At 72.7% G+C, this 57,404-nt stretch carries 47 protein-coding genes (2 of these 47 only partly in view); 18 read left to right on the forward strand and 29 right to left on the reverse strand.

Going from position 1 to position 57,404, the window contains the following annotated elements; all coding sequences use genetic code 11:
* From QSK26_RS16580 to metH, 4 genes are all read right to left on the reverse strand, one after another.
* Positions 1-796, reverse strand: partial view of an ABC transporter permease gene (locus QSK26_RS16580; protein ID WP_285776034.1) — the 5' portion only. The gene continues 200 nt to the left of window position 1, outside the view; the window shows 796 of its 996 coding nt (coding positions 1-796); it begins with the start codon at positions 794-796; its stop codon lies off the left edge, out of view.
* A gap of 279 nt (positions 797-1,075) precedes the next feature.
* Positions 1,076-1,615 (reverse strand): cellulose synthase, encoded by a 540-nt coding sequence (locus tag QSK26_RS16585; RefSeq protein WP_285776035.1) that lies wholly within the window; start codon positions 1,613-1,615, stop codon positions 1,076-1,078.
* A 152-nt stretch (positions 1,616-1,767) separates the two neighbouring features.
* On the reverse strand, positions 1,768-2,454 hold the full coding sequence (locus QSK26_RS16590) for an HAD family hydrolase (protein WP_285776036.1): 687 nt from the start codon (positions 2,452-2,454) through the stop codon (positions 1,768-1,770).
* Positions 2,447-5,908 carry a methionine synthase gene (gene metH, locus QSK26_RS16595; RefSeq protein WP_285776037.1) on the reverse strand — a complete coding sequence of 1,154 codons (3,462 nt, stop codon included), beginning with the start codon at positions 5,906-5,908 and terminating at the stop codon, positions 2,447-2,449. The genes QSK26_RS16590 and metH overlap by 8 nt, the downstream gene beginning before the upstream one ends.
* A 224-nt stretch (positions 5,909-6,132) precedes the next feature.
* On the opposite strand from metH, the gene QSK26_RS16600 reads away from it, so the two are divergent.
* Together QSK26_RS16600 and QSK26_RS16605 are read left to right on the forward strand one after the other, a co-directional pair.
* A complete protein-coding gene (locus QSK26_RS16600; protein ID WP_285776038.1) occupies positions 6,133-6,987 on the forward strand; it encodes a PAC2 family protein in 855 nt (284 codons plus the stop codon).
* Positions 6,988-7,354: 367 nt separating this feature from the next.
* Positions 7,355-7,879 (forward strand): hypothetical protein, encoded by a 525-nt coding sequence (locus tag QSK26_RS16605; RefSeq protein ID WP_285776039.1) that lies wholly within the window; start codon positions 7,355-7,357, stop codon positions 7,877-7,879.
* Here the strand turns inward: QSK26_RS16605 and QSK26_RS16610 are convergent.
* The 7 genes from QSK26_RS16610 to QSK26_RS16640 all read right to left on the reverse strand — a co-directional run bounded on the left by QSK26_RS16610 (position 7,811) and on the right by QSK26_RS16640 (position 17,667).
* Positions 7,811-8,608: a sirohydrochlorin chelatase gene (locus tag QSK26_RS16610; protein WP_285776040.1), complete on the reverse strand. Its 798-nt coding sequence runs from the start codon at positions 8,606-8,608 to the stop codon at positions 7,811-7,813. The two genes, QSK26_RS16605 and QSK26_RS16610, sit on opposite strands and share 69 nt — an antisense overlap.
* Positions 8,605-9,771, reverse strand: coding sequence for a uroporphyrinogen-III synthase (locus tag QSK26_RS16615; protein WP_285776041.1), 1,167 nt, complete (start codon positions 9,769-9,771; stop codon positions 8,605-8,607). The genes QSK26_RS16610 and QSK26_RS16615 overlap by 4 nt, the downstream gene beginning before the upstream one ends.
* A gap of 34 nt (positions 9,772-9,805) precedes the next feature.
* The gene (gene nirD, locus QSK26_RS16620) at positions 9,806-10,174 is read right to left on the reverse strand and encodes a nitrite reductase small subunit NirD (RefSeq protein ID WP_285776042.1); all 369 of its coding nucleotides are present in this window, start codon (positions 10,172-10,174) and stop codon (positions 9,806-9,808) included.
* Positions 10,171-12,657 carry a nitrite reductase large subunit NirB gene (gene nirB, locus QSK26_RS16625; protein WP_285776043.1) on the reverse strand — a complete coding sequence of 829 codons (2,487 nt, stop codon included), beginning with the start codon at positions 12,655-12,657 and terminating at the stop codon, positions 10,171-10,173. Before nirB ends, nirD begins: the two co-directional genes overlap by 4 nt.
* The gene (locus QSK26_RS16630; RefSeq protein ID WP_285776044.1) at positions 12,654-14,063 is read right to left on the reverse strand and encodes an FAD-dependent oxidoreductase; all 1,410 of its coding nucleotides are present in this window, start codon (positions 14,061-14,063) and stop codon (positions 12,654-12,656) included. Before QSK26_RS16630 ends, nirB begins: the two co-directional genes overlap by 4 nt.
* Entirely contained in the window at positions 14,060-16,162 is a 2,103-nt protein-coding gene (locus QSK26_RS16635) for a molybdopterin oxidoreductase family protein (protein WP_285776045.1), read from the reverse strand. The genes QSK26_RS16630 and QSK26_RS16635 overlap by 4 nt, the downstream gene beginning before the upstream one ends.
* Positions 16,163-16,305: 143 nt before the next feature.
* Positions 16,306-17,667: an MFS transporter gene (locus tag QSK26_RS16640; protein ID WP_285776046.1), complete on the reverse strand. Its 1,362-nt coding sequence runs from the start codon at positions 17,665-17,667 to the stop codon at positions 16,306-16,308.
* A 293-nt stretch (positions 17,668-17,960) separates the two neighbouring features.
* Between QSK26_RS16640 and def the strand changes: the two genes are divergently transcribed.
* Entirely contained in the window at positions 17,961-18,440 is a 480-nt protein-coding gene (gene def / locus QSK26_RS16645; RefSeq protein ID WP_285776047.1) for a peptide deformylase, read from the forward strand.
* Positions 18,441-18,453: 13 nt separating this feature from the next.
* Here def and mshC read toward each other — a convergent pair whose 3' ends face one another.
* From mshC to QSK26_RS16670, 5 genes are all read right to left on the reverse strand, one after another.
* The gene (gene mshC / locus QSK26_RS16650; RefSeq protein WP_285776175.1) at positions 18,454-19,683 is read right to left on the reverse strand and encodes a cysteine--1-D-myo-inosityl 2-amino-2-deoxy-alpha-D-glucopyranoside ligase; all 1,230 of its coding nucleotides are present in this window, start codon (positions 19,681-19,683) and stop codon (positions 18,454-18,456) included.
* Between the two features lie 37 nt (positions 19,684-19,720).
* Entirely contained in the window at positions 19,721-20,476 is a 756-nt protein-coding gene (locus QSK26_RS16655; RefSeq protein WP_285776048.1) for an NRDE family protein, read from the reverse strand.
* 134 nt (positions 20,477-20,610) lie between these two features.
* A complete protein-coding gene (locus QSK26_RS16660) occupies positions 20,611-21,372 on the reverse strand; it encodes an SCO1664 family protein (protein WP_285776049.1) in 762 nt (253 codons plus the stop codon).
* Between the two features lie 54 nt (positions 21,373-21,426).
* Positions 21,427-21,975 carry a DUF3090 domain-containing protein gene (locus QSK26_RS16665; RefSeq protein WP_285776050.1) on the reverse strand — a complete coding sequence of 183 codons (549 nt, stop codon included), beginning with the start codon at positions 21,973-21,975 and terminating at the stop codon, positions 21,427-21,429.
* A gap of 9 nt (positions 21,976-21,984) precedes the next feature.
* Positions 21,985-22,683 (reverse strand): histidine phosphatase family protein, encoded by a 699-nt coding sequence (locus QSK26_RS16670; protein ID WP_285776051.1) that lies wholly within the window; start codon positions 22,681-22,683, stop codon positions 21,985-21,987.
* A gap of 123 nt (positions 22,684-22,806) precedes the next feature.
* Here QSK26_RS16670 and QSK26_RS16675 point away from each other — a divergent pair, with 123 nt between their 5' ends.
* Together QSK26_RS16675 and QSK26_RS16680 are read left to right on the forward strand one after the other, a co-directional pair.
* Positions 22,807-23,751 carry an aldo/keto reductase gene (locus tag QSK26_RS16675; protein ID WP_285776052.1) on the forward strand — a complete coding sequence of 315 codons (945 nt, stop codon included), beginning with the start codon at positions 22,807-22,809 and terminating at the stop codon, positions 23,749-23,751.
* A gap of 316 nt (positions 23,752-24,067) precedes the next feature.
* Entirely contained in the window at positions 24,068-25,024 is a 957-nt protein-coding gene (locus QSK26_RS16680) for a hypothetical protein (protein WP_285776053.1), read from the forward strand.
* Positions 25,025-25,051: 27 nt separating this feature from the next.
* On the opposite strand, the gene fabI is transcribed toward QSK26_RS16680, so the two are convergent.
* Complete coding sequence (fabI, locus tag QSK26_RS16685) at positions 25,052-25,813, reverse strand: enoyl-ACP reductase FabI (protein ID WP_285776054.1); 762 nt, start codon at positions 25,811-25,813, stop codon at positions 25,052-25,054.
* A gap of 1 nt (position 25,814) precedes the next feature.
* Positions 25,815-26,519, reverse strand: coding sequence for a 3-oxoacyl-ACP reductase FabG (fabG, locus tag QSK26_RS16690; RefSeq protein WP_285776055.1), 705 nt, complete (start codon positions 26,517-26,519; stop codon positions 25,815-25,817).
* Positions 26,520-26,596: 77 nt separating this feature from the next.
* Between fabG and QSK26_RS16695 the strand changes: the two genes are divergently transcribed.
* A complete protein-coding gene (locus QSK26_RS16695) occupies positions 26,597-28,090 on the forward strand; it encodes a TldD/PmbA family protein (RefSeq protein WP_285776056.1) in 1,494 nt (497 codons plus the stop codon).
* A complete protein-coding gene (locus QSK26_RS16700; RefSeq protein ID WP_285776057.1) occupies positions 28,090-29,457 on the forward strand; it encodes a metallopeptidase TldD-related protein in 1,368 nt (455 codons plus the stop codon). The genes QSK26_RS16695 and QSK26_RS16700 overlap by 1 nt, the downstream gene beginning before the upstream one ends.
* A gap of 49 nt (positions 29,458-29,506) precedes the next feature.
* Here the strand turns inward: QSK26_RS16700 and QSK26_RS16705 are convergent, their stop codons facing one another.
* Positions 29,507-29,719, reverse strand: a complete 213-nt coding sequence (locus tag QSK26_RS16705; RefSeq protein ID WP_285776058.1) for a dodecin — start codon at positions 29,717-29,719, stop codon at positions 29,507-29,509.
* A gap of 87 nt (positions 29,720-29,806) precedes the next feature.
* Here QSK26_RS16705 and QSK26_RS16710 point away from each other — a divergent pair, with 87 nt between their 5' ends.
* A complete protein-coding gene (locus QSK26_RS16710) occupies positions 29,807-30,127 on the forward strand; it encodes a DUF3099 domain-containing protein (protein WP_285776059.1) in 321 nt (106 codons plus the stop codon).
* Between the two features lie 199 nt (positions 30,128-30,326).
* On the opposite strand, the gene QSK26_RS16715 is transcribed toward QSK26_RS16710, so the two are convergent.
* Together QSK26_RS16715 and moaA are read right to left on the reverse strand one after the other, a co-directional pair.
* On the reverse strand, positions 30,327-30,584 hold the full coding sequence (locus QSK26_RS16715) for a DUF6457 domain-containing protein (RefSeq protein WP_285776060.1): 258 nt from the start codon (positions 30,582-30,584) through the stop codon (positions 30,327-30,329).
* Positions 30,585-31,450: 866 nt separating this feature from the next.
* Positions 31,451-32,440, reverse strand: a complete 990-nt coding sequence (gene moaA / locus QSK26_RS16720; RefSeq protein ID WP_285776061.1) for a GTP 3',8-cyclase MoaA — start codon at positions 32,438-32,440, stop codon at positions 31,451-31,453.
* Between the two features lie 430 nt (positions 32,441-32,870).
* On the opposite strand from moaA, the gene QSK26_RS16725 reads away from it, so the two are divergent.
* Positions 32,871-34,025, forward strand: coding sequence for an RtcB family protein (locus tag QSK26_RS16725; protein ID WP_285776062.1), 1,155 nt, complete (start codon positions 32,871-32,873; stop codon positions 34,023-34,025).
* 68 nt (positions 34,026-34,093) lie between these two features.
* Here QSK26_RS16725 and QSK26_RS16730 read toward each other — a convergent pair whose 3' ends face one another.
* Entirely contained in the window at positions 34,094-34,567 is a 474-nt protein-coding gene (locus QSK26_RS16730; RefSeq protein WP_285776063.1) for a MarR family winged helix-turn-helix transcriptional regulator, read from the reverse strand.
* Positions 34,568-34,790: 223 nt separating this feature from the next.
* Between QSK26_RS16730 and QSK26_RS16735 the strand changes: the two genes are divergently transcribed.
* Complete coding sequence (locus QSK26_RS16735; RefSeq protein WP_502888710.1) at positions 34,791-35,543, forward strand: SAM-dependent methyltransferase; 753 nt, start codon at positions 34,791-34,793, stop codon at positions 35,541-35,543.
* Positions 35,544-35,554: 11 nt separating this feature from the next.
* Here QSK26_RS16735 and QSK26_RS16740 read toward each other — a convergent pair whose 3' ends face one another.
* The 3 genes from QSK26_RS16740 to QSK26_RS16750 form a co-directional block, all read right to left on the reverse strand.
* Entirely contained in the window at positions 35,555-35,947 is a 393-nt protein-coding gene (locus tag QSK26_RS16740) for a DUF3224 domain-containing protein (protein WP_285776065.1), read from the reverse strand.
* A 62-nt stretch (positions 35,948-36,009) separates the two neighbouring features.
* A complete protein-coding gene (locus QSK26_RS16745; RefSeq protein WP_285776066.1) occupies positions 36,010-36,372 on the reverse strand; it encodes an STAS domain-containing protein in 363 nt (120 codons plus the stop codon).
* On the reverse strand, positions 36,369-41,003 hold the full coding sequence (locus QSK26_RS16750; protein ID WP_285776067.1) for a SpoIIE family protein phosphatase: 4,635 nt from the start codon (positions 41,001-41,003) through the stop codon (positions 36,369-36,371). Before QSK26_RS16750 ends, QSK26_RS16745 begins: the two co-directional genes overlap by 4 nt.
* A gap of 400 nt (positions 41,004-41,403) precedes the next feature.
* Between QSK26_RS16750 and QSK26_RS16755 the strand changes: the two genes are divergently transcribed.
* The 3 genes from QSK26_RS16755 to QSK26_RS16765 all read left to right on the forward strand — a co-directional run bounded on the left by QSK26_RS16755 (position 41,404) and on the right by QSK26_RS16765 (position 45,868).
* Entirely contained in the window at positions 41,404-41,922 is a 519-nt protein-coding gene (locus QSK26_RS16755; protein WP_285776068.1) for a DNA-binding protein, read from the forward strand.
* Between the two features lie 634 nt (positions 41,923-42,556).
* A complete protein-coding gene (locus tag QSK26_RS16760; RefSeq protein WP_285776069.1) occupies positions 42,557-44,263 on the forward strand; it encodes an ABC transporter ATP-binding protein in 1,707 nt (568 codons plus the stop codon).
* Positions 44,264-44,512: 249 nt separating this feature from the next.
* Complete coding sequence (locus QSK26_RS16765) at positions 44,513-45,868, forward strand: glycoside hydrolase family 6 protein (protein WP_285776070.1); 1,356 nt, start codon at positions 44,513-44,515, stop codon at positions 45,866-45,868.
* A gap of 57 nt (positions 45,869-45,925) precedes the next feature.
* Here QSK26_RS16765 and QSK26_RS16770 read toward each other — a convergent pair whose 3' ends face one another.
* Positions 45,926-46,390, reverse strand: a complete 465-nt coding sequence (locus tag QSK26_RS16770; protein ID WP_285776071.1) for a hypothetical protein — start codon at positions 46,388-46,390, stop codon at positions 45,926-45,928.
* Between the two features lie 357 nt (positions 46,391-46,747).
* Between QSK26_RS16770 and QSK26_RS16775 the strand changes: the two genes are divergently transcribed.
* The gene (locus QSK26_RS16775; protein ID WP_285776072.1) at positions 46,748-47,788 is read left to right on the forward strand and encodes a LacI family DNA-binding transcriptional regulator; all 1,041 of its coding nucleotides are present in this window, start codon (positions 46,748-46,750) and stop codon (positions 47,786-47,788) included.
* Positions 47,789-47,948: 160 nt separating this feature from the next.
* Here QSK26_RS16775 and QSK26_RS16780 read toward each other — a convergent pair whose 3' ends face one another.
* Both QSK26_RS16780 and QSK26_RS16785 read right to left on the reverse strand, forming a co-directional pair.
* Positions 47,949-49,634 (reverse strand): hypothetical protein, encoded by a 1,686-nt coding sequence (locus QSK26_RS16780; protein WP_285776073.1) that lies wholly within the window; start codon positions 49,632-49,634, stop codon positions 47,949-47,951.
* Positions 49,635-49,742: 108 nt separating this feature from the next.
* The gene (locus QSK26_RS16785; protein ID WP_285776074.1) at positions 49,743-51,581 is read right to left on the reverse strand and encodes an AMP-dependent synthetase/ligase; all 1,839 of its coding nucleotides are present in this window, start codon (positions 51,579-51,581) and stop codon (positions 49,743-49,745) included.
* 173 nt (positions 51,582-51,754) lie between these two features.
* Between QSK26_RS16785 and QSK26_RS16790 the strand changes: the two genes are divergently transcribed.
* Positions 51,755-53,236, forward strand: coding sequence for a peptide MFS transporter (locus QSK26_RS16790; protein WP_285776075.1), 1,482 nt, complete (start codon positions 51,755-51,757; stop codon positions 53,234-53,236).
* Between the two features lie 15 nt (positions 53,237-53,251).
* Positions 53,252-53,878 carry a trimeric intracellular cation channel family protein gene (locus tag QSK26_RS16795; RefSeq protein WP_285776076.1) on the forward strand — a complete coding sequence of 209 codons (627 nt, stop codon included), beginning with the start codon at positions 53,252-53,254 and terminating at the stop codon, positions 53,876-53,878.
* Between the two features lie 6 nt (positions 53,879-53,884).
* Here the strand turns inward: QSK26_RS16795 and yczR are convergent, their stop codons facing one another.
* Positions 53,885-55,318 (reverse strand): MocR-like transcription factor YczR, encoded by a 1,434-nt coding sequence (gene yczR, locus QSK26_RS16800; RefSeq protein WP_285776077.1) that lies wholly within the window; start codon positions 55,316-55,318, stop codon positions 53,885-53,887.
* A 75-nt stretch (positions 55,319-55,393) separates the two neighbouring features.
* Here yczR and yczE point away from each other — a divergent pair, with 75 nt between their 5' ends.
* Both yczE and QSK26_RS16810 read left to right on the forward strand, forming a co-directional pair.
* Positions 55,394-55,999, forward strand: a complete 606-nt coding sequence (yczE, locus tag QSK26_RS16805; RefSeq protein ID WP_285776078.1) for a membrane protein YczE — start codon at positions 55,394-55,396, stop codon at positions 55,997-55,999.
* 30 nt (positions 56,000-56,029) lie between these two features.
* Positions 56,030-57,404: the 5' portion of a glycoside hydrolase family 15 protein gene (locus QSK26_RS16810; RefSeq protein WP_285776079.1), read on the forward strand. The gene runs 434 nt beyond the window's last position; the window shows 1,375 of its 1,809 coding nt (coding positions 1-1,375); the start codon lies at positions 56,030-56,032; its stop codon lies off the right edge, out of view.

A 57,404-nucleotide genomic window follows, 5' to 3' on the forward strand; every position in this document is an offset into this window, starting at 1 on the left:
AGAGGATGTTCGACGGGATCAGCAGCGTCGAGTAGATCAGCACCGGCGCGATCAGGTTCGGCAGCAGTTCGCGGAAGATGATGTACGGGCCGCGCGCGCCCAGGCTGCGGGCCGCGTCGACGAACTCCCGCTCCCGCAGCGACAGGGTCTGGCCGCGGATGATCCGGCCGATGTAGGGCCAGTTGAAGAAGCCGATGATGAAGATCAGCAGCGCGATGCGGAGCGAGTCGCCGGTCAGCCCGAACGCCGACTCGGGGATGGCGCCGACCAGCGCGATGGCGAAGACCAGCAGCGGGAAGGCCAGGAAGACGTCCATGGCACGGCTGATGAGGGTGTCCACCCAGCCGCGGAAGTAGCCCGCGACGACGCCGAGGATCGTGCCGATCAGCACGGAGAGGATGGTCGCCAGGAAGGCGATGAGCAGGGAGATCCGCGCGCCGTAGACGACCCGGCTGAACAGGTCGCGGCCGTTGCTCGGCTCCAGGCCGAACAGGAAGTCGGAGCTCATTCCGCCCCACGCGCCGACCGGGACTCCCGTGTTGGGGTCCACCAGGTCCTCGTGGAACTCGTCCGGCGGATGCCCCAGCCAGGAAACGATGAGCGGCGCCAGAAGGGCCATCACGATCAGCAGGACAACGACTGTGGCGCCCGCCATGGCGACTTTGTCGCGTTTCAGGCGCATCCATGCGATCTGCCCGAGTGAGCGGCCCGCGATGGCTTTACCACTCGCCCCCTCAAGAACGGTCTCCGGCGGGGCCTCCGAGGAGGTGCCGGAAACGTCGAGCGGTGCGGTCATGCTGTGCGCCCCCTGGATCGCAGACAGGTTTCTCCAGGGTGCGGTCACACCCTTCGAACCGGGAAACCGCTTGTACGGCCCCCCGAGGCAGGATGTATGGCCTGAGCTGCGATGACCAGGGTTCGACCGGCGCTGTGGCTCAACTGTGATTCATGCGAAATTCATTCGTATCGATCTTGGAGATATGTCTAGAACACGTTCTGATTCTGTTCCGATTTGGTGACAGGATCCGCGCGTCAGCCATACTGATCGGCACGGAGCGGGGCCGTAAGGGCCGAATCAGCTGATGCCGCGCCGTTTGAGGATGGCCTCGATGTCGGAGAAGTCGTCGTCGGAGGTCTTCGCCGGAGCCTGCCGGGGCTTGGCCGCCGCCTGGGGAGTCGCCCCCCGGGTCGCCTGGGGAGCGGTCAGGGGTGACGTCTTCGCGGCGGCGCCGGGCAGGCCCTGGGCGCGCGGCGCCTGCCGTACCGCGCCGGGCGCCGCCTTGCCGCCGGCCTCGGCCCTGCCCTGCGCCCGGGAGCGCAGCACGCCGGAGACCACCCAGAGCACGACGGAAAGGCCGGCCATCGCCACGCCGGCCCAGACCGCGGGCGAGAACACCAGCCCGGCGACGAAGCCGGTGATCTCCCCGACGATGTTCACCAGGGTGGGCAGCGCGTCGGTCAGATAGGCCGCCAGCGGCAGCAGCGACCAGGCGGCCAGGCGCAGCCCGGCGGCCGCGCCCCTGCGCCGCAGCGCCAGGAAGCTCAGCACGAGCCCCACTCCGGTCAGCCCCGCGCACAGCGGAAGCCAGAACCACGCCATCTCGCCGACACCCATAGCGCCCGCCCCTCATCTCGGCCCGGCTTCCATCCTGACACGCCGGGCCGCGCCCGCCCCTCCTCCCCAGGATGGAATCCGGCCCTTAGGGGTCGGGCGGAAAGGGGTCGGGCGGAAAGGGGTCGGGCGGGAAGGGGTCGGGCGGGAAGGGGTCAGGCGAACAGCCCCCGCAGCGCCGTCATGTCCACCTGGCGCAGCGAGGCGACGACCATGCGGCCCGGCGCCGCCGGGATGGGCAGCACGCTCGGCACGGCGACCACCCGGCAGCCTGCCGCGGTCGCCGCGGTCACGCCGTTGGGCGAGTCCTCCAGCACCGCGCAGCCGGCCGGATCGACCCCGGCCAGCCGGGCGGCGGTGAGGTAGGGCTCGGGGTCGGGCTTGGGCCGGGCGACGTCGTCGCCGGTGACGATGTGGTCGAAATGGTGCCTGCCGATGCTCTTCAGGCACACGTCGGCCACGCTCCTCGCCGAGGAGGTCACCAGCGCCGTCGCGACGCCGGCCCCGCGTACCTCGGCGAGGAGTTCGGCGGCGCCGGGCATCAGCTCGGCGCCGTCCTCAAGCTTGTGGATCACACCGTCGAGCAGCCACCCGGCCACCTCGGCCGGGTCGGCCGGGCGCGGCGCCGTCCTGAGCATGTAGGCGACGGTGGAGGCGATGGAACCGCCGACCAGGTTCTCCTGGTCGGCGGGTCCCCACTCGCCCCCGAGGCGGGCCATGATCTCGGCTTCGACCTCGAACCACACCTTCTCGGTGTCGACGAGCAGCCCGTCCATGTCGAAGAAGACGGCGGAGGGAAGGGGGACGGCGTCACGGGGACCGGCGCCGGAAAGATCAGACATTGAAATATTTTGCCTCAGGATGGTGGACCACCAGGGCGGAGGTCGACTGCTCCGGGTGGAGCTGGAACTCCTCCGACAGCGTCACGCCGATGCGCGACGGGTCGAGGAGCTCCATGACCTGCGCCTGGTCGTCCAGACGGGGACAGGCAGGGTAGCCGAAGGAGTATCGGCACCCACGGATGTTGACCTTGAGCATGTCGTCGAGCGACTCGTCGCCGCCGATGCCCAGCTCGGAGCGCACCCTGGCGTGCCAGTACTCGGCCAGCGCCTCGGTGAGCTGGACCGACAGCCCGTGCAGCTCCAGGTAGTCGCGGTAGGCGTCCTTGGCGAACAGCTCGGCGGCGGCCTCGGCGACCCTGCGGCCCATCGTGACCACCTGGAAGGCGACCACGTCGGTCTCCCCCGAGTCCTCGGCGCGGAAGAAGTCCGACAGGCACAGGTGCCGGTCGCGGCGCTGGCGGGGAAAGCCGAACCTGGTCCGCTCGCGCCCCGACCCGTCCAGCACGACCAGGTCGTCGCCCGAGCTGACACACGGGAAGTAGCCGTAGACGACGCCCGCCTCCAGCAGCCCCTCGGTGACCAGCCGGTCCAACCACATGCGCAGCCGCGGCCGGCCCTCGGTCTCCACCAGCTCCTCGTAGGAGGGGCCGCCGCCGCGCGCGGCCTTCAGCCCCCACTGGCCCATGAACGTCGCCCGTTCGTCCAGGTAGGCGGCGTAGTCGCCGAGCGGGATGCCTTTGACCACGCGGTCGCCGAGGAACGGCGCCACCGGGACCGGGTTGTCCGCGGCGACATCGGAGCGGGCGGGCAGCTCCCCGGCGGGGGTTCTGCGCAGGACGGCGCCCGTCCTGACCCTGCGCTCGCGCAGCGGCGGGAGCCCGGCGCCCGCCTCGCCGCGCCTGACGGCCATGAACGCGTCCATCAGCCGCAGCCCCTCGAAGGCGTCGCGGGCGTAACGCACGTCGCCCTCGAACATCCCGGCGAGATCCTGCTCGACGTAGGCCCGGGTGAGCGCGGCGCCGCCGAGCAGCACCGGGTAACGGCCCGAGACGCCCCGGGAGTTCATCTCCTCGAGGTTCTCCTTCATGACCACCGTCGACTTGACCAGCAGGCCGGACATGCCGATGACGTCGGCGCCCTCGTCCTCGGCGGCCTCCAGGATGGCCGACACCGGCTGCTTGATGCCGAGGTTGACGACGTCGTAGCCGTTGTTGGACAGGATGATGTCCACGAGGTTCTTGCCGATGTCGTGCACGTCGCCCTTGACGGTGGCGAGCACGATCCGGCCCTTGCCGCCGCCTTCGACCCGCTCCATGTGCGGCTCCAGGTAGGCGACGGCGGCCTTCATCACCTCGGCCGACTGGAGCACGAACGGAAGCTGCATCTCGCCGGAGCCGAACAGCTCGCCCACCGTCTTCATGCCGCCGAGCAGCACGTCGTTGACGATCTCCAGGGCGGGCCGGCGCTCCAGGGCGAGGTCGAGGTCGGCCTCCAGGCCCTTGCGCTCGCCGTCGACGATGCGCCGTCTGAGCCGCTCCCACAGCGGCAGCGACGCCAGCGCGGCGGACTTGCTCGCGCGTAGCGCGGCGGCGTCCACCCCCTCGAAGAGCTCCATGAACCGCTGGAGCGGGTCGTAGCCCTCGCGCCGCCGGTCGTGGACCACGTCGAGGGCGACCTGGCGCTGCTCGGCGGGGATGCGCGCCATGGGCAGGATCTTGGAGGCGTGCACGATCGCCGAGTCCAGGCCCGCGTCGACGCACTCGTGGAGGAAGACGCTGTTGAGCACGATCCTGGCCGCGGGGTTGAGGCCGAAGGAGATGTTGGACAGGCCGAGCGTGGTCTGCACCTCGGGGTGGCGCCGCTTGAGCTCCCTGATGGCCTCGATGGTGGCCAGGCCGTCCCGCCTGGTCTCCTCCTGGCCGGTGGCGATGGGGAAGGTGAGGCAGTCGATGATGATGTCGCAGGCCCGCATGCCCCAGTCTCGGGTGAGGTCCCCGATCAACCGGGTGGCGACCCGGACCTTCCACTCGGCGGTGCGGGCCTGGCCCTCCTCGTCGATGGTCAGGCCGATGACGGCGGCGCCGTGCTCTCGCACGAGCCGCATCACGCGCCGAAAGCGGGAGCCGGGGCCGTCACCGTCCTCGTAGTTCACCGAGTTGACCACCGCCCGGCCGCCGAGCATCTCCAGGCCCGCCTCCAGCACGGGCGGCTCGGTGGAGTCGAGCACGATCGGCAGGGTGGAGGCGGTGGCGAAGCGGAAGGCGAGCTCCTTCATGTCGGCGACGCCGTCGCGGCCGACGTAGTCGACGCACAGGTCGAGCATGTGGGCGCCGTCGCGGGCCTGCTCCCTGGCCGTCTCGACGCATTCTTCCCAGTCGCCGGCCAGCATCGCCTCGCGGAAGGCCCTGGAGCCGTTGGCGTTGGTGCGCTCGCCGATGGCGAGGTAGGAGGTGTCCTGCCGGAAGGACGTGTGCTGGTAGAGGGAGGAGGCGCCCGCCTCCGGGCGCGGGCGGCGGGCGGCCGGGGACGCGCCGCGGACCCGCTGGACGACCTGGCGCAGGTGCTCGGGGGTGGTGCCGCAGCAGCCGCCGACCAGGGCGAGCCCGTACTCCCTGCCGAAGGTCTCGTGCGCGTCGGCGAGCTGGGCCGGGGTCAGCGGGTAGAACGCGCCGCCCGCGGCCAGCCGGGGCAGGCCGGCGTTGGGCATGCAGGACAGCGGGAGGCGGGAGTGCCGGGCGAGGTGGCGCAGATGCTCGCCCATCTCGGCGGGGCCGGTGGCGCAGTTGAGCCCGATCACGTCGACGCCGAGCGGCTCGATCGCGGTCAGCGCCGCGCCGATCTCCGAGCCGAGGAGCATGGCGCCGTTGGTCTCGATCGTCACCTGGGCGATGATCGGCACGTCGCGGCCCGCGGCGTCCACGGCCCGCCTGGCGCCGATGACCGCGGCCTTGACCTGGAGCAGGTCCTGGCAGGTCTCGACGATCAGCGCGTCGGCGCCGCCCGCGACCAGCCCTGCCGCGTTGTCCTGGTAAGCGTCGCGCAGCGTGGCGAAGGGCAGGTGGCCGAGGGTGGGCAGCTTGGTGCCGGGGCCGATGGAGCCGAGGACGTAACGCGGCCGGCCGGGGGCGGACCAGTGGTCGGCGCGCTCGCGGGCGAGCCGGGCGCCCGCCTCGGACAGCTCCCGCACGCGCCCGCCGATGCCGTACTCGCCGAGGGCGGCCAGGTTGGCCCCGAAGGTGTTGGTCTCCACGCAGTCGACGCCCACCTCGAAGTAGGCGTCGTGCACGGCCCGGACGAGGTCGGGACGCGAGACGTTGAGCACCTCGTTGCAGCCCTCGTGGCCCTGGAAGTCGTCGAGCGTGACCTCGTGGGCCTGGAGCATCGTCCCCATCGCCCCGTCGGCGACGAGCACGCGCTCGGCCAGGGCCGCTCGGAAGGACGGTCCGCTCGTCATGGGCGCAATCCTACCGGGACCCCCACAGGCCCCTCCGGACCTCGCCCATCACGCCATCCCGCCCTTCCGGCCGCACGGCGCCGCCGGGCCTGATCCGCCCGGCCGGCGTGGCGGGCCCGTGCCCGGCGGGTCCGCCCCCGCCCGGTCCCGCTCAGGCCCGCTTGACGCCAAAGGGCTCACGACCACATAGGCTTAGCCCAAACAGCGGAGAGGAGGCGGCGCGCGTGATCGAGCTCGAAGGGCTCCCCGAGCTCGTCGATCCGGTGCTGATCGCCGCGTTCGAGGGGTGGAACGACGCGGGCGAGGCATCGAGCGGCGCGCTCAGCCATCTGGAGAGCGCCTGGAAGGCGACCCCGCTGATCGCGCTCGACCCGGAGGACTACTACGACTTCCAGGTGACGCGGCCGATCGTCGAGCTGGGCGAGGGCGTGTCCCGCCCGATCACCTGGCCCACGACGCGGCTCTCCGTGGCCCGTCCGCCCGGCGTCGAGCGCGACGTGGTGCTGCTGCGCGGCATCGAGCCCAACATGCGCTGGCGCTCCTTCTGCGACGAGATCGTCGCGGTGTGCCGGGAGCTGGGCGTGGAGTTCGCCGTCCTGCTGGGGGCACTGCTCAACGACTCGCCGCACAGCCGCCCCGTGCCGATCGTGGGCGCGGCCACCGATCCCGGCCTGGCCAGGTCGATCCACCTGGAGCTGACCCGCTACGAGGGCCCCACGGGCATCGTGGGCGTGCTCCAGCAGGCGTTCGGCGCGGCCGGCATGCAGGCGGTGTCCCTGTGGGCCTCGGTGCCGCACTATGTCGCCCAGCCGCCCAACCCGAAGGCGACCCTCGCGCTGCTGCGCCGCACGGAGGACCTGCTGGACATCCCGATGCCGCTCGGCGACCTGCCCGAGGAGGCGCGGGCGTGGGAGCACGGCGTGGACGAGCTGGCCTCGCAGGACAGCGAGGTCGCCGACTACGTGCGGGAGCTGGAGGAGCGCAAGGACGCGGCGGAGCTCCCCGAGGCGAGCGGCGACGCGATCGCGGCGGAGTTCGAGCGTTATCTGCGCCGCCGCGACCACGACAGCGACGGCTGAGGAGACGGCTGGGCGGTCACGCGGGGCGTCCCTGGTGAGCACGGTAGTGACGGGTGAGATGTCACTCCGACGAAAAGGGGGAACCGTTTCGCTGTTGATCTTGTTTCGCCCTACATTTTTCCGCGATTACCGGGGATAATCATCGCTCATCCGGTCCTTTCGTTTTCCCCTCGGGGACCGGGGCTTCCCCCACTCCGCGATGAGCCAGAAGGGGCCACCGCTCGGCCGGCGACGACGAATCGCCACTGCCACGTTGCACCCATCCGATGTGACCGCGCACGTTAGGGCGACCATGGCGACTCCCTCCCTCGACCCTTATCAGAGAGCCCAGGAGACGCGCCGCAGCGTTCTCGAAATGGCCGTGTTCATGAAGCGTGAAGACGGGGACGACGCGACGGTCCGCCGCCTGCCGCCGGTGGGCGGTTCGGGCGCCGTGGACAGGTACTTCGCGCTGCTCCAGGATCGACTGCCGGTCTGGCTGCACATCCTGCACAACCTCGACCATCTCGTGGGCAAGGGCCGGGTGAGCGACAACCTCCTGCCCATCGCGCGGGCGGGGATCGACTACTACGTGGAGACCCTGTCGGCGGCGCTGCCCGCCTTCAGCTCCCCTACGGTCACCGTGCGCTTCCGGGAGGCCGTCCGCGGCGGGCGGTTCGGCCCGATGCCGGAGATCGTGCCGCTGGCCGAGTATCTCGCCGCCGAGCAGCGGGCCGGCCGGGTCGCCGCCGGTGTCGACCCCACGGCCAGCGCCCGGCTGATGCTGGCCGCCTGCTTCCAGCACGCCTACTTCGAGCTGTTCACCGGCGGCGGATTCGGTCCCTCACGCGACGAGTGGGCCGAGGAGATCGTCAGGGAGCTGCGCCTGGAGCCCGCCGCGCAGCGCGCCTGAGCCCGCGGCGACGCCCGCCACAGCGCCCGCCACAGTGTGCGACACGGCGTGCGATGTGGCCTCGTCGAAGCGGGTCCAGACCAGCTCGGCGAGGCCGGGGTCGGCGCCCAGCGGCTCGGCGACGAGGTCCGCGCCGCACTCCAGCAGCCGGTCCTGGAAGTGGCCGGGCGCGAGCAGGTAGGACGCCACGGCCACCCGGGGGGCGGGTCCGGAGCGCAGCCGGTCCAGCGTCTCGCCGAGCTTGGGCGTGCCGGCCGCGGCGAAGGCCGCCGTGACCGGACGCGACAGCCGTACGGACAGCAGGCGGGCCGCGGCGCGGACGTCGGCGAGGGCGCCGGCGTCCGAGGAGCCGGCCGCGCCCAGGATCACCGCGTCGGTGGCGCGCAGCCCGGCCCGGCCGAGGCGCCGGGCGAGCAGGCCGGTGAGCAGGTGGTGCGGGCCGAGGGGGCGGGCGACGGCGGCGTCCGGGCGGGTGGCGGCGAGTACGGCGGGCAGGTCGACGTGCACGTGGTAGCCGCCGGCGAGCAGCATCGGCACGACGACCACCGGCCCGTCGAGGGCGGCCAGCGTGCCGGCCAGCCCGGGAGAGCTGATCTCCAGGTAGGCGAGTTCGACCCGGTGACCGGGGCGGGCTCTGCGCACCAGGTCGCGCAGTCCGCAGAGCACCTCCTCCCCCTGCCGGCGCCGCGTGCCGTGTGCCGCCATGACGAGCGTGGGACGCGGCGTCACATCATGCCTTCGCGCTCGCAGGCCAGCCGGTAGCCGCGTTTGACGACCGTCTCCACGATCCCGGCCGGGCCGAGGGCGCGGCGCAGCCTGGTGATGGCCATCTCCACCGCGTGCTCGGCCGAGTCGCGGGAGGGGCCGCCGGGCAGCACGGTGCGCAGCTCGGAGCGGGCGATCACGTGGCCGGGTTTGTCGGCGAGCCGCTTGAGCACCGCCATCGGGGCCGGCGGCAGCGGCTTGAGCTCGCCGTCCACCACCACGGCGTGCCCGCGGATCTCCAGGTCGTGGCCGCCGGCCACCAGGCGGGTCACGCTCTCCACCGGCAGGTACCTGGCGAGCAGCCGGGCCAGCGAGCCGAGCCGGGAGCGTTCGGGCTGGATCACCGGCACGCCGCGGGACAGCAGCGGGCCCGCGGTGACCGAGCCGACGCACGCGGCCACCACCGAGCCGCCGAACGCGGCGAGCAGCGCCTCCTCACAGCCCTCGGCGCGGGCCTCGTTGAGCATCGCGAGCACGGCGGGGGCGCTGGTGAAGGCCACCGCGTCGACGCCGCCGGAGACCGCCTGGGTGATCAGCCGGCGCAGCGGCGAGACGTCGCGGTAGGGCAGCCAGCGGTAGACCGGCACCTCGATCACCTCGGCGCCCGCCCCGCGCAGGTCGGCGACGAACCCGCTCAGCGGCTCGCCGTGCAGCTGGACCACGATCCGCCGGCCGCGCAGGTCCTGGGTGAGCAGGTACTGCTTGACCTCCTCGCACGACTCGGTGGGCGGGGTCCAGTGGTCGTTGAGGCCGGCCGCGCGGACCGCGCCGCGCGCCTTGGGGCCCCTGGTGAGCAGCCGCGCCCGGGTCAGATGCTCGGCGAGCTGGACCGACAGGCCCCAGCCCTCGGCCGCCGCCATCCAGCCGCGGAAGCCGACGCCGGTGGTGATGACGACCTCGTCGACCGGCGCGGCGAGGGTGTCCCTGGTCGCCGCGAGCAGGCCGGCGTCCTCGGCGAGCGGCACCAGCCTGATCGCCGGGGCGCTCACCACCCTGGCGCCCCGGCGTTCCAGCAGCGCGCAGAACTCCTCGCGCCGCCGGGTGGCGGTGACCCCGATGGTGAAGCCGGCCAGCGCGTCCGGCTCGGTCTCGGGGGACCGCGCGACTTCCTCGGCCACAACGCTCATCGCTTGCTCACCACTCCTCTACGGGTCCGGGCCGTCACGCTACGCCGACCTCCACCACGCCGTCCGCCACACGGACGGGATAGACCGGTACGGCTACCGCGGGGTCGTCCAGACATTCCCCCGTCACGAGGGAGAACGCCTGCTGGTGCATGGGAGAGGCCACGGTCGGCTCCTCTCCCCTGGTGCCGACGATGCCTCTGGCGAGCACGTAGGCGCCGCTGAACGGATCACGGTTGCCGATGGCGTGCAACCGGCCTTCGAAGGTGCGGAACAGCGCGATCTGGAGGCTGCCCACCAGGACGCACGCCCCCCGTTCCGGCAGGAGGTCGGTGTAGGAGCACACCTGTACCCAGGTCTGCCCCGCGCCGGGCGGGCGGGCCGGGTCCCGCAGGTCAACACTCATGACCGGGTCACCTCCAGGGGGATGAGAACGGGCTTGATCTGGTCGCGTTCGGTCTCGAAGGAGATCGACGGGTCGGGTACGCCGGGCGCGTTGACGAAGCTGACGAAGCGGCGCAGCTTGTCGGGGTCCTCGATGGTGGCCCGCCACTCGTCCGCGTAGTACGCGGCGTGCCGCTCCATCTGGTCCTCCAGTTCGGCGCAGATGCCGAGGGAGTCTTCGACGATCACCTCGCGCAGGTAGTCCAGGCCGCCGTCGAGGCTCTCCACCCAGGCGGCGGTGCGTTGCAGCCGGTCGGCGGTGCGGATGTAGAACATCAGGAACCTGTCGATGATTCTGATCAGTTCGCCGGTGGGCACGTCGGCGGCGAGCAGGTCGGCGTGGCGCGGCTTGAATCCCCCGTTGCCGCCGACGTAGAGGTTCCAGCCCTGCTCGGTGGCGATCACGCCGAAGTCCTTGCTCCTGGCCTCGGCGCACTCGCGGGCGCAGCCGGACACCGCCGACTTGAGCTTGTGCGGCGAGCGGAGTCCCCGGTAGCGCAGTTCCAGCGCGATGGCCAGGCCCACCGAGTCCTGCACGCCGTACCGGCACCAGGTCGAGCCCACGCAGGACTTCACGGTGCGCAGCGCCTTGCCGTACGCGTGGCCGGACTCGAAGCCGGCGTCGACGAGGCGTTTCCAGATGGCGGGGAGCTGCTCGACCCTCGCGCCGAGCAGGTCGATGCGCTGGCCGCCGGTGATCTTGGTGTAGAGGCCGAAGTCCCTGGCGACCTCGCCGATGACGATCAGCTTCTCGGGGGTGATCTCGCCGCCGGGGATGCGCGGCACCACCGAGTAGGTGCCGTTGCGCTGGATGTTGGCCAGGAAGTGGTCGTTGGTGTCCTGGAGGGCGGCCTGCTCGCCGTCCAGGATGTGGCCGCCGCCCAGCGAGGCCAGGATGGAGGCGACGGCGGGCTTGCACACCCCGCAGCCCCTGCCGGTGCCGTGCTCGGCGACCAGCTGGGAGAAGGTCGTGATGCCGCGCACCCGCACGATGTCGTAGAGCTCGGCCCGGGAGTGCGGGAAGTGCTCGCACATCGCCTTGCCGACGTCCACCCCGGAGGAGACCAGGATCTGCCGGAGCATCGGGACGCAGCTGCCGCAGGTGGTGCCCGCCCGGGTGCAGCGTTTCACGCCCTGCACGTCGGTGAGCCCCTCCTCGGCGATGGCCTGGCGGACCCGGCCGGTGGTGACGTTGTTGCAGGAGCAGACCTGCGCGTCGTCGGGCAGGTCCGCGCTGATCGCCGCGGTCCCGGCGAACAGCAGCTCGGTCGGGCTCGCGGGCAGCTCCCGGCCGACCAGCGGGCGCAGCGCCGCGTACGGCTCGGCGTCGCCGACGCAGATGCCGCCGAGCAGGGTCCGCGCGTCGTCGCTGACGAACAGCTTCTTGTAGACCCCGCCCACCGGGTCCATGAAGGTCACGTCGAGCCCGCCGTCCAGGGAGCCGAAGCTCGCCACGTCCACGCCGAGCAGTTTGAGCTTGGTGGAGACGTCGGCGCCGGTGAAGGACGCGGTGCCGCCCATGATCCGGTCGGCGGCCACCTCGGCCTGGGTGAAGCACGGCCCGGCCAGGCCGTACACGGTGCCGGCGGCCAGGGCGCACTCGCCGATCGCGTAGATGGACGGGTCGCCGGTGCGCATCCCCTCGTCGACGACGACGCCGCCGCGCTCGCCCACCGCGAGGCCGGCCCGCCTGGCCAGTTCGTCACGCGGCCGGACGCCCGCGGAGAACACCACGATCTGCGCCTCGACGGCCTCGCCGTCCGGCTTCACCAGCCGGGCCACCCGGCCGTCCGGGCCGGGCTGGATCTCGGCGACCCCGGCGCCGGTGTGCACGCTCAGCCCGAGGGCCTCGATGTGCCGCCTGAGCACGACGCCGCCGCCCTCGTCCACCTGGCGGGGCATCAGCCACGGGCCCATCTCGACCACGTGTGTGGCCAGCCCGAGCCCGCGCAGCGCCTCGGCGGCCTCCAGGCCGAGCAGGCCGCCGCCCACCACGATCCCCGAGGAGGCGCCCCGGGCCGCCTCGCGGATCGCGTCCAGGTCGTCGATCGTGCGGTAGACGAAGCAGCCGGGCAGGTCCCGGCCCGGCACCGGCGGCACGAACGCGCTCGACCCGGTGGCCAGCACCAGCACGTCGTAGGGCTCGGCGTGACCGTCCTCGGTGGTCACCAGGCGGGCCTGCCTGTCGATGCCGGTGACCCGGGCGCCGAGGCGCGGGGTGATCCCGGCGGGCACCGGATAGGTGAGGTCCTCGGCGGTCTTGCCGTCCAGGTAGGAGGTGAGCGCCACCCGGTCGTAGGCGGACCGCGGCTCCTCGCCCAGCATCGTGATCGGCCCGGCGAACCCGCGCCCGCGCAACGTCTCGGCCAGCCGGTGCGCCGCGGGGCCGTACCCGGCCACGACGACCCGCTTCCCGCTTCCCGTGCTCCCGTTCGCCGCGTTCACGCCGACACCCCTTCCTGCTCGCACAGCCAGCCCACGATTCCCTCGACGGCGTCCCGGCAGCTTCCGCAGCCGGTGGTGGCCCGGGTGGCCGCGGCCACCGAGGCGATGTCCCGGGCGCCGGCCTCCCAGCAGGCCCGGATCTGTCCCTTGGTCACGTTGTTGCACTGGCACACCCGCGCGGAGTCGGGCATGCGGACCGGGCTGTCGGTCTGCTGCGCCGGGGCGAGCCCGGGGAAGAGCAGCCCGGCCCGGTCGCCCGGCACCTGCCCGCCGCGGTCGAAGAGCTGGGTCAGGGTGCCCACCACCGGGCTCTCGCCGAGCAGGATCGCGCCGACCAGCCGGCCGTCGCGGATCACCAGCTTGCGGTAGGTGCCCCTGGCCCGGTGGCTGAACCGGACCACCTCGGCGGTCCGGTCCGCCGACTCGTCCACCTGGGTCTCGCCCATCGCCGCGAGCTCGACGCTGCGGGCCTTCAGCCTGGTCACCAGGCGGGATCCCCGGTAGCGGGCCGCCCTGCCGGTTATCACCTCGGCGGCCACCGCGGCCTGCTCCCAGGCCGGTGCGACCAGGCCGTAGACGTTGCCGTCGTGCTCGGCGCACTCGCCGACCGCGAAGACGGCGGGGTCGCTGGTGCGCAGCTCGTCGTCGACCACGACGCCGCGCTCCACCTTCAGCCCGGCGTCCCTGGCGAGCCCGGTGAGCGGCCGCACGCCGCAGGCGAGCACGACCAGGTCGCCGGGGACGACCTCGCCGTCGGCCAGCCGTACCCCGCCGGGGCCGGGGAGCACCTCGGCGACCTGGACGCCGGTCCTGATCCGCACGCCCAGCCCGGCGAGGGTCTCCCCCAGCAGCTGGCCGGCCTCGGCGTCGAGCTGGCGTTCCATCAGGTGTCCTGCCAGGTGCAGCAGCGTCACCTGGAGGCCGCGCCCGGCCAGGCCGCGGGCCGCCTCGACGCCGAGCAGCCCGCCGCCGACCACCACGGCCCCGCGCGCGGCGGACGCGGCCTCGATGATCCGCCGGCAGTCGTCGAGGGTGCGGAAGGCGAACGCGTCCCGCGCCCCGGGTATCGGCGGCACCACGGCCTCGCTCCCGGTGGCCAGCGCCAGCACGTCGTAGGGCACCCTGCGCCCGTCCGCCGTCGCCACGGTCCTGGCGTCGCGGTCGATCCCGGTCACCTCGGCGCCGAAGACCGCCGTGACGCCGTGCTCGGCGTACCAGGAGGGGTCGAGCAGGCGCACCTGGCCCGGCCTGGAGGTGCCGGCCAGCACGTTGGACAGCAGCACCCGGTTGTACGGCTGCGCCGTCTCCGCGCCCAGGACGGTGATCTCGGCGCCCGCGTCCCTGGCCCTGACCTCCTCGACGAGACGGGCGCCCGCCATCCCGTTGCCCACCACCACGAGTCTCATGCCTTCTCCACCCTGACCGCGCAGACCTTGAATTCCGGCATCCTCGACACCGGGTCGAGTGCCGGGTTGGTGAGCAGGTTGGCGCTGGCCCGGCCCGCCCAGTGGAACGGCATGAAGACGGTGTCGGACCGGATCGCGCCGGTGATCCTGGCCGGGACCTCGGCGCCGCCGCGGCGGCTCGTCACCCGGACCCGGTCGCCGTCGGCCAGGCCGAGCCGCTCGGCGAGGTCGGGGTGCAGCTCGACGTACGCCTCGGGGACGGCCCGCACCAGCGAGGCGATCCGCCGGGTCTGGGCGCCGCTCTGGTAGTGGGCGAGCACGCGGCCGGTGGTGAGATGGATCGGGTACTCCTCGTCGGCCTCCTCGTCCGCGGGGCGGTGGTTCACCGGGATGAACCTGGCCCGCCCGTCGGGGTGGGCGAACCGGTCCAGGAACGGCCGGGGCGTCCCCGGATGGTCCTCGGCGGGACACGGCCAGAAGACGCCGGTCTCCGCGGCGATCCGCTCGTAGGTGATGCCCGCGTAGTCGGCGGGGCCGCCGGCGCTGGCCCTGCGCAGCTCGTCGAAGACCGCGCGCGGCTCGGCCGGGAACCCCTCCGGGTGGCCGAGCCGCTCGGCCAGCCCGGAGAGGACGGCGAGGTCGCTCCGTACCCCCGAGGGCGGAGCGACCGCGCGGCGCCGCAGCAGGACGCGCCCTTCCAGATTGGTGGTCGTCCCGCTCTCCTCGGCCCACTGGGTCACCGGGAGCACCACATGGGCCTTGGCGGCAGTTTCGGAGAGCACGACGTCCGCGACGACGAGCAGGTCGAGGCCGGCCAGCCGCTCGGCGATCCGGCCCGCGCCGGGTGCGGAGACGACCGGGTTGGAGCCGAAGAGCAGCAGCGCCCGCGGCCCGCCGGGCGTGCCGAGCGCGTCGAGGAGCTCATAGGCGGACCTGCCCGGCCCCGGCAGGTCGCCGGGGTCCATGCCCCAGACGGACGCCACGTGGGCGCGGGCGGCCGGGTCGTCGATCTTGCGGTAGCCGGGGAGCTGGTCGGCCTTCTGACCGTGTTCGCGCCCGCCCTGGCCGTTGCCCTGCCCGGTCACGCAGGCGTAGCCGGAGCCCTCGGTGCCGGGCAGGCCGAGGGCGAGCGCCAGGTTGATGAACGCGCTGACCGTGTCGGTGCCCTTGGCGTGCTGCTCGGCGCCCCGCCCGGTGAGCACCATCGCCCGCTTCGCGGTGCCGAGCAGCCGGGCCGCCTCGCGCAGCAGCGCGACCGGCACCCCGGTGACCCGCTCGACCCGCTCCGGCCACCAGGCGGAGACGGAGATCGCGACCGCGTCGAAGCCGGTCGTGCGGGCCGCGACGTAGTCCTCGTCGACGTAGCCCTCGGCGACGGCGATGTGCAGCAGGCCGAGCGCGAGGGCCAGGTCGGTGCCGGGGGCGAGCTGGAGGTGCAGGTCGGCCGCCTTGGCGGTCGGGGTGAGCCGGGGGTCGGTGACGATCAGCCGGCCGCCGCGCTCCCGCATCCTGGCGAGGTGGCGGACGAAGGGCGGCATGGTCTCGGCGACGTTGCCGCCCGCGACGAGGACCGTGTCCGCGCCGGCCAGGTCGGTGACCGGGAAGGGCATCCCGCGGTCCATGCCGAACGCGCGGATCGAGGCCGCCGCCGCCGAGGACATGCAGAACCGGCCGTTGTAGTCGATCTGGCTGGTCCGCAGCGCCATCCGGGCGAACTTGCCGAGCAGGTAAGCCTTCTCGTTGGTGAGCCCGCCGCCGCCGAACACCGCCACCGCGTCCGGGCCGTGCTCGGCCGAGATGCGGCGCAGCCGGGCGGCGACGTGGTCCAGGGCCTCGGCCCAGGTCGCCGGCCTTCCTTCGATGAGCGGGGTGGTCAGCCGGGAGCCGTTGGTCAGCAGCTCACCGGCGGTCCAGCCCTTCTGGCACAGGCCGCCCGCGCCCGCCGGGATCTCCGCCCTCGGCGCGATCACGACGTCCCGGACGCCGGCCTCCTCCGTCGCGGCGACGCTCATGCCGCACTGCAACGCGCAGTACGGGCAGTGCGTGGCCGTGCCCGGCGCCTTCACAGGCGGCGGTGCGGGAAGTGAGGCAACCGGCATGGATCCGATGGTGCTTTCGAGGGGTTTCACCGCTGGGTCCCTTCTGTTACCGCTGTGCTACAAGGCGCCAACCGGGTTCACAATGTGCGAACGCCGCTGTGAGCGGGCCTGGGCGGGCCCGCTCACCTGTGGGGATGCGAAGGTCAGATGCGGGCCGCCGCGAGGCTCGGCACCGCACCCGCGCCGACGGTCCGCAGATAGCAGGCCCAGGTGAGCGCGAAGCACAGGACATAGAAGGCGGCGAAGCCGCCCAGGGCGGCCTCCGCGCCGCCGGTCGCGGCGATCGAGCTGCCGAAGCCGCGGTTGATGAGGAAGCCGCCGTAGGCGCCGATCGCGGAGATGAGCCCGATGGCCGCCGAGGCGTCGCGCCGCGCGACGCCCACCGCCGCCGTGTGCGCCTCGGTGCCGGCCGCGAGCCCGGCGGTCGCCTTGGCCCGGAAGATCGCCGGGATCATGCGGTACGTGGAGCCGTTGCCGACCCCCGTCGTGGCGACCAGCAGCATGTAGGCGGCGAAGAACAGCGGGAACTCGTGCCGGGCCAGCCCCGCCCAGACCAGGCCGAGCGCGCCCGCCATCGCCGCGAAGTTCCACAGCGTGACCCGCGCCCCGCCCATCCGGTCCGCCAGCCATCCCCCGGCGGGACGCACCAGGGATCCGACGAGCGGCCCGAGGAACGCCAGGCCCACCAGCCCGGCGTACTCCGGGAACTGGCTGTTGATCAGCAGCGGGAAGGCCGTCGAGTAGCCGATGAAGGAGCCGAAGGTGCCGATGTAGAGCACCGACATGATCCAGGTCTGCGCCCGCCCGGCGATCTTGAGCTGGTCCCGGGGGCTCGCCTTGGCCGTGGTCAGGTTGTCCATGAAGAAGTAGGCGCCGATGGCCGCGGCCAGGATGAACGGCACCCAGAACAGCCCGGCGGCGGCCAGCCCGAACCCGGTGATCACCAGCGGCATGACGAGCTGGACCGAGGAGACCCCGATGTTGCCGCCGGCCGCGTTCAGCCCCAGCGCCGCCCCCTGCCGGGCCTGCGGGTAGAAGTAGGTGATGTTGGCCATGCTGGAGGCGAAGTTGCCGCCGCCGACCCCGGCCGTCGCCGCGATCACCAGGAAGACCCAGTACGGCGTGGCCGGGTCGCTCACCGCCACGGCCAGCAGCACCGCGGGCACGAGCAGCAGCAGCGCGCTGACCACGGTCCAGTTGCGCCCGCCGAACCTCGCCGGGGCGAAGGTGTAGGGGATGCGCAACGTGGAGCCGACCAGGTTGGGCAGCGAGACGATCCAGAAGAGCTGGTCGGTGGAGAACCGGTAGTCACCGAGCTGCACCGCGACGATGGACCAGACCGTCCACAACGTGAAACCCAGATGCTCGGCGAAGATCGACCAGACCAGGTTGCGCCGGGCCACCCTCTTACCACGCCGCTCCCAGAACGCCGGGTCGTCGGGATGCCAGTCGCCGATCCACCGCCCTCTGCGCACAACCTCCGGCGCGGCCTCACTCACCGTCATCGCTCCTCCTGCGGGGTCCCTCAGCCGATGGGCAGGCTCCCGAAGGTAGGCAACGCAAATTACGCACACTGACGCTCGGTGACCGTGCGCCGGTTACATGTGACTCACCGGCGTAACAAGCAATGCACAGGTTGCACCGGCGCAACATGGCCGTAACGTGGCGGGGGCAACCGGCGCCGAAGGTCACAAGGGTACGGCGGCGCGGTGACGTGCCAGGAGGGGCGACGCCGGGGACAATGGGCGGCGGCAACCAGAACCGCACCCGCGTCAGTCGTCGCCACGGGGAGTAGCGAATGACCGTCAGGCCCATCCGCACGTTCGGCGATCCGTCGCTGCGAGGCGTGGCCGAGCCGGTCACCGACTTCGGCCGCGAGCTGCGCGCCCTGGTCAAGTCGCTCCAGGCGACGATGCAGGCGGGCGCGGGGCGGGCGGGCCTGGCCGCGCCGCAGATCGGGGTCCCGCTGCGGGTGGTGGCCTACCAGTTCGACGGCAGGTCCGGCGTCCTGGTCAATCCGCGGCTGGAGCTGTCCGAGCGCAAGGTCGTGGCCGACGAGGCGTGCCTGTCGGCCCCCGGGCAGTGGTGGCCGCTGGAGCGCTCCTTCGCGGTGACCGCCCGGGGCCGTGACGCCTTCGGCAAACCGGTCACGGTCCGCGCGATCGGCGTCCTGGCCCGCGTCCTGCAGCACGAGTGCGACCACCTCGACGGGGTGCTGTTCATCGACCACCTCCCCGCCGAGGACCGGGCGGCCTTCCTGTCGGCCATCCCCTCCTGACCCTCCGGCCCGGTCAGAGCTCCACGCCGAGAAGGGTGTCCGCGATGGCGCGGACCAGCTCCGGCGCGTCCGGGTCGGACCGGTCGCCGGAGCGCGCCGACTCCACCCACGCGTCCAGGGCGGCCAGCGCGGCGGGCGCGTCGAGGTCGTCGGCCATCCGCTCGCGGACCCGGGCGAGGACCGGCAGGGCGGCGGGCCCCGCGGGCAGCGCGACCGCCTCCCGCCACCGCGCCAGCCGCGCCTGCGCCGCGCCGAGCTGGTCCTCGGTCCACTCCCAGTCCTCGCGGTAGTGGTGGGCCAGCAGCGCGAGCCGGATCGCCATCGGGTCGGTCCGCTGCCGCAGCTTGGACACGAACACCAGGTTGCCCCTGGACTTCGACATCTTCTCGCCGTCCAGCGCGACCATGCCGGCGTGCACGTAGGCCCGGGCGAAGGGCCACTCCCCGGTGGCCACGTGGCCCTCGCAGGCGCCCATCTCGTGGTGGGGGAAGATCAGGTCGGAGCCGCCGCCGGACACGTCGAAGCCGGGGCCGAGGTTGGCCAGCGCGATCGCGGTGCACTCGACGTGCCAGCCGGGCCGCCCGGGGCCGAACGGCGAGGGCCAGGACGGCTCGCCCGGCCGCTCCGCGCGCCACAGCAGCCAGTCGAGCGGGTGCTGCTTGCCGGGCCGGGCCGGGTCGCCGCCGCGCTCGCCGAACAACGCGAGCATCCGCTCCTCCGGATAGCTGCACACCGCGCCGAACTTCGGGGCCGCGTCGACGTCGAAGTAGACGTCGCCGTCGAGCTCGTAGGTGGCGCCCTTGTCGCGCAGCCGGGCGATCAGGGCGGCGACGTCGTCGATCACCTCGGTGACGCCGACGTACTCGGCGGGCGGCAGGATGCGCAGCGCCTCCATGTCGGTGCGGAACAGCTCGATCTCGCGGCCGGCGAGCTCACGCCAGTCCTGCCCGGTCTGCGCGGCGCGCTCCAGCAGCGGGTCGTCGACATCCGTCGCGTTCTGGGTGAAGTGCACCTCGTGGCCGGCGTCCCGCCAGGCCCGGTTGACCAGGTCGAAGGCGAGATAGGTATTGGCATGGCCCAGGTGGGTGGCGTCGTACGGGGTGATGCCGCACACGTACATCCGCGCGGTGGCGCCCGGCTCGGTCGGGCGGACCTCACGCGCGGCAGTGTCGTAGACCCGCAGCGCGAGCCCACGGCCGGGCAGGCGGGGGACCTGGGGAGATGACCACGATCGCATGCCCAGAGCCTATCCAGAGGTCACAGACCTCCGATCACCCTGGTCACCGTTGGGACGACATTTCCGGCTTCACCCGGTAGAACGCGTCCGGATCGGCCGGGCGCGCCGAGAAGTCGTAACGGACGCCCTCGGGCGCGACGGCCACCAGGGTGACGGACAGGCTGCCCCACGTCCCGCCGTCGGGCAGCGCCTGCCGTACGATCAGCGCCCGCGGGTCGCCGGTGGCCAGGCCCGCCCCGGAGGCCAGCCGGGCCCACTCGCCCCAGTAGTCCCCCGGCTCCCCGTCCAGCGGCAGCCCGGGCCGTACGGCGTCGCGGAAGCGCGGGCGGAACCACGCCACCCGGTGGTTCTCCTCGCCCTGCTCCCAGCCGCTGTTGACGATCATGTGGGTGCCCGGGGCGGGTTTGTCCGCCGTGAGCAGGGTGCCGTCCCAGTGCCACAGCCGCACGCCCTCGGGGTCGGCGAGCACGAGGTGGAAGGGGTCGTAGCGGGTCAGGTCGTCCGCCGGCGGCTCGCCCTCGGCCAGCGCGCGCAGCGGCAGGTCGCCGCGGCTACTGCGGCCCTCCTCGCGGGCCAGCAGGCCGCGCCCGTTGAGCAGCGCCGCCACCCTGCGCCCCGCCGGGTCCACGGCCAGCCAGGTGCCGCCCGCCTGGAGGTCACGCCCACCGAGCACGCCGGGACGGCCCGGCCAGTGGTGGGCCGGCGGCTCCCACGGGCGCTGCGCGAACTCGTCGCGCACCCCCGCCAGCACGACCGGCACCGCGGCCTCCGGATCGAAACTCACGATCACCGTGCACATCCCGCAGGCCACCTCCACACGAGCGTTGCGTGCAGATTACGCGGCGCGCACGGGCGCCCGGCCACCGGGGGTCCGCGCGGGCGGCGCGGTCACGGGCGGCGCGGTCACGGGCGGCGGGGTCAGGGGCGGCGGGGTCAGATGGGCGGCCAGGGGATCGCGGGCCAGTCCTCCGAGGGGTAGGGGTGGACGCCGGTGTCCACGAGCCGGCGCACCCGCTGCCACACGGCCTCGACCTCGGCGAGGGTCAGCAGCTCGCGCAGGCGGCGGCCGAGACGGCCGTGCTCCAGCTCGCGGTCCAGGTTGACCAGCATGTTGACCGCCTCGCGGGACAGCCGCTTGCCGCGCCACTGCCACAGGACGGTCCGCAGCTTGTCCTCGGCCGAGAAGCAGACGCCGTGGTCGACGCCGTACACGTGGCCCTCGGGCATCGGCAGCAGGTGGCCGCCCTTGCGGTCGGCGTTGTTGACGACGGCGTCGAAGACGGCCATCCGGCGCAGCGCCGGGTGCCGGCTGCGGATCAGCGCCATGAGATCGACCTGCTCGTCGGCGTCGATCCACAACTGGCACATGCCGGGGCCGAAGGGGCCGTCGCGGTAGACGGTGGGCGGCACGATGCGCCACCCGGTGACGGCCGACACCTCGAAGGCGGCGACCTCCCTGGCCGCGAGCGTGCCGTCCGGGAAGTCCCACAGCGGGCGCTCGCCGCGCACCGGTTTGTAGACGCAGGCCGCCCGCAGCTCGCCGTAGCGGATGTTGCAGTAGAGGGTCATGTTGGTCGCCTCCACCAGCCGGCCGGCGACCTCGATCTGTCCCTCTTTCAGCAGCCTCAAGGCGGTGGCGTCGTCCATCACACCCGTGGGCTCCGTACTCAGCGTGGGCTCTCCCTCAGCGGTCATGCCCCACCCCGCCTCGGCGACGCCGTCCCACGCGGAACTTGCCGGCTCGCTCGCTCACGCACCCCCCTGGCTGCTTCGGTAACCGTTCAAGCGCACGCAGATGTGCCCCTCGGCGTCGAGCGGCTGGCCGCACAGCGGGCAGGGCGGGCGGCCGGCGGCCACGAGCGCCAGCGCCCGCTGGGTGAAGGCCCGGGCCACGCCCGCGGTGAGCCGCACCCGCAGCACCGCGGGCTCGGGCGCCTCCAGATCATCCTCGTCGGTGATCTCCTGGGCCTCGATCACCACCCGCGAGTCCTCGGGGTCCCAGGCCAGGGCCATGGTGCCGACCCGGAAATCCTCGTCGATCGGCTGTTCGAGCGGGCCGTTGTCGGTGAGGTCGACCGGCGCGACGGCGGGGACGTGGGCCACTCCGCCGCTCCTGCGCAGCACCTCGTCCAACAGCTCGTCGAGGCGATCGGCGAGCGCCGCCACCTGGAACTTCTCGAGCCCGACCGTGGTCAGCCTGCCCTGGGAACGGGCCTGCAGGAAGAAGGCTCGTCCTCCCGGTTGACCTACGGCACCGGCTACAAACCTCTCAGGCGGATCGTAGTCGAAGACCGGCATAGCCCGACCTTACGCGGTTCCGGCTCCGCCGCCGACGGCGGCGTCGCTCTCGGTGGAGTTTTCTGCCCCGTCGCCGTCCGCCGGATCCGGCGGACGGAGCGCCGCGACGTCACCGCCGACGTCGTTGAGCCGCAGCACGAAGGGGCGCAGGGGGGTGTAGCGGATGGCGGTGAGGGAGGCGGGGTCGGCGACGATCCGCTGGAACTGGTCCAGGTGCAGCCCCAGGGCATCGGCGACGACCGCCTTGATCACGTCTCCGTGGCTGCACACGAGGTAGACGCCGTTGGGGCCGATCTTGGCGTTCCACTCCCTGACGGCGGCGACGGCGCGGTGCTGGACGGCGGCGAGCGCCTCCCCACCGGGGAAGACGACGGCGCTCGGATGGGCCTGCACGACGGGCCACAGCGGGTCCTTGGCGAGCTCCTTCAGGGGGCGGCCGGTCCACTCTCCGTAACCGCACTCGCCGAACCGCTCGTCGGTCAGCACCTCGACGCCGGCGCGGCCCGCCGCGACCGCCTGCGCGGTCTCCTGGCAGCGCTCCAGCGGGCTCGCGACCACCGCGTCCAGGTCGAGCGGCGCGAGCCGCTCGCCGAGGGCCTTGGCCTGTCTCAGCCCTTCCTCGCTCAGATGCACGCCCGGGGTCCAGCCGGCGAGGACCGGTCCGGTCAGCTCTGTCAGCCCGTGCCGGGCGAGCAAGAGGGTCGTCACATGCCACAGACTAAGCCCCGAGCGCGAAACGACCGCAATCTCCCCTGGAAAGCGATTTCCATCAGGGCCGCTGCCTGGGGCGGCACCACGTCGGATACGTGCGAACGGTAATCTGGCCGGATCATGGAGCAGCGCTATGCCGGTCGGAGCGGGCTGTCGGTCTCGCGTCTCGGGCTCGGCACGATGACGTGGGGGCGCGACACCGGCGCGGAGGAGGCGGCGGCGCAGCTGCGCGCGTTCGCCGAGGCCGGCGGCACGCTGATCGACACCGCCGACGTCTACTCCGGCGGCGACGCGGAGCTTCTGCTGGGGCGGCTCATGCGCGACGTGGTGCCCAGGTCGGAGCTGGTCGTCGCGACGAAGGCGGTGCTCACGCCGGACGGCCCGCGGCCCTGCGACGCCTCCCGCCGGCATCTGATCGCGGCGGCCGACGCCTCGCTGGCCCGTCTGGGGGTCAACGACGTGGAGCTGTGGCAGCTGCACGCCTTCGACCCGGACGTGCCGCTGGAGGAGACCCTCGCCGCCGTCGACACGATCGTGACCTCCGGCCGCGCGGCCTACGCCGGAGTGTGCAACTACGCCGGCTGGCAGCTCGCCGCCGCGGCCGTGGGCCAGCGCTCGGCCAGGGACAGCGCGCCGATCGTGGCCGTCCAGGCGGAATACTCGCTGCTCGCCCGCGACGCCGAGCGCGAGCTGCTGCCGGCCGCGGAGTACGCCGGGGCGGGCCTGCTGGCCTGGTCGCCGCTCGGCCGGGGGGTGCTGACCGGCAAATACCGCACGGGCATCCCCGCCGACTCCCGCGCCGCCACCCCGCATTTCGCCGACTTCGTCCGGCCCTACCTCGACGAGCGGTCCCGCCGGGTCGTCGAGTCGGTCGCCACGGCCGCCGAGGGGCTCGGCGTGTCGCCGCTCTCGGTGGCCCTGTCATGGGTCCGCGACCAGCCGGGCGTCAGCGCCGCGATCGTCGGCGCCCGCACCGGCGCCCAGTTGTCCGGCATCCTCCAGGCCGAGGAGCTGACCCTGCCGCACGAGATCCGGGAGGCGCTCGACGACGTGTCGGCCGACTGACCGCCGACCCGGCGGAGCGCCGGCCCGCCGGGAACCCGCCGGGCGCGGCTCCGGAACCGGGGGGGTCGCGGCCCACCCGCCCCCGCACGGCAGGCCGCGACCCTGCCCCCTCAGAACGAGAATAGGTCTCGCGTATCACTAATCGATACCGAATCGCAACTTTGTGTGTAAAACTTCAGCGTTTTCACAAAACTGTCAACCGGGTGGCCAGGAGGGGTGGCCTGGCAGAACGGCGGTCGCACCTGGCAGAGACGCCCGGGGGGAATGCGAGCGCATGGCCCGTGCCACCCGCGACGACGACGCGGAGGGAGCAGGTATGGGGAGGGCTCGCGGAAGACGTGTTGTATCGGCCGGGGCGCTCGCGCTGGCCATCGGAGGCATACCCATCTCCGGGGCGTCGGCGGCGGCCGGGCCGGACGAGTGCCACGCCGGGCAGGGCGACCCCGTGGCCGGGCTCGCCGACGGCCTGTGCCACCTGCTCGGCGACGTCACCAGCGCCGTGGACGGGCTGACCGGCGCCGCGCTGGCGCCGCTCGCCCAGCAGGCCGTCCCCGCACTCGCCGAGGAGGCCGCGAACGCCGCGGCCTCCTCGCGGCAGCCCCCGCCCCTGAAGGTCGCCGGGGACGAGACGGACGAGGAGGCCGGGGAGCACGAGACGCCCGTCGAGCGGGACGCCGCCGCCCCCATGCCGCTGGAGGACTGGGAGGCGCCACCGGTGCAGACCGCCGGCGACCTGCTGGCCGACGCGCTGGAGGACATGTGCCTGCCCGGGTTGGGCGTGCCCGGATGCGAGGCCGCCGAGCCCGGTGACGAAACCGGGCAGCCGGCGCCCGCTCCCCCGGACGAGGCGCGCGGGGAGGAGCACCTGACCGGCGTGGAGGCCGGCATGGAGGCCGAGGTGGAGGTCGTGGCACTGCCCGCCCGGACGCCGCCCTCGCCGCCGCTGCCGCGCCCGCCGTACCGGCTCGCCGACACGGCCGTCCCGACCGGCCCTGAGCCGTCCGGCCCCGGGGCGGTCGACGTCGACACGCCCCGGCTGGACCTGTTGTGGCCCTACGTCGAGCAGTTGCCCGAGCGGCTGCGGGTCGCGCCGGGAAACGTCAGGCAGAAGCGGCCCTCGGACGACTCGCTGGGCACCGCGCTGACCGCCGCGCTGCTGCTGTCGGCGATCCTCGCGGCCAGGTTCGGCCACACGCGCCGCTCGCGCGCCGCCGACGGCTCCATTCCCTTCGAGCCGCTGCACCCGCGCGGCGGCCGGCACCGGCTCGCCTGAACCCCCCGGGCGGCGCCCGCGCGAGGGTCAGCCCATCGCGTGGGCGCCGCCGTCCACGTGCAGGATCTCGCCGCTGGTGGCGGGGAACCAGTCGGACAGCAGGGCCACGCACGCCTTGGCGGTCGGCACCGGGTCCGACAGGTCCCAGCCGAGCGGGGCGCGGGCCGGCCAGCTCTCCTCGAAGTCCTTGAACCCGGGGATGCTCTTGGCCGCCATCGTGCGCAGCGGCCCGGCGGCCACCAGGTTGACCCGGATGCCGTGCGCGGCCAGGTCGCGGGCGAGGTAACGGGAGCAGGACTCCAGCCCGGCCTTCGCCACGCCCATCCAGTCGTAGACCGGCCACGCCTTGCTCGCGTCGAAGTCGAGGCCGACGACCGAGCCGCCGCCCTTCATCAGCGGCAGGCAGGCCACCGCGAGCGACTTGAAGGAGTACGTCGAGACGTGCATGGCGGTCGCGACGTCTTCCCACGAGGTCTGCAGGAAGTTGCCGCCGAGCGCGGACTGCGGCGCGAAGCCGATCGAGTGGACGACGCCGTCGAGCGCGCCGACGTGCTCCCCCACCCGCTCGGCCAGCGTGTCGAGGTGCTCGGTGTTCTGCACGTCGAGCTCGACCACCGGAGGAGGCTCCGGCAGCCGCTTGGCGATGCGCTCGACCAGGCTCAGCCGCCCGAACCCGGTCAGCACGACCTGGGCGCCCTCCTCCTGGGCCAGCTTGGCCACCGCGTAGGCGATGGAGGAGTCGGTGAGCACGCCGGTCACCAGGATGCGCTTGCCTTCGAGGATGCCCATGTCAGTGCCCCATTCCCAGACCGCCGTCGACGGGGATCACGGCGCCGGTGATGTAGCCGGCGTCGTCGCTGGCCAGGAAGCGGACCACCCGGGCGACCTCCGCGGAGCTGGCGTAGCGCCCCAGCGGGATCTGCTTGCGGATCTGCTCCTGGTAGGCGGCCTCCAGCTCGGCCGTCATGTCGGTCTCCACGAAGCCGGGGGCGACCACGTTGACCGTGATGCCGCGCGAGCCGAGCTCACGGGCGAGGGAGCGGCCGAAGCCGATGAGCCCCGCCTTGGAGGCGGCGTAGTTGGCCTGCCCCGCCGAGCCGGCCATGGCCACCACGGAGGAGATCAGGATGATCCGGCCGCGCCGGAGCCTGAGCATGCCGCGGGTGGCGCGCTTGACGACGCGGTAGGCGCCGGTGAGGTTGGTGTCGATGACGTCGGCGAAGGTCTCCTCCTTCATCATCGCGAGCAGGGTGTCCTTGGTGATGCCCGCGTTGGCGACCACCACCTCGACCGGTCCGTGCTCGGCCTCGGCCTTGCCGAACGCGGCGTCGACGTCGGCCGTACTCGTCACGTCGCAGCGGACGCCGAACAGGCCCTCCGGAGGCTCCCCCGAGCGGTAGGTCACGGCGACGGCGTCGTCGGCCGCGGCGAATTCACGGGCGATCGCGAGGCCGATGCCCCGATTGCCGCCGGTGACGAGAACAGAACGACTCATACCTGTGACGCTATCGGCTACCCGCTGGTAAACGTCTTGTCCGGGGGGGACAAGATCACAGGGTTAGGATCGTTGACATGCGCCAGATCGATTCCGATTTCCTCGCCCTGCCGCTCCGGCAGCTCGCGGACGCCGCGTTGCAGCGCGCCCGCGACCTCGGGGCCGAGCACGCGGACTTCCGGCTGGAGCGCGTCCGCGCCGAGACGCTCCGCCTCTATGATGCCCGCCTGGAAGGTTCCATCGACGCCGACGACCTGGGCTACGCCGTGCGCGTGGTCAAGAACGGCACGTGGGGCTTCGCCGCCGGCATAGAGCTCACGCCCGAGGCCGCCGAGAAGGTCGCGGAACAGGCCGTCGAGGTGGCCGTCGTGGCCGCCCCGGTCAACCGGGAGCCGATCGAGCTGGCGCCCGAGCCGGTCCACGCGGACGCCACCTGGGTCTCCGCCTACGAGGTCGACCCGTTCGAGGTCGCCCTGAAGGACAAGGTCGCGCTGCTCGCCGACTGGTCGGGCGGCCTGCTCGGGCACGCCGACCACGTCCAGGCGTCGCTGATGCAGGTCAAGGAGCAGAAGTTCTACGCCGACACGGCCGGCACCTCGACCACCCAGCAGCGCGTCCGGCTGCACCCCGTGCTCAACGCGATCAAGATCGCCGACGGCCGGTTCGAGGAGATGCGCACGCTCGCGCCGCCCGCCGGCCGGGGGTACGAATACCTCACCGGCACCGGGTGGGACTTCCCCGCCGAGCTGGCCCGCATCCCCGGCTACCTGGAGGAGAAGCTCAGGGCGCCCTCCGTCGAGGCGGGCGCGTACGACCTGGTGATCGACCCGTCCAACCTGTGGCTGACCATTCACGAGTCCATCGGGCACGCCACCGAGCTGGACCGGGCCCTCGGCTACGAGGCGGCCTACGCGGGCACCAGCTTCGCCACCTTCGACAAGCTGGGCGAGCTGGTCTACGGCTCCCCGGTGATGAACGTCACGGGCGACCGTACGGCGGAGCACGGCCTCGCCACGATCGGCTTCGACGACGAGGGCGTGGCGACCCGGCGGTTCGACATCGTCTCCGGCGGCATCCTGGCCGGTTACCAGCTCGACCGGCGGATGGCGCTGATGAAGGGCCTGGGCCGGTCCAACGGGTGCGCCTTCGCCGACTCCCCCGGCCACATGCCCATCCAGCGGATGGCCAACGTGTCGCTGCAGCCCGCCGAGAACGGCCCCTCCACCGAGGAGCTGATCGCGGGCGTCGAGCGCGGCATCTACGTCGTGGGTGACAAGAGCTGGTCCATCGACATGCAGCGCTACAACTTCCAGTTCACCGGGCAGCGCTTCTACCGGATCACCGGCGGCAGGCTCGACGGCCAGCTCCGCGACGTGGCCTACCAGGCGACCACCACCGACTTCTGGCGCTCCATGGAGGCCGTCGGCGGCCCGCAGACCTACGTGCTGGGCGGCGCCTTCAACTGCGGCAAGGGCCAGCCCGGCCAGGTGGCCCCGGTCAGCCACGGCTGCCCGTCCGCGCTGTTCCGCGGCGTGCGGATCCTCAACACCGTCCAGGAGGGTGGCAAGTGATGACCCCACAGGAGATGGTCGAGCGGGCCCTCGCCCTGAGCGGCGCCGACGACTGCATCGTGATCGCGGACGAGGGCTCCACCGCGAACCTCCGCTTCGCGGGCAACACGCTGACCACCAACGGCGTGTCGCGTTCCGCCCAGCTCACCGTGATCTCGGTGGCCGGCCGGGGCGTGGGCGTGGTGTCCCGCGCCTCGGTGCGGCCCGAGCAACTGGCCGACCTGGTGGCCGCGGCCGACCGGGCCGCGCGTGACGCCCAGCCGTCGGAGGACGCCCGGCCGCTGGTCGGCGACGCGGCCTCGCCCGGCTGGGCCGACCCGGCGGCGGCCACGTCGATCGGCGTGTTCGCGGACCTCGCGCCCGCTCTCGGCGCGGCGTTCGACGCCGCCGAGAGCGGCGACCGCCGCCTGTACGGCTTCGCCGAACACTCGGTGACCAGCACCTTCCTCGGCTCGACCAGCGGGCTGCGGCTGCGCCACGACCAGCCGACCGGCCGCTTCGAGCTCAACGCGAAGTCGCCGGACATGAAGCGCTCGGCGTGGACCGGGGTCGCCACCCGCGACTTCGCGGACGTCGACGTGGCGGCGCTGGACGCCTCGCTGGCCCAGCGGCTCGGCTGGGCCGAGGTCCGCGTCGACCTGCCGGCCGGGCGCTACGAGACGCTGATCCCGCCGACCGCGGTCGCCGACCTGATGACCTACATGTACTGGTCCGCCGGGGCGCGCGACGCGGCCGACGGCAGCACGGTGTTCTCCAGGCCGGGCGGCGGGACGCGGCTGGGCGAGGCGCTCACGGACGTCCCGGTGCGCCTGTACAGCGACCCGGCGGCCGAGGGCATCCAGTGCGCGCCGTTCGTGGTCGCGCACGCCTCCAGCCGCAACGGCTCGGTCTTCGACAACGGGCTGCCGCTGGCCGGGACCGACTGGATCGAGGGCGGCAGGCTGGCCAACCTGCTCTCCACCCGCTACTCCGCCGAGCTGGCCGGACTGTCCCCGGCTCCGCCCATCGACAACCTGATCATGACGGGTCCCGAGGGCGGGCGGTCGCTGGCGGAGATGATCGCCGCCACCGAGCGCGGCCTGCTGCTGACCTGCCTGTGGTACATCCGCGAGGTGGATCCGCAGACGCTGCTGCTCACCGGCCTGACCCGGGACGGCGTCTACCTGGTGGAGCGCGGCGAGGTGGTCGGCGAGGTGAACAACTTCCGGTTCAACGAGAGCCCGGTCGACCTGCTCGGGCGGATCTCCGAGGTCGGCTCCTCCACCCCGACGCTGCCCAGGGAGTGGGGCGACTACTTCACCCGCGCCATCATGCCCGCGCTGCGCGTGCCCGACTTCAACATGTCGACGGTCAGCCAGGCCAGCTGACCGCGGAGACCGACCGGCCCGCCCGCGTTCCCGGGCGGGCCGGTCGCCGCTAGGCGTCCTCCAGCCGGAAGCCGATCTTCATGCCCACCTGGAAGTGCGCTATCTCACCGTCGACGATGTCACCGCGGATCTCGGTGACCTCGAACCAGTCCAGATGTCTCAGCGTCTGTGCGGCGCGCCGCACCCCGTTGCGGACCGCCTGGTCCACGCTCTCCCCCGACGTGCCGACAATTTCGGTCACCCGATACGTACGATCCGGCATCCTGTCCCCCTTAACTGAGCACCAGGATCGCACGATCTCCCGCGAGATCCCCCCGCGCGTTGGCACCCGCTCTTCCCGAGGTCTAACGTGGAGAACGTGAAGGTATGGCGCCGCCGTCCACTTGTGCACGCGGTGACCGATGCTCAGCCCTCGCTGAGTGAGGACATCGGCCGCCGGGAGAAGCGCTACCTGATTCAGATGGGCATACGCACGCTGTGCCTGATCCTCGCGGTCGTGGTGCCGGCGCCGTGGCCCATCCGGGGGCTCTTCATCGCCGGGGCGATTTTTTTGCCATACATTGCCGTGATCGGAGCCAACGAGCGGCAGACGGCCACGCCATCGGCCTTCGAGGCCTCGGATGCTAACCAAAACGAGATACCAAGGCACCGACGCGAGATCGGGTCGTGACTAAGTCTTGACGCATCCTATGGGTTGTAGGTGTACGCTTTAGCCAAGCGCTCTGGTCCCCCGTCAGAGCGCTGGTGCCGGCGTTCCGGGCCCCCGTCGGAACGCCGATGAAGCGACGCCGGGTGGTTTGCCCCCGTAACCACCCGGCGTCGCCCTTTTTCTCAATTCTGTATTCGACTTACACGCTTACAGGTAACCCTTACCCGTCAGGGTTCCGGTCTTTGCCGGTGCGCTCCCACTCACGCGCCAGGGCGGTCAACCGCTCCAGAGCGTCCGGCGCCGCCGTCCCCGCCCCCTGGGCCAGGCCGAGCAGATAAGCGGTGAGCGGCGCGGCGGGACGGGCCACGCCGTGGGCGACCTCCTTGGTCAGATCCAGCACGGCGTCGCGGTCAAGACTCTCGGGGTCGATCCCGAGCTCCGCACACACCAGCGTCGTCCACTCCTGCAACACGTTCATCGTGGCTCCGTCTCCTCGCGTCCGTCCCGGGCATCCGCACCGGTGCGCTCCTTGACATGCCTCGCCCGGCGCAGATCATCCATCGTGCCGCAATCAAACCACGCGGCCCGTCCCGTTCGGCGCCGGGCGCAAAGCTCACTGTCACCGTCTCCAGCCGGTCAGCGGTCCACGCGACGAGCGGCCCTGACAGCCCTCCAGCGCCGCGGCGAGCGCCAGGGTGCCCCCGACACGGCAAGCCACCGCAAGCGGCCCTCACCGTCCCCCAGGATCGCGCCGAGACCTTCCGCAGCGGCGACGCCGAGCGCGGCGACGCGCCCGGGGCACAGGAAGGGCAGATCTCCGGCGAGGAGGGCCGCCACGGGGCGCGCAGCGCGGACAGCCCGACACGGACGGTCCGACGTGGACAGCGCCACACGGGCAGCGCGACGCGGACAGCGCGGGCAGCGGCCCGCCGCCCGGCGGATCCTCACGGGTGAACACGGCCCGCGCGGGACCGCCGACGCCGGTCACCCGACGCCGGGCAGAGGCAACCGCCAAGGGCCGGACCGGCGGAAGCCACCGCCAGGAACCGGACGGGGCAACCGCCAAGGACCTGACAGAAGCGACCACAAAGGGTCGAACGGGGCAACCGCCGAAGGCCCGGCGGAGGCGGGGAATCGCCGGAGGCCGGGCGGAGGCGGGGAGTCGAAGGCCCGGCGGAGCCGAGGTCAGCCGCCCAGGGCCCGGCGGAGGCGGAGGGCCGACGAGGGGCTGGGCGGAGCCGAGGTCAGCCGCCGGGGTCGGGTGGAGGCGGGGTGAGCCGTCGCGGGGCAGCTGGAGGCGCGGCGGGGTGGATGGGGGCGGGGAGTCGCTGGGGGCGGGTGGGGTCAGCCGCCGATGGCGGACATGGGGCGGGCGGGCTGGAGGAAGGTGGGGTCGTCGATGCCGTGGCCTGGGCGCTTGCGGCGTACGGCCGCCGTCCAGCGCTCGGCCAGCTCCTCGTCGGTGGCGCCGGAGCGCATCGCCGTACGCAGGTCGGACTCCTCGGTGGCGAAGAGACAGTTGCGGATCTGGCCGTCGGCGGTGAGCCGGACCCGGTCGCAGGCGCCGCAGAACGGGCGGGTCACCGAGCCGATCACGCCGACCCTGGCGGGGCCGCCGTCCACGAGGAACAGCTCGGCGGGGGCGCTGCCGCGCTCGACGGGATCGTCGGCGACCAGGTCGAAGTGCGCGCTGAGCCGTTCGAGGATCTCGTCGGCGGTGATCATGTTCTCCCGGCGCCAGCCGTGCTGGGCGTCCAGCGGCATCTGCTCGATGAACCGCAGCTCGTAGCCCCGCTCCAGGGAGAAGCGCAGCAGCGGCGCCGCCTCGTGCTCGTTGATCCCGCGCATCAGCACACTGTTGATCTTGACCGGTACCAGACCGGCCCCGGCCGCCGCGGACAGCCCCTCCAGCACGTCGGGCAGCCGGTCGCGGTGGGCGAGCCGGACGAACACCTCGGCGTCGAGGGTGTCGAGCGAGACGTTGACCCGGTCGAGCCCGGCCTCGGCGAGCGGCGCCGCCAGCCGGGCGAGCCCGATGCCGTTGGTGGTCAGCGACACCTGCGGGCGCGGGTGAAGGGCGGTGGTGCGGCCGACGATGTCGACCAGCTCGCGGCGCAGCAGCGGCTCGCCGCCGGTGTAGCGGACCTCGGTGATCCCCAGCCGCTCGACCCCGATCGACACCAGGCGTACGATCTCGTCGGCCGTGAGGAGCTCGGGCTTGGGCAGCCAGTCGAGCCCTTCGGGAGGCATGCAGTAGGTGCACCGCAGATTACAGCGATCTGTCAGCGACACTCGCAGATCGGTCGCCACCCGGCCGAAGGAGTCCAGCAGCACGGGCCTCACCTCCTGACATCCGGGGGAAGATCTAGGGGAAGCCTACGGTGTCGGCGACGGTCGCGCTCCCGCGGCCCGCCCGCACCGGCGTCGGCCGGCTTCCGGAACACGTTTCCCGCTTATCGGACAACACCGGCCCCGGCCGCGCCGATTCCCCTCCCAGTCAACCGCCGACGGCCGGGCCGATTCCCCCTTACGTCAACAGCAGCACCGCCCGCCCATCGGCTATTCCCGCACCGGCCCGCGATCCGCCCGCCGTTCCCACCCCACCCGGAACGGCGGCCGGGGCGGCGCGCAAGCGGCGCGGGCGGCCCGGGGCGGCCCGGGGCGGCACGGGGCAGCACGGGGCAGCACGGGGCAGCGCGATAATCAGTGGCCTTTTTCTGGAAGATCGGCAGACTGGATCACGTCCCACCGAAGGAGATCCACTATGCCGAACCAGCCCGCCCCCAACCTGCTGTCCTGGGCCAGCGAGATCGACGAGGGCGCGATCCAGCAGGCCGCGCGTACCGCCAGGCTGCCGTTCGTGGCCGGCCATGTCGCTCTCATGCCGGACGCGCACGTCGGCATCGGCGCGACGGTCGGCTCGGTCATCCCCACCGAGGGCGCGATCATCCCCGCCGCGGTCGGCGTCGACATCGGCTGCGGGATGGTGGCCACCGAGACCACGCTGACCGCCGCCGACCTGCCGGACACCCTCGACGGGCTGATGCGGGTCGTGGAGCGGCGCATCCCCGCCGGCGTCGGCAAGGGCCACGACGACCCCACGGTGGACCGCGCCCTGCACGATCTCGGCCGCCCGCACACCGATCTGACCCCCAAGCAGGACAACATGGTCGGGGTGCAGTTCGGCACCCTCGGGTCGGGCAACCACTTCGTCGAGGTCTGCCTCGACGAGCGGGACCGGGTCTGGACGGTGCTGCACTCCGGCTCGCGCGGGATCGGCAACCAGCTCGCCACCAAGCACATCGCCGGCGCGAAGAAGCTGGTGCGGAGCCAGGCCATCGGCCTGGAGGACCCGGACCTCGCCTACTTCGCACAGGGCACCCCGGAGTTCACCGCCTACGTCGAGGACATGCTGTGGGCGCAGCGTTACGCCATGGCCTCGCGCGCCCGGATGGACAGGGTGCTCGGCGCCGCGCTGTTCCGGGTGGCCGGCAAGGGCGCCCGGGTCCGCACGATCAACTGCCACCACAACTTCACCCAGTTGGAGACGCACGGCGGCAAGGAGCTGTGGATCACCCGCAAGGGGGCCATCAAGGCCGACACCGGTGACGAGGGCGTCATTCCGGGTTCCATGGGCACCCGTTCCTACATCGTGCGGGGGCGGGGTGCCGCGTCCTCGTACAACTCCTGCTCGCACGGGGCGGGGCGGCGCATGTCGCGTAGCCGGGCGAAGCGGGAGCTGTCGGCCGCCTCGCTGCGGGAGGCGATGCGCGGGCGCACCTGGAACGCCGACCGGGCCGGGGCGCTGGTGGACGAGCACCCCGAGGCGTACAAGCCGATCGACCAGGTCATGGCGGACCAGCGGGACCTGGTCGAGGTGCAGCACACGCTGCGCCAGGTCTTCAACTACAAGGGCTGAGCCCGGCGGTCACGGGAAAGTGCCGTCTCATCCCCGTGACCGCCGGCGGGTCATGGGAAGGGACCTTCTCATTCCCCGTGACCGCCGGCGGTCACGGGGAGGGGGTCGCGTTTCGGCGCCGTCTCCCGTAAGCGGGCCAGTATCGCGTCCACGCCTTCGGTGAATGCGTCAAATCGGTCTTTCCGCATGCCGGAGAACAGCGCGCGGGCGAGTTCCCGCCGGTCGCGGTCCATCTCCTCGGCCATCCTCGCGCCCTTCTCGGTGAGCGTCACGAGAATGACGCGGCGATCGGTGGGATGCGGTTCCCTGGTGACGAAACCGGTGGTCACGAGGGCGTCGACGAGCCCGGTGATGTTGCGGGCGCTGACGTCGAGGGCGTGCGCGAGGACGCGCTGCCGTACGGGGCCGCGCCGGTGCAGCTCCCGGATCAGGTGGGCGCGGGAGCGGGTCAGCCCTTCGGCGGCCAGGGAGCGGGCGATGTCGTCGTGCAGGAGCACGGCGAGCTCCAGGGTGCGGCCGAGTGCCAGGTCGTAGCCGCTCATCACGCGCTCCAAACATGATGCCGGTTCACTGTGTTATGACTTCACAGTACCTCATCGATCACGCAGATACGGTCACACAAAATCCCGAAATTTCCGGGAACCAGCTGTGATGATCTACAATTTCGCCGATTTCCCCTACGATGCGCGTACACGGCGAAAGGGCGAGGGAATGGCCGAGATCGCACCGGCGGGTATCGACCCGACCGTTCCGAGCGTCGCTCGGATGTACGACTACTTCTTGGGCGGAAAGGACAATTTCGCCGCCGACCGCGAGGCCGCGGTCAAGATGATGTCCCTGGTGCCGAACATCCGCGAGGTGGCCAGGGACAACCGCGGCTTCCTGGGCAGGGCGGTGCGGATGCTGGCGGAGGCGGGCGTCCGGCAGTTCCTGGACATCGGGACCGGGCTGCCCACGCAGGACAACGTGCACCAGGTGGCCCGGCGGGTGGCGCCGGAGGCCCGCACGGTCTACGTGGACAACGACCCCATCGTGCTGGTCCACGGTCAGGCGCTGCTGGCGGGCACGCCCGGCACGGCGGTGGTCCAGGGCGACGTACGAGACCCGAAGGGCATCCTGGACCATCCGGAGGTGCTCGCCCACCTGGACTTCGACCAGCCGGTCGCGGTCCTGCTGGTGGCGATCCTGCACTTCGTGCCGGACGACGCCGAGGCGCTGAACATCGTGGCCGGCCTGCGGGAGCGGCTGGCGCCGGGCAGCCACCTGGTGATCTCGCACGGCTACACGGGCGAGATCGGCGGGAGCACCGACCAGCAGGTGCGCGCGTTGTACAACACCACCGCCTCCGGTGCCGTGGTCCCGCGCGGCCACGACGCCATCCTGGAGTACTTCGACGGCCTGGACCTGCTGGAGCCGGGACTGGTCCCGGTCGACGCCTGGCGGCCGGCCATCGCCTCCGACGCGCCGATCGACCTGTCCCGGCCCACCATCCTCGGCGGGGTCGCCCGGGTGCCCTGACCGCGGGCCGGTCAGGCGAGCTCGTAGTCCAGGTGCCAGGAGTGCACGCCGGCGTCGTTCACGATGCCGCCCGCGCCTCGGAGGCCGCGCAGCTCGCCGGTGCCGGAGTCGGGCAGGACACACCAGACGAGTGAGCCGTCCCCGTCGGACGGGCCGGCGAAGTGGCACAGCACGAAGGTGCCCTCGCGCCCGTCCAGGGAGCCGGTGAACCGCTCGAAGCCGGAGTAGGCCATCGACTTCTCCCCCTGCGCGACCGCGGTGATGATGTCGGCCGTGCTGGTACCGGTCAGGCCGCCGTGGAACGTCTTGGTGATGTGCACGCGGGCCAGCTTGGCGCCCTCGCGCTCGTCGTACTCCTGCGCGTCCCACACGTTGATGTCGAACGTGCCGCTTGCACGCGTCATGCGCGGTGTCTCCCTTACCTCGATGTGAGGTCCACCCTGCCGGGCGAACCTGACATCCTCCGTCAGGTAGCGGACGGGACCTCGAGCGCGGCCCGTGCGGCGTCGGCCGCGTCGTGGATGGGGATGATCCGGTGCGCGCACACCAGGTTGAGCGCGTAGCGGGCGCAGGATCCGACGGGGGCGACCAGGTGCAGCCGGATGCCGAGCTGGTCGAGGTGGCGGTGGACCCGGAAGAGCGTGTTGATCCCGGCGCTGTCCAGGTAACTGGTCTGGCTCAGGTCGACGACGCAGGTCCGGCCGCCGCGCACCACGTCGCTGATGGCGTCGTGCAGTGCCGCGGTGTTGGACGCGTCGATCTCACCGTGTACGGCGAGCTCGGCGCGGTCGGCCATGCTGTGCGAGACGAAACTGACGAGGGTGGTCACGACAACTCCTTACGGCGAAGTCTGCGGCGCATCTCCACCGTGGTGCCCGTCTCGTTGGCGTCGATGGTCACGACGTCCATGACGGCGCGCATCAGGGGGATCCCCCTGCCACGATCGGTGAAGCACTGGTCCTGCCAGCCACCCTGGTCGGCGACCCGGATCATCACCTGGCCCGCGGTGATCCGTCCGTCGACGGTGATGGTCCCGGGGGCGAAGGCGTAACCGTGCTCGGCGGCGTTGGACACCGCCTCGCTGCAGGCGAGCAGGAACTCGAACTCCTCCAGGTCGCTGAGATGCGCGGTCCTGAGCCAGTCGGCCAGGGTACGGCGCAGCTCGGCGAGGCTGCCGCTGTCGGCGGGGTAGTCGATGTGCAGGGTGAGCGGCGCGCCGCTGGTCCGCACGAGCAGCAGCGCGGTGTCGTCGTTGCGCTCCGAGCCGACGAACGCCAGCAGCAGCTGCCCGAGCTGGGGCAGGCACATGTCGAACTCGCCGAGCCGCTCGGCCAGCCGTTGCAGGCCGGTGTCGATGGGCTCGCCCCTGCGCTCCACGAGGCCGTCGGTGTAGAGCACGAGCGTCGAGCCAGGTGCCAGCCGCTCCTCGCAGGCGGTGTAGCTGTCGGGCGCGGTGATGCCCAGCGGCGGCGAGGTCGCGGGGCTCAGGTAGCCGACGGTGCCGTCGGGGTGGCGGACGATGGGCGGCGGATGGCCGGCGTTGGCGTACATCAGCGTGCCGGTCTCCAGGTGGAGCACCGCGCAGCACGCGGTGACCATGAGCTCGGGCTCCAGGGCCTCGGCCATCCGGGCCGTCCTGGCCAGCGCCTGGCCGGGGTCGTGTCCTTCCAGCAGGTAGGCGGACAGGCCGCTGCGGATCTGGCCCATCACCGCGGCGGCGGCGACGCCGTGCCCGGACACGTCGCCGATCACCAGGGCGACCCGGTCGTCCTCCAGCGGGATCAGGTCGTACCAGTCGCCGCCGATGGTGGTCTCGGAGGTGGCCGAGCAGTAGGTGGCCCAGCTGCTGATGCCCGGGACGTTGGGCAGCCGGTCGGGCAGCAGGCTGCGCTGGAGGGTCGCGGCGAGCTGGTGCTCGATGTCGAACCGGCCCGCCCGCTGCAGCGCGCACGCGCCGAGCCCGGCGATGGCGGCGAGCTCCTCCTGTTCCTCCGGGGTGAGCAGGCGGTCGCCGGGCAGGCGCACGACCAGCACGCCGAGGGAGTCGCTGCCGACCGCCATCGGCAGCACGGCCACGCCGCGCCCGCCGGGCTCCTCGGGGACCTCGACCTGCCACAGCGGCTGGCGGTCGGCCATGACCTGGCCGGCCTCGGCGGGCGAGCGCTCGGCCCACCCGTCTCCCCTGGCCGGCCCGGCCACCGCGATCGGTTTGAGCACCCGGCCCGAGTCGGGCATGGCGACCAGGGTCGCGGCGCCGAGCACCCGCTCGGCGTGCCCGACGATGACGTCCGCCACCTGCTCGGCGGTGAGGGCGCCGGACAGCCCGGCGGTGATCTCCTGGAGCCGGGAGGTGCGCGCGGCGGCCAGCTCGACCGACCTGCGCGCCACCCGCTCGACGTGGAGCAGCCTGGCGTAGTCGAGGTGCAGTGCGAGCCGCCTGGCCAGCTCGGCGGACATGACCCGGTCCTCGCGGTCGTAGGCGGGCCGGCCCGCGGTGCCGACCAGGGTGAGGGCGCCGAGCACCCGGCCCTGCACGGTGATCGGGCTGATGATCGCGTTGGGCACGGTGCCGCACACGGGGGGCCGCGCGGCCTCGGCGGACCTGCTGTCGGCCTCCAGCCACCGGTCGAGCACCTCGTCCGGCACCTCGACCTCGGCCCGCCCGCCGTCCGCGCGGGCGTGCAGCAACTGCCACGGCCGTCCGTCGGGCCCGGCCACCTCCAGGGTGCACCGGTCGGCGAAGGCGGGGACCAGGATCGCGCCGGTACGGCTGAGCCGCTCGGCGAGCGAGTCTCCGGCGTCGAGCCCGGCGGTGACCTCGCCGAGGATGCGGTGACGCGCTTCGTTCTTCTTGCGCTCGGTGATGTCGGTGCAGGCTCCGATGAACCCGCAGAACACGCCGTCGCCGTTGACCCGGGGGACGCCCCTGGCGTGCAGCCAGCCGTAGGAGCCGTCGGCGCGCCGGTGCCGGTATTCGACGTCGAACGGCCGGCGCTGCGCGAACCCCTCCTGGTAGAGCTCGCAGGCGGCGTCCTTGTCGTCGGGGTGCACGCCGTCCGCCCAGCCGTCCGCGAGCTCCTCGTGGAAGAGCCGCCCGGTGTAGTCGAGCCAGGCCCGGTTGACGAAGTCGCAGCCGCCGGTGGTGTCGGTGGCCCACATGAGCACCGGGGCGGCGTCGGACATGAGCCGGAAGCGCTGCTCGCTCGCGTCGAGCTGGATGGCGGCCGTGCGCCGCAGCTTCGCCATGACGAGGTGCGAGCCGATCCGGGCGAGCAGCTCGGCGCTGGAGAACGGTTTGATCAGGTAGTCGTCGGCGCCGCAGGACAGGCCCTCCACCGCGGCCTCCTCACCGGCCCGGGCGGACAGCAGGACGACGGGCAGCGTCTCGGTGAGCGGGTCGGCGCGCAGCTCCCTGACCAGGTCCAGGCCGTCCATCCCGGGCAGCGTCACGTCGACGAGCACCAGGCAGAAGTCGCCCGCCCTGATCAGGTCGAGGGCCTCCCTGGCGCCGCCGACCGCACTGGTCCTCCAGTGCTCGCCGAGGATGCGCTGCAGGTAGGAGCACATGTCGGCGCTGTCGTCCACGATCAGGATGTGCTCCTCGCCGGGGCCCTCCAGCGCGGGCTGCGGCGTCATGCCGGCCATCCGCTCCTCAAGGATCGGCAGCCCCTCGTCGGCGAGCCAGCGCCTGATCTCGGCGACGAAGAGCGGCGCGGACATCGCCTTGAAGGAGACCCGGGAGGTGTGCTCGCGCACCTGGCCGGGCGGCAGGTGGGCGTGACCGCGGGGCAGGGTGACGGTGAAGGTGCTGCCGCGGCCGAGCGCGCTGGCCACGACCACCTCGCCGCCGTGCAGCTCGACGAGGTCGCGGACCAGGGCCAGCCCGATCCCGGAGCCCTCCGCGGCGCGCCCGGCGGGGTTGCGCACCTGGTGGAAGCGCTCGAAGACGTGCGGCACCTCCTCCGGCGGGATGCCCGCGCCGGTGTCGGCGACGACCAGCCGGCAGTGCCGGTCGGTCAGCCGGACGCTGACCGAGACGCGGCCGGCCCCGGTGTGCTTGAGCGCGTTGGAGAGCAGGTTGAGGATGATCTTCTCCCACAGGCCCGGGTCGACGTAGACGTCGGGGGGCAGCGCGGGACAGTCGACGACGAGGTCGAGGCCGGCCTCCTCGGCCGCGGAGCGGAACATCCCGGCCAGCTCGGCGGTGACGGTGGACACGTCGACGGGCTCGAAGGACGCCGACATCCGGCCGGCCTCGATGCGGGAGAAGTCGAGCAGCGTGTTGACCAGCCGCAGCATGCGCAGCGCGCTGTGCTCGACCACCTCGAGGTCGGAGCGGTCGGGGTCGTCCTCCGCCATCCTGGCGAGGACCTGCTGCAACGGGCCGAGCATCAGCGTGAGCGGGGTGCGGAACTCGTGGCTGATGTCGCTGAAGAACACGGTCTTCGCGTGGTCGATCTGGGACAGCGCCTCGGCCCGCCCGACCGCGTCCCTGCGCGCCTGGGCCTTGGCCGCCGCGGCGGCGACGGTCTCGGCGAACAGGTCGACGAAGCCACGGTAGTCGGCGTCGAACGCCGCGTTGGGGCTCAGGCCGGCCACCATGACGAGGGGGCCGTCGTCCCCCTGGCCGGGCAGCGGCAGCACGCGGGCGCGTTTCGGGTCGCCGACGACGCCGGGCGCGACCCAGCCCCTCGTCCTGCGGCCGAGCCGGTCCACCGTACGGCCGGCCTGGGCGGCGGCCACCTCGGCCAGCGGCCACCCGGCCGGGTCGCACAGCGCCTGCGGGTCACCGGCGCACTCGACGCCGGAGGCGGCGATCAGCTCGGACGGCGCCGAGTCGTCGGCGGACACCCGGAAGAGCAGCACGAAGGGCAGGTCGGGGCTGTCCTCCACCACGTGGACCGCGCTCAGGCAGGCGTCCTGCGGCGTCTCGCCCTCTCCCGCGCGCTCGGCGACGTCGCGCACGAGTTGCAGCCTGCGCCTCGCCTGCACCCGGCGGGTGGTCTCGAAGCAGGCGCAGAAGACGCCGCCCACGGTGCCGTCGTCGTCGGGCGCGGGACTGTGGGAGAAGGTGAAGAACGTCTCCTCGACGAAGCCGCCGCGCCGCAGCCACAGGAGATGGTCCTCGACGTAGTTGGCCCGGCCCGTGGCGAGGACGCCGGTGAACATCGGGCCCACGACGTCCCAGATCTCGGACCAGCACTCGGCGGCGGGCTGGACCAGCGCCTGGGGATGCTTGTTCTCACCCAGGATCGGGCGGTAGGCGTCGTTGTAGAACTGGTAGAGCTCTTTGCCCCAGAACACGAACATGGGGACCCGCGAGCCGAGGACGATCCTCACCGCGATCTTCAGACTGTCCGGCCATCCCTCCGGAGGGCCGAGGGGCGTGCCCGTCCAGTCGTGCTCGCGCATATAACGCGCCATCTCGCCCTCTCCGGCGAACAACGCGTCGCGAAGCACGTGATCCTCTTGGGCGCGGCTTGAGAGCGGTCGTGCGAACATCCCCCGGCCTTCCCCTCGGTAGAGGGATCGACTGCCCGAATAAACGACGGGACGACGATAACACCGAAGGCCAGGTCCGAGTTCTTTACTTGCGGAATCTATCGAACTGGCATCCCCGCCACCGACCGGAGCGAAAAGCGGCGAAGATCGGGGCAGGCTTTTAGGTTTCCACCCCCATCACCGCCACTTATCCGCATTTATCGCGATAAATGCGGATACGCCAGAAAATGCGCGGCGCGTGGGTCGATCGTCACCCCCGCCACAGCCGCGCCAGGAGCCGCCACCGGAGCCGACGGGACAACAGCACGTTGGCTTCAGCTTGTTGACAACAAGTTGTTCAAACGGCCATCATGGCGGCATGTCGACTCACGCGGATCCACCGGCCGATCCCTTCACCCCGCCGGACCCGGCCCAGGCGCGGGCGCACCGCGCGTACGCCGCCCTCTTCCGGATCGCCGAGCGCCACGCGGCGAGCCAGGAGCAGCGCCTGCGGCAGATCCATCCCGCGATGCTCGGGGCACACGAGGCCGTCAGGCTGGTGACGTTCCTGGCGGCGGGGAGCGCGTCGCTCGACGCCGGAGAGGCGGAGGTGGACGACGCCGACCTCACCGCGGCGCTGTCCCTCATGCCGCTGGCGCGGGGCGAGATGGACGACCTGGAGGCGGCCCTGCTGCGGATGGCGCGGGGCCGCGGCCTCACCTGGCAGCAGATCGCGTTCGGTCTCGGCCTCGGCACCCCGCAGGCGGCCCGGCAGCGCTACGAGCGCCTGGCCGCCCGCGCCACGGCGGAACCGGACGGCACCACGGCGGAGCAGGACGGCGCCACAGCGGAGCAGGACCACCCCGCGCCGGAACAGGGCGGTCCCGCGCCGGAATGAGCGGGCCGGAATGAGCGGCCCGGCCGGGCCCCGGGGCTCGGGGTCTCGGGACGGGCGGATTTTCTCCGTCAAGGCCGGAGGTGGGGATGACGCGGGGCCCGCTTGACGAAAAGTGGCCCCGGGTAAAGCGGCGATGATCCAACCAGAGGTGCCTTTTAGAAGTATTTAACCGGCTATGCCGGAATAACGGTTTAGTAAGACCCCCCAAAGGTCGGACAGAATCCGTTGAAGCCACTTTTACCGATATGTCTGCCCTCAGGTGGTATTGTCCGAATTGGCAGTTCAAGAAAGCCATCCAAGGGGGGATTCCAATGACTGTCAACAAGCTCTTCCCGACCAGCTTCGATTCTTGGGGTTGGGGCGGCTGCGGTTGCCGCCGTCGCCGGTGCGGTTGTCGTCGTCGCTGGTGTGGCTGCGGCGGCTGGGGCGGCGGCTGGTGGTAACCAACTGAGGAGAGCCGGCGGGCTGCGAGCCCGCCGGCTCTCTTCTTTCCCCGGCCCGGTACGCCCGGGCCGGGGCCGCCTGGAACACCTGAGGAAGCCGACTGAGAGGAACCATCGTGCGACCGCTAGAAGGAGAAGCCCCCGAATCCACAGAGCCCCCCGTCGCCCCCATCGTGTCCCTGCGGACCACCGTGAAGCGATTCTGGCCGGACACCCGCGGCAGCCGCCTGCTCTTCGCGGCGGGCGTGGCGTTCGCCCTCGTCGCGGCCGTCTGCGAGGTCGCGGCCATCGGATTGTTCGGCGTCATCACCGACAGGGTCCTGGCGAGTAAGGACCTGGGCGCCTTCTGGACCCCCGCCGGCTTCTGGCTGGCGCTGACGATGATCGCCGCGCTCGTGGCCTTCTGCGGCGCCTACGTCACGGCGCTGGGCGGCGAGCGTTTCGTACTCGGCCTGCGGGACAAGGTGTTCGCGCACATCCAGCGGCTGACCCCGGACTCCCTGGACAACCGCAAGCTCGGCGACCTCATGGCGAGGCTCACCGACGACGTCGAGGCGATCGAGAACCTCGTCGGGTCCGGCCTGGTCAAGCTGATCACCACGCTCGCCAGCGTGGTCTTCTTCGCGGGCGCGGCCTTCTACATCCGCTGGGACCTCGCCCTGGTGACGCTGGCCCTGCTGCCCGCCTTCCTGGTGGTCTCCAAGCTGTTCGCGGCGAAGTTCCGGTTCGCGGCGGCGCGCGAGCGGGCCAGCAACGGCAACATGAACAGCGTCATCGAGCAGAGCCTGTCCAACCAGTACCTCGTCCAGGCGCACAACCGGCAGGACACCGAGGCCGAGCGGCTGCACGCCGAAGGACGCACCTGGCTGCGCGCGAACATGGCCCAGGCCAAGCTGTCGTCGATGTACGGCCCCGCCATGCAGGTCATCGAGACCGTCTGCCTGCTCGTCATCCTCGGCGTCGGCGCCTGGGAGATCGCGGCCGGGCGGCTGACCATCGGCGGACTGCTCGCCTTCGCGGCCTACCTCGCCTACCTCTACCCCGCCGTGCAGAACCTCGGCGAGCTGGCGCTCGTCGTGTCGGAGGCGGCGGCGGGCTCGGACCGGGTGATCGAGATGCTGCGCGCGCAGCCGGCCGTGACCGACCGGGAAGGGGCGAAGCCGCCCGCCACCGGGACGTGCCGGGGGCGTATCGAGTTCGAGGGGGTCGGGTTCACGTATCCGGACAGGTCGGTGCCGACGCTGGCGGACCTGACCTTCGCCGCGGGCACCGGCGACCTCGTCACCTGCACCGGCCCGAGCGGGGCGGGCAAGTCGACCGTCGCCAAGCTGCTGCTGCGGTTCTACGACCCGTCCGCCGGGCGGATCCTGCTCGACGGGGTGGACATCAGGGACGTGCCGCGCTGGTGGCTGCGCGAGAACATCACCGTGCTCCAGCAGGAGAACCTGCTCTTCTCCGGCACCGTGCGGGACAACATCGCCTACGGCCGCAGGGACGCGAGCATGGAGGACGTCGTCCGGGCCGCCGTCATGGCCGACGCGCACGATTTCGTCAGCGCGCTGCCCCAGGGCTACGACACGCCCGTCGGGCAGCGCGGCCGGCTGCTCTCCGGCGGCCAGCGCCAGCGTCTCGCCATCGCCCGCGCCCTGCTGCGGAACGCGCCCGTGCTGGTCCTGGACGAGCCCATGACCGGGCTCGACGCCCGCTCGGCGGCGCGCATCATGGAGCCGCTGCGCCGGCTGATGGACGGGCGCACCACCTTCCTGATCACGCACGACCTGAGCGCGATGCCCGAGGCCGCGCACACCCTGGTGCTCCCTGGACCCGCCGCGACCGAGGCCCGCCGGCAGGAGGCCGCCGCGTCGCAGCCGTCGGGCGCGGGCGCGAACTCGCTGTGAGGTGAGCTTCCCGGCCCGGCGCCGGCAGGTCGCGCCGTGAGGCGGCGGCGCGGGCCCGGGAGCTGAAAGTTTCACCTCGCGGGGAGGCGTTCCGTGCGTGGCGCGGGCGCTCCGGCCTGCGGCTGGCCGTACCGGTACCGCCGCGGGCGAGGGCGGCGGCTTCCGCGGGCCGTGGCGCGGCGCGTAGAGTCCGCGACAGGTGGGAGCGCTCCCACCCATCGACGGCCCCCCGTCTGAAAGGACCCCCCGATGTCGTTACGATCCATCGCCACCGCCGTGGCCGCGGCGGCCGTCACGCTGGCCGCGGGCGCGGCGGTCCTGCAGCCGGGCGCGTTCGCGGCCGACTCCGCCTTCTACGTGGACCCGCAGACCCAGGCGGCCAGGTGGGTGGCGCAGAACCCGGGCGACTCGCGCACGCCGGTGATCAGGGACCGGATCGCCGCGGTTCCGCAGGCCCGCTGGTTCACGGCCTACAACCCGGCCGCCGTACGGGCCGAGGTGGACTCCTACGTGGGCGCCGCCGCCGCGGCGGGCAAGATCCCGATCATGGTGGTCTACAACATCCCGAACCGCGACTGCAGCGGCGCGAGCACCGGCGGGGCGCCCGACCACGCCTCCTACCGGCAGTGGGTGGACCAGGTGGCGGCGGGTCTCGCCGGGCGCCCGGCCACCATAGTGCTGGAGCCGGACGTGCTGGCGCTGATGACCAACTGCATGAACTCGGCGCAGCAGGCCGAGGTGCGCGCGTCGATGGCGTACGCGGGCAAGCGGTTGAAGGCGGCGTCCGCCCAGGCGAAGGTCTACTTCGACGCCGCGCACTCGGCCTGGCTCGCGCCCGGCGAGATGGCCGCCCGCCTGGTGGCCGCGGACATCGCCAACAGCGCAGACGGCATCTCGACCAACGTCTCCAACTACCGGTGGACCGCGGACGAGGTGAACTACGCCAAGGCGGTCATCTCGGCGACGGGGGTGTCCCGGCTGCGCGCCGTGGTGGACACGAGCAGGAACGGAAACGGCCCGCGCGGCTCGGAGTGGTGCGACCCGCCGGGACGGGCCATCGGCACGCCCAGCACGACCGCCACCGGCGACTCCATGGTCGACGCGTTCCTGTGGATCAAGCTGCCGGGCGAGGCCGACGGCTGCATCGCGGGAGCCGGGCAGTTCGTCGCGCAGCGCGCCTACGAGATGGCCCAGGCCGCTCCTCCGGTCACGCCCACCCCGACCGTCACCCCGACGGTGACACCCACTGTGACCCCCACCGTGACCCCGACGGTGACCCCCACAGTGCCGGGCGGCGGCTGCACGGTGACCTTCCGCAAGCAGAGCGAGTGGAACAACGGCTACACCGGTGAGATCACGGTGCGCAACGGCTCGGCGGCGCTGTCCGGCTGGCGGCTGGAGCTCACCCTCGGAGCCGGTGTGACGGTGTCCCAGGGCTGGAACGGCCAGTGGTCGCAGTCCGGCAACCGGGTCACGGTCGTCAACGCGGCCTGGAACGGCAACGTGCCGGCGGGCGGCACGGTCACGCTCGGCTTCAACGCCGCCGCCCCCTCGGGCGCTCCCGCGCCCTCCGCCTACACGTGGAACGGCGCCTCCTGCTCCTGACCGTCCCCGGAGACACGGGACGCCCGGCCCCGGACGGGGGCCGGGCGTCCCGCCGTGTCAGCGGACGACCGCGACGTAGTCGGTCGCCCGCGCCGGGCCGAGGCCCCGGGCGCCGTCGAACTCGGCCTTCCAGGTGCCCGACCAGCGGGCCTGGACCTTGGCGGAGAACGACCCGTCACCCCGGGTCCGCACCGAGTCGACGTACTGCCAGCGGTGACCGCCCTTGGGCAGGAAGAAGAGATCGATCTCCTTCCAGCCCAGCCGGTGCCGCTTGACCTGGTCCTCGCACGAGTCGGCGTAGTGGACCGAGGCGAAGCCCTCGATGTAGTCCTCCTCGCACTCCGACTGCAGCTTCCCGCCGAGGTACAGCGTCCGGTACTTGTGCGCCGGCTCGGGACCGGCGTCGAACGAGAGCTCCGTACGGCTCACGTCCGTGCCGGGGTCCGCCATCGCCGGTGCGGCGGTCACGAGCACCGAAGCGCCCGCGGCCACCGCCAGCAGAGCGGCGATACGACGTGTCATGCGAACTTCCTCTCCCCGTGGAAACGCGCCCCACCACTGGAGCGCGCCTTACTCGGCATAGACGCTTAACCATGGGAAAAGGTTGAGATAAACATGATCACAGTCTGATCACGATGGCGGGAAGGCCGACCCTGCAAGGACTCCGCAACCGGCCCGCATCCGGAACCCGTAGACTGTCAGACATGGCCGAGAGCCCCGTCCGGCCATTCCGTCACGCCTTTCACCGGCACGGCAGTCGATTCAGCGTCAGCTATTCACGCCATTCCGGAAATGGGTGTGCGTGAATTCAGGGGCGCTTTCCGCGCGCCTTGCCGCGTGCGGACGCGAAATGAAGACGAGCAGGAGGTAGCCCGGCGAATGGCGAACCAGGTTGTCCAAGCGTCTCCCCCGCGGCTGGTCGACGTGGCCCGTGCCGCCGGGGTCTCCCTGGCGACCGCGTCCCGCGCCATGTCCGGGAGCTCGGGGGTGAGCGCCGTCCTCGCCGCGCACGTGCAGGCCGTCGCCTCACGGGTGGGATACGTGCCGAACACGCACGCCCGGGTGCTGGCGGGCGGCCGGACGACCCTGGTCGGCCTGGTCGTGCACGACGTCGGCGACCCGTACTTCGCGGAGATCGCCCGGGGCGTCCTTCAGGAGACCGACCGCCGCGGGTACATGACGCTGATCAGCCAGACCGAGCGCGACCCGCAGGCCGAGCTTGCCAGGATCCGCGGCCTGCGCGCCCAGCGGGTCACCTCGATCATGCTGGCCGGGTCGGGGTACGTCGAGCCGGGGGCGGAGACGGGCACCGGCGCCGAGCTGAGGTCGTTCGCCGCGGGCGGCGGCCGGGTCGCGGTGATCGGCCGCCACCACCTGCCGGCCGACGCGGTGCTGCCCGACAACCGGGAGGGCGCCGCGACCCTCATGCGCCACCTGCTGGGGCTCGGACACCGCCGGATCGGCGTGGTGTCCGGGCCGGAACGGCTCACCACGGTGGAGGACCGGCTGGCCGGGCTGCGCGACGCGCTGGCGGAGCGCGGCATGCCCTGGTCCGGGGTCCCGCTGGCGCAGGGCGGCTTCACCCGGGAGGGCGGCGCGCGGGCGGTGGCCCGGCTGCTGGACGCCCGGCCCGACCTGACCGCCGTCGTGGCGCTGAACGACCCGATGGCGGCCGGCGCGCTCGCCTGGCTGCTGCACAGGGGCCGCCGGGTGCCCGGGGAGATCTCGGTGGCCGGCTTCGACGACGTCCCGGCCGCGGCCGACGTCTATCCGGCGCTGACCACGGTACGGCTGCCGATGGTGGAGATGGGCAGGCAGGCCCTCGACCTGGTGCTCCAGCCGGCCGCCGAGCGCCCGCGCCGCCTCCGCACCGGCCACGAGCTCGTCACCCGCGCCTCCACCGGCCCCGCTCCCACCTGACCCCCTCCCCAGCACGCCCGGCGAGGGCCGTCCGGCGAGGGCCGTCCGGCGAGGGCCGTCCGGCGAGGGCCCGTCCGGTGGGGGGAGGGTCGGGTCATGGAGCGGCGAAGGGACGCCTCCCGAGGAGGCGTCCCGTGTGCTTTCGTGCCGGGCGCTGCGGCTAGGCCACGCGGCGGGGTGTGCTGAAGGAGGGGGCGTGCCCGGCCGAGCCGGGGTAGCGGAACCGCCACATGCCGCCGGGACCGCCGGGGACCTCGCGGGTGAAGCGGCCCGTGCGGCCGGTGACGGCGAGGCCCGCCCGGCTCCACGCCTGGCCGCCCGGCTCGCGGTAGAGGATCTCCACCCGCTGGCCGGGGAAGGGCGCGTAGTCCGTGACCCCCTTGGGGTCCACCCGGTTCAGCACGCCTTCGACGCGCACCATCCCGAACGGCGTGCCGCGGGCGGCCCCGATGCGCGCGGCCCTGACCGCCCCGAAGGTCGTCTCCCGCTTGAGGAAGAAGATCGTCCTGCGGACTACGGTCCCTCCCTCCGCGCTCCTGGCGGTCGCGGTCACCGTCCACCGTCCGGCCGGGTACCAGCGGTCGAGCGCCTTCTCCGGCACGAAGCGCCACGTCTGCCAGTCGGCGCTGTACGGCTCCGCCCGGGCCACCGGGCAGTAGGCGGGCGCGGTCCGGTAGGCGCCGGCCGGGGCCGTCCCGGCGCCGGCGGCGGCCCCGCGGCCCCGGCCGACGTGTTCGACGGTCGTCTCCGTCTCCCCCGCGGAGCCGGTGCAGGACCGGGCGTCGGGAGCGGTCAGCGCGGCGGTGAGCTCGGTTCTGCCGCCGGTGGAACCCGGGACGGCGTCCTTCGCCGCGGCCTCCGCGGAGGCGGGCCGGGCGCCCGTGGCCGCCTGACCGTCCGCGAGCGCGTCCGTGATCGTCAGCGGAGTGTCCTCGGCCGCCTGCGCGGCCGTGAAAGCCGGTGCGGCGCTCTGGGCGTGCACGGAGGCCAGCGAGGCGCTCCAGCCGTCCGCGGAGGCCGGCGAAACGCTCTGAACGTCCGATGAAGCGCCCTGAACGTCCGGTGAAGCGCTCCGAACGTCCGCGGGGGCCTGTGAGGCGCTCTGGGCGTCCGCGGGCGCCGACGGGCCGCTGGAGGCGTCCGGAGCGGAGCGGTCGGCGGCGTGGGCGGAGGTCGCGGGGCGGTTCGGCGGGGCGCCGGTGGAGATGAGAGGGGTGTTGCCGGCGGCGGGAAGGGTGACGGCGGTGAGCGGGGTGTCCTGCGCGGCCGGGTGGGCGGCCTCCGGCTCGACGGGGCGGCGGGGTGACCCGTAGGACCGCCCGCCCTCGCCGAACGGCATGGCCCCGGCCGCCGGCCGGACCTGCTTGATCTGCCGGTGCCGGTGCTTCGCCTGCTTGACCTGCTTGGACGAGGCGACCGGCGGGGCGAACGGCGAGACGGCCGGCGGGGTCCCCGGCGGGGCGACCAGCGGGGCGGGCGGCTGCTGCGAGCCGGACGGGAACCGGCCGGAGGCGTACTGTGCGGGATCGGCCCCGTCGTCGGCCACCCCGGGCCGGACCGGGACGCCCTGCGCCTCCTCGGGAGCCGGGGCCGGGGGGGCGGTGCCCTGCCCGGGCCGGCCGGCCGGCTCGACCTCCAGGGTGACCCCGTCCGGCCCCGACGCGCCGCGCACGACGACGTCGATCACCATGCGGACGGAGTTGGACGGGCCGACGACCGGCGTCGCCGGACGCATCGTGACGGAGCGGATCTCCAGCATGTCGGCCTCGGCGGCCGGGACCTGGACCAGGAGCGGTGCGACGAGCGTGCCCGTCGCGAGCGACGTGAGAAGAATCTTCTTACTCATGATCGGGAACATAGGAAGCGCCAGGTAAACCTCGACGCCCCGACACACACCCCACTAGGCAAAACCGGCCTCCCGCGAGGGGCCCCGCGGCCGCGCGGGAGGCGCCGGTCAGCTCTCGTAGAGGGAGTCGATGATCTCCGCGTACTTGGCGTGCACGATCCGCCGCTTGAGTTTGAGACTGGGCGTGAGCTCCTCGGTCTCGGCGGTCCACTCCACCGGGAGCAGCCGCCAGCGCTTGACCTGCTGCACCCGGGCCAGCTTGTCGTTGGCGGCGCTCACCGCGGCCTCGACCTCCTTGAGCACGTCCGGGTGCTCGGCCAGCTCGGCGAGGGAGTCCCCGGCGATGCCACGGGACCTCGCCCAGCCGAAGGCCACGTCCCCGTCCAGGGTGAGGAGGGCGACGGGGTGCGGGCGGCGGTCGCCGAAGGCCAGGGCCTGGCCGATGAGCGGGTGCTCCTTGAGGTGGTTCTCGATGTTGGCCGGGGAGATGTTCTCGCCGCCCGCGGTGATGATGAGCTCCTTCTTGCGGTCGAGGATGCGCACGAAGCCGTCGTCGTCGATGGAGCCGACGTCCCCGGTGTGCAGCCAGCCGTCCTCGTCCAGCAGGGCGGCCGTCTCCTCGGGGCGGTTGAGGTAGCCGCCGGTGTTGAGCGGGCTGCGGGTGAGGATCTCGCCGTCCTCCGCGATCCGGACCTCCACTCCGGGCTCCGCCCTGCCGACCGAGCCCAGTTTGTAGTCGTCCACGCTGTTCGCGGTGAAGGCGCCGGTCGTCTCCGTCATGCCGTACACGTCGAGGACCTTGAGGCCGAGCCCGGCGAAGAAGCGCTGCACCTCGGCCGGCATCGGGGCGGCGGCGGTGGCGATCCAGCTGGCGTTGTCAAAGCCGATCATGGAGCGGATGATCGAGAGCAGGGCGGCGTCCGCGGCCTCGTAGGCGGCCTTGACCTCGGGCGACGGGCTCCGGCCGAACTGCCCGGCCTCGATGTAGGCGAGGCCGGCGGCCATGGCCTGGCGCACGGCTTCCTGCTGCTCGGCCGGCTGGGTGGCGAGCAGCGCCTGGAGGCGGGCCATCATCTTCTCCCAGACCCGCGGCACGCCGAAGAACAGCACCGGCCTGACCTGGCCGAGGGTGGCTCCCAGCTGGTCGAGATCGGGGCAGAAGTGGACGTGGCCGGCCTTGAACAGCGGCAGGTAGAGGCTGAGCACCCGTTCGGCGATGTGCGCGTAGGTCAGGTAGGAGATCTGGGTGCCCTGGGCGGGCAGCGCGGTCATCCGGTCGGTGGCGCCCACCTCGTAGAGCACGTTGGCGTGGGTGAGCGGAACGCCCTTGGGGTTGCCGGTGGTGCCGGAGGTGTAGAGCACGGTCAGCACGTCGCCGGGGGCGACGGCCCGCCAGCGCTCCTCGACGGCGGCGGGGTCGGCGGCGAGGCGTTCCGCGCCGAGCGCGAGGAAGTCGGCCCAGCCGAGGTACCGGTCGCCGGCGGGCGCGCCCTCCAGCATGATGACCTTCTCCAGCGCCGGGAGGTCGGCCAGCACGGGTTCCCAGCGGGCGAGGTCCTGCGGGCCGCCGAGCACCGCGACCTTGGCGCCGACGTCCGCGGCGACGAAGGCGACCTGCGCGGGCGTGAAGGTCGGGTAGACCGAGCAGGGGGTGGCGCCGGCGTGCACCGCGCCGAGGTCGGCGAGGACGTGCTCGCTGCGGTTGACCATCATCAGCGCGACCGAGTCGCCGGGGCCGACGCCGAGCGCGGCGAACCCGGCGGCGATCTCCAGCACCCGCCGGCGCGCCTCGCCGTAGCCGATCGTGGACCAGCCGCCCTCCACGGGATCGGAGTAGGCGGGCGCGTCCGGATGCTCCTCCGCCGTGCGCCGCAGTTGTTCGCATACGGTACGGCCGGCGATGTCCTCCTCGATCGCGGTCCGTAACGAGAGCAGGGAATCACCCATGCCGCCTCCGATCGTGAGCACTTGCAGGGAGTGGCTGCATCGCACCACAGCCCCACCCGGCCGACAAGACCTCCGGGGGCCGCCCTTCGCGCCAGGGCCGAGCACGGCGGCGGGCACCGTATGCTTCGAGCAGCCATCAGAGGGTGACGAACCGCTGCTCACGGGGGGTGCGCATGACGTCAAGGCCCGCTACGGCCGAGCCGGAGACGACCGTGCTCGGCCATCCTCGCGGCCTCGCCACGCTCTTCGGCACCGAGATGTGGGAGCGGTTCAGCTTCTACGGCATGCGCGCGATCCTGGCGTTCTTCCTCATCGCCTCGCCGGCCGCCAACGGGCTGGGCCTGCCGCAGCAGACGGCCTACGCGGTGGTCGGCGTCTACGGCTCGCTGATCTATCTGGTCGCGCTGCCCGGCGGCTGGCTGGCCGACCGGGTGCTCGGCGCGCGCAGGGCGGTGCTGGCGGGCGGGATCGTCATCATGGCGGGGCACATCAGCATGGCCGTCCCGGTGCGCACGCCGGCGTTCGTCTGGCTCGGCCTGCTGCTGATCATCGTGGGCACCGGGCTGGTCAAGCCCAACCTGTCGTCGATGGTGGGCAGGCTCTACCCGCGCGACGACAACGCCCGCCGCGACGCGGGTTTCTCGATCTTCTACTTCGGCGTCAACATCGGCGCCTTCGCCGCGCCCTACGTGGTGGGTGACTGGCTGGCCAGGGACGGCCGGTGGCATCTGGGCTTCGGGGCGGCGGCGGTCGGCATGGCGCTCGGCCTGATCCAGTACGTGCGCGGGTGGCGGAACCTCGACGGGGCGGGGATGGAGCCGGGGCACCGGCTCACGGCCGCGGAGCGGGCGAGGTTCACCCGGCTGGCCGGCGTCGGTTGCGCGGGCACGGCGGTCGTGGCGGCGCTGTGGGCGGTGTCGGGCACGTTCACCCTCGACCGGCTGACCGTGGTGCTGACCGTGGTGGCGATCGCGATCCCCACCGGTTACTTCGGGTACATCCTGCGCGGCGACCACGACCTGACCGAGTTCGAGCGGTCCCGGGTGCGGGCCTACATCTGGCTGTTCGTCGCCGCCGCGATCTTCTGGATGATCTACGACCTGGCGCCGAGCGTGCTCAACGTCTTCGCCAGGGACCGGACCGACCTGTCGCTCTTCGGGATGCGCATGGAGGCGGCCACCACGCAGGCGATCAACCCGCTGTTCGTGCTGATCCTGTGCCCGGTCTTCGCGGTGCTGTGGGTGCGGCTGGGCGACCGGGTGAGCGCGTCGCAGAAGTTCGCCCTCGGCCTGGTGCTGTGCGGGCTGAGCTTCGTCGTCATGGCGCTGGCCGCCCATCTGGCGGCCGGCGGGCGGGTCTCGCTGTGGTGGCTGGTGCTGGTCTACCTGGTCCAGGTGTTCGGCGAGCTGTCGCTGAGCCCGGTGGGGCTGTCGGTGACCACCCATCTGGCGCCGAAGTCCTTCCAGAGCCAGATGCTCGGGGTGTGGTTCCTGTCCTTCGCGGTGGGCGACGCGGTGGGCGGGCAGACGGCGAGGCTGCTCGGCTACATGTCCGAGCCGATGTACTTCCTGACGCTGGCGCTGATCGCGGTGGCGGCGGGGCTGGTGCTGCTGATGTTCGCCCGCCGGTTGACGCATCTCATGCGCGATGACTGATTTGCCCCTTATGGCATGATCTTCGACGTGAACGAGCTGCTGGATCTGGCGGGAATCTTCGTCTTCGCCCTCTCCGGGGCGCTGCTGGGCGTCCGCAAACGGCTCGACGTGGTCGGCATGGCGGTGCTCGGCGAGATGACCGCGCTGGGCGGCGGCATCCTGCGCGACCTCATCCTCAACCTGCGTCCCGCGGCCTTCGAGGACATCGGCTACGTGCTCGTCCCGCTGGCCGCCACCGTGATCGTCTTCTTCTGGCACCCGCAGGTCGAGCGCGTGATGCCCGCCGTCCTGGTCTTCGACGCCGCCGGGCTCGGGCTGTTCTGCGCCGTCGGCACCGAGAAGGCCCTGACGTACGGCCTGAGCCCGGTGCACGCGGCCCTGCTCGGCGTGACCACGGCGGTCGGCGGCGGCATCCTGCGCGACATCCTGGCCGGGGAGATCCCCCGGCTGCTCTACGACCGGCAGCTCTACGCGCTGCCCGCCCTGCTCGGCGCCGCGACGATGGCCGCGCTGTCCACGATGGGCCTGCACGGCTGGCCCGCCGTCCTGTCCTCCGCCGTGCTCGCCTTCGCGCTGCGCATCCTCGCCGTGCGGCTGCGGCTGCGCGCCCCGCTGGCCCGTGGGGTCAGGCCGCCCGGCTGAGCGCGCTCACAGCGCCGGCGTGAGGGACGCGGCCGGGCGCGGGCCGTACGGGCCCGCCGTGCGGGCGGTCGCGACGCGGGACACGGCCTCGGTCAGGACCCGGGGCGGCTGGGTGAAGGGCAGCCGCAGATGGTTCTCCAGCGTGCCGTCGACGCCGAACCAGGGGCCGGGGGCGAGCCGTACGCCGTGGCAGGCGGCGGCCTCGGCCAGCGGGGTCGCGGTGGGCGAGTCGAGCCGGACCCACAGCGAGCCGCCGCCCGCGGGCACGGTGAAGCTCCACGAAGGCAGCTCGGCGCGCAGCGCTCCGACCAGGGCGTCGCGCGCGGCGCCGAGCGTGCGGCGGCGTTCGGCGCGGGCCTCCTCGATGCGCTCGAACAGCCGCGCCACGACGAGCTGCTCGAAGATCGGGCTCGCGATCTCCACCGACGCGCGCAGCGCGGCCAGCCGCCGCACCAGCGCCGCCGTCGCCCTGACCCATCCGATGCGCAGGCCGCCCCACCACAGCTTGGACGCCGAGCCGATGGTGATCACCTGGGCGTCGGTGCCGAAGGCGGCCAGCGGCGCGGCGCCGGGCACGTCGTCCACCGCCAGCTCCGCCCAGGACTCGTCGGCGACCAGCAGGGTGCCGTTGCGCCGGGCCGCGCCGGCCAGGGCCGCCCTGGTGGCGTCGTCCATCAGCCACCCGGTGGGATTGTGGAAGTCGGGGACGACGTAGGCGAGCCGGGCCGAGGACTGGCGCATGGCGCTGGTCAGCAGGTCGAGGTTCCAGCCCTCGTCGGTCATGCCGGCCGGGACCGTCCGGGCGCCGCGCTGCCGTACGACGTCGAGCGCGTGCGGGTAGGTGGGCGACTCGACCAGCACCGGGTCCCCCGCGCCGGTCAGCAGGTTCAGCACCAGGTGGATGCCGTGCTGGGCGCCCGCGGTGACGAGGATCTGGCCGGGCCGGGTGGCGAGCCCGCGCGCGGTGTAGCGGGCGGCGATCGCCTCGCGCAGCACGGCCAGGCCGAGCGGGTCGTAGCCGGCGCCCAGGGTGTGCCTGGGCAGGTCGCGGGCGGCCTGCGCGAGCGCGCCGGGAAGCTGGGCGGTGGCGGCGGGCGCGGCGCTGTGCAGTTGCAGCATCCCCTCGTCCGAGGCGGCCAGCCACGGGTTGTCCGCGCTGAGCGAGGAGGGGTCGGGCAGCGCGGTCCAGCTTCCCGCCCCGCGCCGGGTGTCCAGGTAGCCCTGCTCGCGCAGCAGGTCGTAGGCGGCGGTGACGGTGGTGCGGGACACGCCGAGCGCGTGGGCGAGGTGCCGCTCGGCGGGCAGCCGTACCCGTACGGCGAGCCGCCCGTCCAGGACCAGCGAGCGCACGGCCAGGGCCAGCGCCCGGTAGTAGGGGCGCGCCGCCGGGTCCACGCTCACCAGGCGGGCGAGTTGCGGTCCGCTCAGATACCGATCCACCTCCCCCACTTTAAGGCCACTTTTCGGGATTGGCTCTTTATCGCCCGGCCAGCCGACCGGGACGATCGGAGCATCATGAGCGAAATCCCTCTCACCACTCTCGGCTCGCTGCCCTCCCGGCTCGTGCGCCTCTACACCGGGCTGGCCCTCTACGGGCTGGGCATCGGCATCCAGGTGGAGTCCCACCTCGGCGTGGACCCCTGGGACGTCTTCCACCAGGGCCTCGCCGTCCTGACCGGCTGGTCGATCGGCACCTGGATCATCATCGTGGGCGCGGCCGTGATGGTCTTCTGGATCCCGCTGCGGCAGCGGCCCGGCCTGGGCACGATCAGCAACGTGATCCTCGTCGGGCTGTTCGCGGACGCGGCCATCTGGGCGCTGCCCACCCCGGAGAACCTCGCGGCGCGCTGGGCCTTCCTGCTGGTCGCGGTGGTCGTCGTCGGCGCCGCCACCGCGCTCTACATCGGCGCGGGGATGGGTCCGGGCCCGCGCGACGGGCTGATGACCGGCCTGCACCGCCTCGGCCTGTCCATCCGGGCCGCCCGCTTCCTGATCGAGGTCTGCGTGCTCGCCGTCGGCTGGCTGCTGGGCGGCACCGTCGGGATCGGCACCGTCGTCTTCGCCCTCGCCATCGGCCCGGTCACGCAGTTCTTCATGACGCGTCCCGCCGCCAGGGGCTGATCCGGCCGCGGATCACGCTAGCGTCGGAGCATGCGGATCGAGGACTACGCCATGATCGGGGACATGCAGTCGGCCGCGCTGGTCGGTCGGGACGGCTCCATCGACTGGCTCTGCCTGCCCAGGTTCGACTCCCCCGCGTGCTTCGCCTCCATGCTGGGGAGCGACGGCAACGGCCACTGGTGGATCGGCCCGACCGGCCGCCCACCCGCCACCCGGCGGCGCTACCGCGACGACACGCTCATCCTGGAGAGCGAGTGGGACACCGAGGGCGGCACCGTCCGGCTGATCGACTTCATGCCGCCCCGCCATCCGCACCCCGACGTGGTCCGCATCGTCGAGGGCGTGTCGGGCACGGTGGAGATGACCGTGCAGATCCGGGTCAGGTTCGACTACGGCCGCATCGTGCCCTGGGTGCGCAGGAGCAACGGCAGCCTCCAGGCCATCGGCGGTCCGGACTCGGTGTGGCTGCACTCCCCGGTGCCGTTGAGGGGCGGCGACTACGCGCACCGGGCGACCTTCCGGGTGTCCGAGGGCGAGCGGCTGGCGTTCGTCTTCACCTGGCACCCCTCGCACGAGCCGATGCCGACGCTGATCGACGCCGAGGAGCAGCTCAGGGAGACCGCGAACCACTGGACCGAGTGGGTCGGGCGCTGCTCCTACGACGGCCCGTGGCGGGCGGCCGTGGTCCGCTCGCTGATCACCCTGAAGGCGCTCACCTACGCGCCCACCGGCGGCATCGTGGCCGCCCCCACCACCTCGCTGCCCGAGGACCTCGGCGGCACCCGCAACTGGGACTACCGCTACTGCTGGCTGCGCGACGCCACGATGACGCTCGACGCGCTCATCGGGTCCGGTTACCTCGACGAGGCCCAGGACTGGCGCGCCTGGCTGCTGCGCGCCATCGCCGGCCGCGCCCAGGACCTGCAGATCATGTACGGCGTGGCGGGCGAGCGGCGGCTGCCGGAGATGGAGGTCGAGTGGCTGGCCGGCTACGAGGGCTCCCGGCCGGTCCGGATCGGCAACGGCGCGGTCAGCCAGCTCCAGCTCGACGTCTACGGCGAGGTGCTGAACTCCCTCTACCTGTCCGAGGTCTCCGGTCTGTCCCCGGACAAGCGGGCCTGGTCCATCCAGCGCGAGCTGCTCGGCTACCTGGAGAACCACTGGGACGAGCCGGACGAGGGGCTGTGGGAGGTGCGCGGGCCGCGCCGCCACTTCGTGCACTCCAAGGTGATGTGCTGGGTGGCGCTGGACCGGGCGATCAGCCAGGTGGAGCGGTTCGGCCGGAGCGGCCCGGTGGACCGCTGGCGGGCGCTGAGAGACCGGATCCACGCCGAGATCTGTGAGAAGGGCTTCGACCCGGCCCGCAACACCTTCACCCAGTCCTACGGCTCCGCCGAGCTGGACG

The sequence above is a fragment of the Microtetraspora sp. NBRC 13810 genome (assembly GCF_030268685.1).
Classification (GTDB): domain Bacteria; phylum Actinomycetota; class Actinomycetes; order Streptosporangiales; family Streptosporangiaceae; genus BSRQ01.

Bases quoted from the DNA above. Each gene is read 5' to 3' on its own strand.
- QSK26_RS16665 (WP_285776050.1), bottom strand. From the start codon at position 21,975: ATGCCGGTCTTCGACTACGATCCGCCTGAGAGGTTTGTAGCCGGTGCC.
- QSK26_RS16705 (WP_285776058.1), bottom strand. From the start codon at position 29,719: ATGCCGGATCGTACGTATCGGGTGACCGAAATTGTCGGCACGTCGGGG.
- QSK26_RS16740 (WP_285776065.1), bottom strand. From the start codon at position 35,947: ATGACGCGTGCAAGCGGCACGTTCGACATCAACGTGTGGGACGCGCAG.
- QSK26_RS16635 (WP_285776045.1), bottom strand. From the start codon at position 16,162: ATGCCGGTTGCCTCACTTCCCGCACCGCCGCCTGTGAAGGCGCCGGGC.
- QSK26_RS16630 (WP_285776044.1), bottom strand. From the start codon at position 14,063: ATGAGACTCGTGGTGGTGGGCAACGGGATGGCGGGCGCCCGTCTCGTC.
- QSK26_RS16615 (WP_285776041.1), bottom strand. From the start codon at position 9,771: ATGAGCGTTGTGGCCGAGGAAGTCGCGCGGTCCCCCGAGACCGAGCCG.
- QSK26_RS16725 (WP_285776062.1), top strand. From the start codon at position 32,871: ATGCCGAACCAGCCCGCCCCCAACCTGCTGTCCTGGGCCAGCGAGATC.
- QSK26_RS16605 (WP_285776039.1), top strand. From the start codon at position 7,355: ATGAAGCGTGAAGACGGGGACGACGCGACGGTCCGCCGCCTGCCGCCG.
- QSK26_RS16755 (WP_285776068.1), top strand. From the start codon at position 41,404: ATGTCGACTCACGCGGATCCACCGGCCGATCCCTTCACCCCGCCGGAC.
- QSK26_RS16730 (WP_285776063.1), bottom strand. From the start codon at position 34,567: ATGAGCGGCTACGACCTGGCACTCGGCCGCACCCTGGAGCTCGCCGTG.
- metH (WP_285776037.1), bottom strand. From the start codon at position 5,908: ATGACGAGCGGACCGTCCTTCCGAGCGGCCCTGGCCGAGCGCGTGCTC.
- QSK26_RS16765 (WP_285776070.1), top strand. From the start codon at position 44,513: ATGTCGTTACGATCCATCGCCACCGCCGTGGCCGCGGCGGCCGTCACG.
- QSK26_RS16785 (WP_285776074.1), bottom strand. From the start codon at position 51,581: ATGGGTGATTCCCTGCTCTCGTTACGGACCGCGATCGAGGAGGACATC.
- QSK26_RS16770 (WP_285776071.1), bottom strand. From the start codon at position 46,390: ATGACACGTCGTATCGCCGCTCTGCTGGCGGTGGCCGCGGGCGCTTCG.
- QSK26_RS16640 (WP_285776046.1), bottom strand. From the start codon at position 17,667: ATGACGGTGAGTGAGGCCGCGCCGGAGGTTGTGCGCAGAGGGCGGTGG.
- QSK26_RS16655 (WP_285776048.1), bottom strand. From the start codon at position 20,476: ATGTGCACGGTGATCGTGAGTTTCGATCCGGAGGCCGCGGTGCCGGTC.
- QSK26_RS16585 (WP_285776035.1), bottom strand. From the start codon at position 1,615: ATGGGTGTCGGCGAGATGGCGTGGTTCTGGCTTCCGCTGTGCGCGGGG.
- nirD (WP_285776042.1), bottom strand. From the start codon at position 10,174: ATGAGTGTTGACCTGCGGGACCCGGCCCGCCCGCCCGGCGCGGGGCAG.
- QSK26_RS16735 (WP_502888710.1), top strand. From the start codon at position 34,791: ATGTACGACTACTTCTTGGGCGGAAAGGACAATTTCGCCGCCGACCGC.
- def (WP_285776047.1), top strand. From the start codon at position 17,961: ATGACCGTCAGGCCCATCCGCACGTTCGGCGATCCGTCGCTGCGAGGC.
- QSK26_RS16680 (WP_285776053.1), top strand. From the start codon at position 24,068: ATGGGGAGGGCTCGCGGAAGACGTGTTGTATCGGCCGGGGCGCTCGCG.
- QSK26_RS16780 (WP_285776073.1), bottom strand. From the start codon at position 49,634: ATGAGTAAGAAGATTCTTCTCACGTCGCTCGCGACGGGCACGCTCGTC.
- QSK26_RS16795 (WP_285776076.1), top strand. From the start codon at position 53,252: ATGATCTTCGACGTGAACGAGCTGCTGGATCTGGCGGGAATCTTCGTC.
- fabG (WP_285776055.1), bottom strand. From the start codon at position 26,519: ATGAGTCGTTCTGTTCTCGTCACCGGCGGCAATCGGGGCATCGGCCTC.
- QSK26_RS16695 (WP_285776056.1), top strand. From the start codon at position 26,597: ATGCGCCAGATCGATTCCGATTTCCTCGCCCTGCCGCTCCGGCAGCTC.
- yczE (WP_285776078.1), top strand. From the start codon at position 55,394: ATGAGCGAAATCCCTCTCACCACTCTCGGCTCGCTGCCCTCCCGGCTC.
- QSK26_RS16715 (WP_285776060.1), bottom strand. From the start codon at position 30,584: ATGAACGTGTTGCAGGAGTGGACGACGCTGGTGTGTGCGGAGCTCGGG.
- fabI (WP_285776054.1), bottom strand. From the start codon at position 25,813: ATGGGCATCCTCGAAGGCAAGCGCATCCTGGTGACCGGCGTGCTCACC.
- QSK26_RS16790 (WP_285776075.1), top strand. From the start codon at position 51,755: ATGACGTCAAGGCCCGCTACGGCCGAGCCGGAGACGACCGTGCTCGGC.
- QSK26_RS16675 (WP_285776052.1), top strand. From the start codon at position 22,807: ATGGAGCAGCGCTATGCCGGTCGGAGCGGGCTGTCGGTCTCGCGTCTC.
- QSK26_RS16775 (WP_285776072.1), top strand. From the start codon at position 46,748: ATGGCGAACCAGGTTGTCCAAGCGTCTCCCCCGCGGCTGGTCGACGTG.
- QSK26_RS16700 (WP_285776057.1), top strand. From the start codon at position 28,090: ATGACCCCACAGGAGATGGTCGAGCGGGCCCTCGCCCTGAGCGGCGCC.
- QSK26_RS16590 (WP_285776036.1), bottom strand. From the start codon at position 2,454: ATGTCTGATCTTTCCGGCGCCGGTCCCCGTGACGCCGTCCCCCTTCCC.
- QSK26_RS16660 (WP_285776049.1), bottom strand. From the start codon at position 21,372: ATGACCGCTGAGGGAGAGCCCACGCTGAGTACGGAGCCCACGGGTGTG.